The sequence below is a fragment of the Polaribacter sp. Hel1_85 genome, from assembly GCF_000766795.1.
Taxonomy (GTDB): Bacteria; Bacteroidota; Bacteroidia; order Flavobacteriales; family Flavobacteriaceae; genus Polaribacter.
Genome location: NZ_JPDS01000001.1, coordinates 1,158,428 through 1,216,098, shown reverse-complemented (window position 1 = coordinate 1,216,098; position 57,671 = coordinate 1,158,428). Strand labels below are relative to the sequence as shown.

Annotated in this window: 55 protein-coding genes (2 of these 55 running past the window's edge); 33 read left to right on the top strand and 22 right to left on the bottom strand. The window is 28.7% G+C overall.

Annotated elements, in window-relative coordinates:
- From PHEL85_RS05255 to tpx, 5 genes are all read right to left on the bottom strand, one after another.
- Window positions 1-76, bottom strand: the 5' portion of a protein-coding gene (locus tag PHEL85_RS05255) for an LptF/LptG family permease (RefSeq protein WP_036821990.1). The gene continues 1,370 nt to the left of window position 1, outside the view; only the first 76 of its 1,446 coding nucleotides appear in the window; the start codon lies at window positions 74-76; its stop codon lies beyond the left edge, outside the window.
- 62 nt (window positions 77-138) lie between these two features.
- Window positions 139-795, bottom strand: coding sequence for a LolA family protein (locus PHEL85_RS05250; RefSeq protein WP_036821986.1), 657 nt, complete (start codon window positions 793-795; stop codon window positions 139-141).
- A 37-nt stretch (window positions 796-832) separates the two neighbouring features.
- Window positions 833-3,301 carry an FtsK/SpoIIIE family DNA translocase gene (locus PHEL85_RS05245; protein WP_036821984.1) on the bottom strand — a complete coding sequence of 823 codons (2,469 nt, stop codon included), beginning with the start codon at window positions 3,299-3,301 and terminating at the stop codon, window positions 833-835.
- 42 nt (window positions 3,302-3,343) lie between these two features.
- Window positions 3,344-3,724, bottom strand: a complete 381-nt coding sequence (locus tag PHEL85_RS05240) for a diacylglycerol kinase family protein (protein ID WP_036821981.1) — start codon at window positions 3,722-3,724, stop codon at window positions 3,344-3,346.
- A 3-nt stretch (window positions 3,725-3,727) separates the two neighbouring features.
- Window positions 3,728-4,225, bottom strand: a complete 498-nt coding sequence (gene tpx / locus PHEL85_RS05235; protein ID WP_036821978.1) for a thiol peroxidase — start codon at window positions 4,223-4,225, stop codon at window positions 3,728-3,730.
- A 131-nt stretch (window positions 4,226-4,356) separates the two neighbouring features.
- Here tpx and PHEL85_RS05230 point away from each other — a divergent pair, with 131 nt between their 5' ends.
- Window positions 4,357-5,754 (top strand): MATE family efflux transporter, encoded by a 1,398-nt coding sequence (locus PHEL85_RS05230; RefSeq protein ID WP_081965076.1) that lies wholly within the window; start codon window positions 4,357-4,359, stop codon window positions 5,752-5,754.
- Between the two features lie 127 nt (window positions 5,755-5,881).
- Window positions 5,882-6,106: a hypothetical protein gene (locus tag PHEL85_RS05225; protein ID WP_036821973.1), complete on the top strand. Its 225-nt coding sequence runs from the start codon at window positions 5,882-5,884 to the stop codon at window positions 6,104-6,106.
- A gap of 110 nt (window positions 6,107-6,216) precedes the next feature.
- On the opposite strand, the gene PHEL85_RS05220 is transcribed toward PHEL85_RS05225, so the two are convergent.
- Together PHEL85_RS05220 and PHEL85_RS05215 are read right to left on the bottom strand one after the other, a co-directional pair.
- On the bottom strand, window positions 6,217-7,890 hold the full coding sequence (locus tag PHEL85_RS05220) for a glycoside hydrolase family 2 TIM barrel-domain containing protein (protein ID WP_156109105.1): 1,674 nt from the start codon (window positions 7,888-7,890) through the stop codon (window positions 6,217-6,219).
- Between the two features lie 177 nt (window positions 7,891-8,067).
- Entirely contained in the window at window positions 8,068-8,832 is a 765-nt protein-coding gene (locus PHEL85_RS05215) for a hypothetical protein (protein WP_036821969.1), read from the bottom strand.
- 398 nt (window positions 8,833-9,230) lie between these two features.
- Between PHEL85_RS05215 and PHEL85_RS05210 the strand changes: the two genes are divergently transcribed.
- From PHEL85_RS05210 to PHEL85_RS05185, 6 genes are read left to right on the top strand one after another with little or no spacing between them, the layout of a single operon-like run.
- Window positions 9,231-9,470: a PqqD family protein gene (locus PHEL85_RS05210; protein WP_036821966.1), complete on the top strand. Its 240-nt coding sequence runs from the start codon at window positions 9,231-9,233 to the stop codon at window positions 9,468-9,470.
- Window positions 9,471-10,517, top strand: a complete 1,047-nt coding sequence (locus tag PHEL85_RS05205) for an ATP-grasp domain-containing protein (protein ID WP_036821963.1) — start codon at window positions 9,471-9,473, stop codon at window positions 10,515-10,517.
- Window positions 10,518-10,530: 13 nt separating this feature from the next.
- Window positions 10,531-11,874, top strand: coding sequence for a diaminopimelate decarboxylase (locus tag PHEL85_RS05200; RefSeq protein ID WP_036823150.1), 1,344 nt, complete (start codon window positions 10,531-10,533; stop codon window positions 11,872-11,874).
- A 5-nt stretch (window positions 11,875-11,879) separates the two neighbouring features.
- The gene (locus PHEL85_RS05195) at window positions 11,880-14,090 is read left to right on the top strand and encodes an urea transporter (RefSeq protein WP_052108454.1); all 2,211 of its coding nucleotides are present in this window, start codon (window positions 11,880-11,882) and stop codon (window positions 14,088-14,090) included.
- Window positions 14,066-15,352, top strand: coding sequence for a tetratricopeptide repeat protein (locus PHEL85_RS05190; RefSeq protein WP_036821960.1), 1,287 nt, complete (start codon window positions 14,066-14,068; stop codon window positions 15,350-15,352). The genes PHEL85_RS05195 and PHEL85_RS05190 overlap by 25 nt, the downstream gene beginning before the upstream one ends.
- The gene (locus tag PHEL85_RS05185; RefSeq protein WP_036821958.1) at window positions 15,340-15,966 is read left to right on the top strand and encodes a tetratricopeptide repeat protein; all 627 of its coding nucleotides are present in this window, start codon (window positions 15,340-15,342) and stop codon (window positions 15,964-15,966) included. Before PHEL85_RS05190 ends, PHEL85_RS05185 begins: the two co-directional genes overlap by 13 nt.
- Before the next feature lie 64 nt (window positions 15,967-16,030).
- Here PHEL85_RS05185 and PHEL85_RS05180 read toward each other — a convergent pair whose 3' ends face one another.
- Genes PHEL85_RS05180 through PHEL85_RS05165 form a run of 4 tightly spaced genes read right to left on the bottom strand, consistent with a single transcriptional unit; the run spans window position 16,031 to window position 20,921 of the window.
- Window positions 16,031-16,963 (bottom strand): peptidylprolyl isomerase, encoded by a 933-nt coding sequence (locus PHEL85_RS05180; protein ID WP_036821955.1) that lies wholly within the window; start codon window positions 16,961-16,963, stop codon window positions 16,031-16,033.
- A gap of 57 nt (window positions 16,964-17,020) precedes the next feature.
- Window positions 17,021-18,583 carry a hypothetical protein gene (locus tag PHEL85_RS05175; RefSeq protein ID WP_036821953.1) on the bottom strand — a complete coding sequence of 521 codons (1,563 nt, stop codon included), beginning with the start codon at window positions 18,581-18,583 and terminating at the stop codon, window positions 17,021-17,023.
- A 5-nt stretch (window positions 18,584-18,588) separates the two neighbouring features.
- A complete protein-coding gene (locus tag PHEL85_RS05170) occupies window positions 18,589-20,181 on the bottom strand; it encodes a peptide chain release factor 3 (RefSeq protein WP_036821950.1) in 1,593 nt (530 codons plus the stop codon).
- Window positions 20,182-20,225: 44 nt separating this feature from the next.
- Window positions 20,226-20,921, bottom strand: a complete 696-nt coding sequence (locus PHEL85_RS05165; RefSeq protein ID WP_036821946.1) for a peptidylprolyl isomerase — start codon at window positions 20,919-20,921, stop codon at window positions 20,226-20,228.
- Between the two features lie 122 nt (window positions 20,922-21,043).
- Here PHEL85_RS05165 and idi point away from each other — a divergent pair, with 122 nt between their 5' ends.
- From idi to PHEL85_RS05135, 6 genes are all read left to right on the top strand, one after another.
- Window positions 21,044-21,562, top strand: a complete 519-nt coding sequence (idi, locus tag PHEL85_RS05160; RefSeq protein WP_036821943.1) for an isopentenyl-diphosphate Delta-isomerase — start codon at window positions 21,044-21,046, stop codon at window positions 21,560-21,562.
- Complete coding sequence (locus PHEL85_RS05155; RefSeq protein WP_036821941.1) at window positions 21,555-21,968, top strand: 6-pyruvoyl trahydropterin synthase family protein; 414 nt, start codon at window positions 21,555-21,557, stop codon at window positions 21,966-21,968. Before idi ends, PHEL85_RS05155 begins: the two co-directional genes overlap by 8 nt.
- 39 nt (window positions 21,969-22,007) lie before the next feature.
- A complete protein-coding gene (gene kdsB, locus PHEL85_RS05150; protein ID WP_036821939.1) occupies window positions 22,008-22,739 on the top strand; it encodes a 3-deoxy-manno-octulosonate cytidylyltransferase in 732 nt (243 codons plus the stop codon).
- A 2-nt stretch (window positions 22,740-22,741) separates the two neighbouring features.
- Complete coding sequence (locus PHEL85_RS05145) at window positions 22,742-23,443, top strand: HAD family hydrolase (protein ID WP_036821936.1); 702 nt, start codon at window positions 22,742-22,744, stop codon at window positions 23,441-23,443.
- 42 nt (window positions 23,444-23,485) lie between these two features.
- The gene (locus PHEL85_RS05140) at window positions 23,486-23,746 is read left to right on the top strand and encodes a hypothetical protein (RefSeq protein ID WP_036821933.1); all 261 of its coding nucleotides are present in this window, start codon (window positions 23,486-23,488) and stop codon (window positions 23,744-23,746) included.
- A gap of 133 nt (window positions 23,747-23,879) precedes the next feature.
- Window positions 23,880-24,074, top strand: a complete 195-nt coding sequence (locus PHEL85_RS05135) for a hypothetical protein (RefSeq protein WP_036821930.1) — start codon at window positions 23,880-23,882, stop codon at window positions 24,072-24,074.
- 41 nt (window positions 24,075-24,115) lie between these two features.
- Here PHEL85_RS05135 and PHEL85_RS05130 read toward each other — a convergent pair whose 3' ends face one another.
- From PHEL85_RS05130 to PHEL85_RS05115, 4 genes are read right to left on the bottom strand one after another with little or no spacing between them, the layout of a single operon-like run.
- Entirely contained in the window at window positions 24,116-24,574 is a 459-nt protein-coding gene (locus PHEL85_RS05130; RefSeq protein WP_036821926.1) for a hypothetical protein, read from the bottom strand.
- A gap of 11 nt (window positions 24,575-24,585) precedes the next feature.
- Entirely contained in the window at window positions 24,586-25,125 is a 540-nt protein-coding gene (locus PHEL85_RS05125; RefSeq protein ID WP_036821923.1) for a hypothetical protein, read from the bottom strand.
- Window positions 25,126-25,158: 33 nt separating this feature from the next.
- On the bottom strand, window positions 25,159-25,707 hold the full coding sequence (locus PHEL85_RS05120; protein ID WP_036821920.1) for an RNA polymerase sigma factor: 549 nt from the start codon (window positions 25,705-25,707) through the stop codon (window positions 25,159-25,161).
- 50 nt (window positions 25,708-25,757) lie between these two features.
- Window positions 25,758-27,206, bottom strand: coding sequence for a hypothetical protein (locus PHEL85_RS05115; RefSeq protein ID WP_036821917.1), 1,449 nt, complete (start codon window positions 27,204-27,206; stop codon window positions 25,758-25,760).
- Window positions 27,207-27,283: 77 nt separating this feature from the next.
- On the opposite strand from PHEL85_RS05115, the gene PHEL85_RS05110 reads away from it, so the two are divergent.
- From PHEL85_RS05110 to PHEL85_RS05090, 5 genes are all read left to right on the top strand, one after another.
- Window positions 27,284-28,066 carry an MBL fold metallo-hydrolase gene (locus PHEL85_RS05110; RefSeq protein ID WP_036821914.1) on the top strand — a complete coding sequence of 261 codons (783 nt, stop codon included), beginning with the start codon at window positions 27,284-27,286 and terminating at the stop codon, window positions 28,064-28,066.
- Between the two features lie 91 nt (window positions 28,067-28,157).
- Window positions 28,158-28,511: a hypothetical protein gene (locus tag PHEL85_RS05105; RefSeq protein ID WP_036821912.1), complete on the top strand. Its 354-nt coding sequence runs from the start codon at window positions 28,158-28,160 to the stop codon at window positions 28,509-28,511.
- On the top strand, window positions 28,512-29,321 hold the full coding sequence (locus PHEL85_RS05100; protein WP_036821909.1) for a hypothetical protein: 810 nt from the start codon (window positions 28,512-28,514) through the stop codon (window positions 29,319-29,321).
- A gap of 16 nt (window positions 29,322-29,337) precedes the next feature.
- Complete coding sequence (locus tag PHEL85_RS05095; RefSeq protein ID WP_036821906.1) at window positions 29,338-29,823, top strand: Rab family GTPase; 486 nt, start codon at window positions 29,338-29,340, stop codon at window positions 29,821-29,823.
- Between the two features lie 6 nt (window positions 29,824-29,829).
- Entirely contained in the window at window positions 29,830-31,353 is a 1,524-nt protein-coding gene (locus PHEL85_RS05090) for a hybrid sensor histidine kinase/response regulator (protein WP_036821904.1), read from the top strand.
- Between the two features lie 61 nt (window positions 31,354-31,414).
- Here the strand turns inward: PHEL85_RS05090 and PHEL85_RS05085 are convergent, their stop codons facing one another.
- Complete coding sequence (locus PHEL85_RS05085; protein WP_235318233.1) at window positions 31,415-33,271, bottom strand: LTA synthase family protein; 1,857 nt, start codon at window positions 33,269-33,271, stop codon at window positions 31,415-31,417.
- Between the two features lie 5 nt (window positions 33,272-33,276).
- Entirely contained in the window at window positions 33,277-34,302 is a 1,026-nt protein-coding gene (tsaD, locus tag PHEL85_RS05080) for a tRNA (adenosine(37)-N6)-threonylcarbamoyltransferase complex transferase subunit TsaD (protein ID WP_036821901.1), read from the bottom strand.
- A gap of 211 nt (window positions 34,303-34,513) precedes the next feature.
- Here tsaD and PHEL85_RS05075 point away from each other — a divergent pair, with 211 nt between their 5' ends.
- The 3 genes from PHEL85_RS05075 to gap all read left to right on the top strand — a co-directional run bounded on the left by PHEL85_RS05075 (window position 34,514) and on the right by gap (window position 41,160).
- A complete protein-coding gene (locus PHEL85_RS05075) occupies window positions 34,514-38,923 on the top strand; it encodes a translocation/assembly module TamB domain-containing protein (RefSeq protein WP_036821899.1) in 4,410 nt (1,469 codons plus the stop codon).
- Window positions 38,924-39,148: 225 nt separating this feature from the next.
- Window positions 39,149-40,132 (top strand): 6-phosphofructokinase, encoded by a 984-nt coding sequence (gene pfkA, locus PHEL85_RS05070; RefSeq protein ID WP_036821897.1) that lies wholly within the window; start codon window positions 39,149-39,151, stop codon window positions 40,130-40,132.
- Window positions 40,133-40,158: 26 nt separating this feature from the next.
- Window positions 40,159-41,160: a type I glyceraldehyde-3-phosphate dehydrogenase gene (gene gap / locus PHEL85_RS05065; RefSeq protein ID WP_036821894.1), complete on the top strand. Its 1,002-nt coding sequence runs from the start codon at window positions 40,159-40,161 to the stop codon at window positions 41,158-41,160.
- Window positions 41,161-41,238: 78 nt separating this feature from the next.
- On the opposite strand, the gene PHEL85_RS05060 is transcribed toward gap, so the two are convergent.
- Together PHEL85_RS05060 and PHEL85_RS05055 are read right to left on the bottom strand one after the other, a co-directional pair.
- Complete coding sequence (locus tag PHEL85_RS05060) at window positions 41,239-41,619, bottom strand: Rid family detoxifying hydrolase (RefSeq protein ID WP_036821892.1); 381 nt, start codon at window positions 41,617-41,619, stop codon at window positions 41,239-41,241.
- A 65-nt stretch (window positions 41,620-41,684) separates the two neighbouring features.
- Entirely contained in the window at window positions 41,685-44,288 is a 2,604-nt protein-coding gene (locus PHEL85_RS05055) for a putative LPS assembly protein LptD (protein ID WP_235318232.1), read from the bottom strand.
- A 185-nt stretch (window positions 44,289-44,473) separates the two neighbouring features.
- Here PHEL85_RS05055 and PHEL85_RS05050 point away from each other — a divergent pair, with 185 nt between their 5' ends.
- The 10 genes from PHEL85_RS05050 (at window position 44,474) to PHEL85_RS05005 (ending at window position 53,754) form a co-directional block, all read left to right on the top strand.
- The gene (locus PHEL85_RS05050) at window positions 44,474-45,556 is read left to right on the top strand and encodes an N-acetylmuramoyl-L-alanine amidase (protein ID WP_036821889.1); all 1,083 of its coding nucleotides are present in this window, start codon (window positions 44,474-44,476) and stop codon (window positions 45,554-45,556) included.
- Window positions 45,557-45,610: 54 nt separating this feature from the next.
- The gene (locus PHEL85_RS05045) at window positions 45,611-46,582 is read left to right on the top strand and encodes an MlaD family protein (RefSeq protein WP_036821886.1); all 972 of its coding nucleotides are present in this window, start codon (window positions 45,611-45,613) and stop codon (window positions 46,580-46,582) included.
- Between the two features lie 21 nt (window positions 46,583-46,603).
- A complete protein-coding gene (locus PHEL85_RS05040; RefSeq protein ID WP_036821883.1) occupies window positions 46,604-47,920 on the top strand; it encodes a (Fe-S)-binding protein in 1,317 nt (438 codons plus the stop codon).
- A 159-nt stretch (window positions 47,921-48,079) separates the two neighbouring features.
- A complete protein-coding gene (locus PHEL85_RS05035) occupies window positions 48,080-48,859 on the top strand; it encodes a (Fe-S)-binding protein (RefSeq protein WP_036821880.1) in 780 nt (259 codons plus the stop codon).
- A gap of 2 nt (window positions 48,860-48,861) precedes the next feature.
- Complete coding sequence (locus PHEL85_RS17260) at window positions 48,862-49,248, top strand: hypothetical protein (protein ID WP_052108453.1); 387 nt, start codon at window positions 48,862-48,864, stop codon at window positions 49,246-49,248.
- The gene (gene menA / locus PHEL85_RS05025) at window positions 49,248-50,180 is read left to right on the top strand and encodes a 1,4-dihydroxy-2-naphthoate octaprenyltransferase (protein WP_036821878.1); all 933 of its coding nucleotides are present in this window, start codon (window positions 49,248-49,250) and stop codon (window positions 50,178-50,180) included. The genes PHEL85_RS17260 and menA overlap by 1 nt, the downstream gene beginning before the upstream one ends.
- A 9-nt stretch (window positions 50,181-50,189) precedes the next feature.
- Window positions 50,190-50,705 carry an SRPBCC family protein gene (locus PHEL85_RS05020; RefSeq protein WP_036821875.1) on the top strand — a complete coding sequence of 172 codons (516 nt, stop codon included), beginning with the start codon at window positions 50,190-50,192 and terminating at the stop codon, window positions 50,703-50,705.
- Window positions 50,706-50,714: 9 nt separating this feature from the next.
- Complete coding sequence (locus tag PHEL85_RS05015) at window positions 50,715-51,752, top strand: o-succinylbenzoate synthase (RefSeq protein WP_036821872.1); 1,038 nt, start codon at window positions 50,715-50,717, stop codon at window positions 51,750-51,752.
- 2 nt (window positions 51,753-51,754) lie between these two features.
- Window positions 51,755-52,720 (top strand): CPBP family intramembrane glutamic endopeptidase, encoded by a 966-nt coding sequence (locus PHEL85_RS05010; RefSeq protein ID WP_036821869.1) that lies wholly within the window; start codon window positions 51,755-51,757, stop codon window positions 52,718-52,720.
- Window positions 52,717-53,754 carry an AMP-binding protein gene (locus tag PHEL85_RS05005; protein WP_036821866.1) on the top strand — a complete coding sequence of 346 codons (1,038 nt, stop codon included), beginning with the start codon at window positions 52,717-52,719 and terminating at the stop codon, window positions 53,752-53,754. Before PHEL85_RS05010 ends, PHEL85_RS05005 begins: the two co-directional genes overlap by 4 nt.
- Here the strand turns inward: PHEL85_RS05005 and PHEL85_RS05000 are convergent.
- Complete coding sequence (locus PHEL85_RS05000; protein WP_036821863.1) at window positions 53,751-55,016, bottom strand: hypothetical protein; 1,266 nt, start codon at window positions 55,014-55,016, stop codon at window positions 53,751-53,753. The genes PHEL85_RS05005 and PHEL85_RS05000 overlap by 4 nt on opposite strands.
- A gap of 300 nt (window positions 55,017-55,316) precedes the next feature.
- Here PHEL85_RS05000 and PHEL85_RS04995 point away from each other — a divergent pair, with 300 nt between their 5' ends.
- Window positions 55,317-55,790, top strand: coding sequence for a thioredoxin family protein (locus PHEL85_RS04995; protein WP_052108452.1), 474 nt, complete (start codon window positions 55,317-55,319; stop codon window positions 55,788-55,790).
- Window positions 55,791-56,193: 403 nt separating this feature from the next.
- On the opposite strand, the gene PHEL85_RS04990 is transcribed toward PHEL85_RS04995, so the two are convergent.
- Together PHEL85_RS04990 and PHEL85_RS04985 are read right to left on the bottom strand one after the other, a co-directional pair.
- A complete protein-coding gene (locus tag PHEL85_RS04990; protein WP_036821860.1) occupies window positions 56,194-57,294 on the bottom strand; it encodes an OmpA family protein in 1,101 nt (366 codons plus the stop codon).
- Window positions 57,295-57,415: 121 nt separating this feature from the next.
- A protein-coding gene (locus PHEL85_RS04985) for a Ppx/GppA phosphatase family protein (RefSeq protein WP_036821859.1) crosses the window boundary here: on the bottom strand, window positions 57,416-57,671 show its 3' end. Its footprint extends 641 nt past the window's final position; the window shows 256 of its 897 coding nt (coding positions 642-897); its start codon lies off the right edge, out of view; the stop codon is at window positions 57,416-57,418.

The window sequence follows — 57,671 nt, the reverse complement described above, 5'->3', positions numbered from 1 at the left end:
CAAAAAGCACAATTAGAAATGTAGCTACAAAAGGAACTAAAAATGTTTTTAGGATGTATCTATCTAAAATTTTCATCTCGACAAAAGTAGTTTCTTAAGATGAAAGAAGCTACTAATTTTCTGTTAATTGGAAATATATTAGTCTATTGTGAAGTTTAGCTTTTTGTATTTTGCCTCATCAAATGAGAAAAAATTGCTAGACAAAGTTTGATTGCTTTTAAATTCTGTAATTGTAAATGTAGTTTTAGAACCGTTAGAACCTGTTTGAATTAGCTTATAAATATGTTTTGTTTTTGCATCTATTGCTAGTTCTACCATTACAATGTCAGAATTACTATCTATTGGATTTAAAGTTACCAATTGAATTTTTCTACCGTTTAAGTTTTTTAAATTTCCCATTTCAAAATTGTAACCTTCTTTATAAAAAGTTAATAATTTAGAAGGATAAATAAAACCATCATCTCCTCCCATATCACTTTCTGTAACAGTAATTTCTTTTTCATCATTATTAATTACATACAATTTTGCTCCATCGAAGATGAATTTATTTCCCATGTAATTTAAGCTGTATTTTTCTCCTTGTAATGAAATTTGACCTCTAATTGGCGGTTCATCACCTTCTTTGATGCCTGCATCTTCATTACTTAAAGTTTGGCTAAAATTTATAGACATATTTTCATAAGCTCCCATTTTGGTAGAAACTTCGTCTAAAAGCGATTTTGCTTCTTCAGAATTTTGTGAAAAAGTAATGGTTGTTATAAATAAACTTAAAAATAAGATTCCTATTTTTTTCATAATTGTATTTCTTGTCTTCTCAAACGCAGTTGAGAGGCTATTGATTTTTTTCGTTTTCTAATAATTGTTCTAATGCTATAAAATCTGGCACTAAAACTTGTCTTGCTTTACTTCCTTCAAATCCACCTACAATTCCTGCAGCTTCTAATTGATCTATTAATCTTCCAGCTCTATTGTATCCTAATTTTAATTTTCTTTGCAACAAAGAAGCAGATCCTTGTTGTGCAGTAATAATAATTTCTGCAGCTTCTTTAAAGAGTTTGTCTCTGTCTGCTATGTCTATATCAATACTTGTGCCATTTTCATCATCTACATATTCAGGCAACATATGTGCTTCTGCATAGGCTCTTTGAGAACCAATAAAATCAGTAATTTTTTCTACTTCTGGTGTGTCTACAAATGCACATTGTATTCTATTTAGATTATTACCAGCAGTATATAACATATCTCCACGACCAATTAATTGATCTGCTCCTCCAGCGTCTAAAATTGTTCTAGAATCTATTTTTGAAGTAACTCTAAATGCAATTCTTGCAGGGAAATTTGCTTTAATAATACCTGTAATTACGTTTACAGAGGGTCTTTGTGTGGCAACAATTAAATGAATTCCGATAGCTCTAGCCAATTGTGCCAAACGTGCAATTGGTGTTTCTACTTCTTTACCAGCAGTCATAATTAAGTCGGCAAATTCATCAATCACTAAAACAATATATGGTAAGTATTGATGACCATCATTAGGATTTAATTTACGGGCCTTAAACTTGGCATTATATTCTTTGATATTACGAACCATTGCATTTTTGAGCAAATCGTAACGATTGTCCATTTCTATACACAATGAGTTTAAAGTATGAACAACTTTTGTTGTGTCTGTAATAATAGCATCTTCACTATCTGGTAATTTTGCCAAATAATGACGCTCAATTTTATTAAATAAAGTAAGTTCTACTTTCTTTGGATCTACTAAAATAAATTTTACTTCAGCAGGATGTTTTTTATATAAAAGTGATGTTAAAACCGCATTTAAACCAACAGATTTCCCTTGTCCTGTTGCACCAGCCATTAATAAGTGAGGCATTTTAGCCAAATCAACTACAAAAGTTTCATTAGAAATTGTTTTTCCTAAAGCGATTGGAAGCTCCATCTGAGATTCTTGAAATTTCTTTGATGAAATAACAGAATGCATAGAAACAATGGTCGATTTTTTATTAGGTACTTCAATACCAATAGTTCCTTTTCCTGGAATAGGAGCAATAATTCTAATTCCTAATGCTGATAAAGAAAGCGCAATATCATCTTCTAAATTTTTAATTTTAGAAATTCTAATTCCAGCTTCTGGTACAATTTCGTACAATGTAATTGTTGGTCCAACTGTTGCTTTTATTTCTGCAATACCAATTTTGTAGTTTTTAAGTGTATCTACAATTCTATCTTTATTTGCTTCTAATTCTTCTGGATCAATAGAAATAGATTCGTTGTATTGTTTTAAAAGGTTAAAAGTTGGGAATTTAAAATTTCCTAATTCTAACGTAGGATCAAATTCACCAAAGTCTTTTACTAATTGATCGGATAAGTTTTTTGTAGAATGTTCTTCTTCTCTATTAATGGCAACATCGATTTCTACTTCCATTTCTACTTCCTTTTCCTCTTCTTTAGGAATTTCAGTTTTTAAAACAGGACCATCTACTTTTAAAGGAATTTCTTCTTTTTTGGCAGAAACATCAGAATGTTTAGAAATTGTAGGTTGTAAATTTTCTAAAGAAAGTTCAACACCAGATTTTTCTTTTTTATCAGTTTTAAGAGCAATAGTTTCAGAAACTTCTTTTGCTTTTATTTCTGTGTCTTCATTGGTTGAAGTTTCATCTACAAGCTCACTTTCAATTAATGCTTGCGCTCTTCTTTCTTCTCTTTTTCTTTTTAGGTTCTCAATAAATCTATCAAAAGTTACTCTATATCTTAAAACAAGATAAGTAATAAAAAAGAAACTTAAAAGAATGATTAATCCTGTTTTACCAATAAAAGCTTGTAAGAATTCATTGATTTCAAAACCAATAATTCCTGGTAGAAGTGCATATTTATTATTTACAAATCCTAAAGAAACAGCAACCCATAACATTGCGATAAGTCCCCAATTCCAAGAAAGAATTATTACTGAAAGTTTCTTTTTCAAAAGAATATAAAATCCAGTTAAAAAAACTTGAAAAGCGATGATAAATGCACCAATACCAAAACTTTTATAAATAAAAAAGTGACTTAGATTTGCACCAATTTTACCTAGTAAGTTTTTACTTCTAACAGTTTTGTCTGTTAATTCTGTAAGTGTACTTTGGTCTTCTTGCCAATTAAAGAAAAAGGAAATAAAAGCAATACAGAGAAAAGCAGCAAATAAAATTAAGAAGGTTCCTAAAATTGTTTGTGCTTGTCTTGTTTTTAAAAAGGCAAAAATACTCGGTTTATTATCCGAAGAATTAATTGTTGTTTTTGTGCTTGTTTTCCTTTTAGCCATTAATGTTTTTGGTCTGTTTTAGCAGTAAATATACGTATTTACCTAAAATAATAAATTTATTTTAGGAATGTATATAAAACCAGCAATAATTAGTGAGGTAAATGCAGCAAAACTTGGTGCTCCAGCAGCAATATCTTTTATAAAACCTATTTTTTTATGGTAATCTGGATGCACAAAATCAGCTACTTTTTCAATAGCTGTATTTAAAGCTTCGGCAACTAAAACAAGGCCAATTGCTAAAAACTGAAACATCCATTCTACATTAGAAATATCAAAATAAAAGCCTAAAATAGTAGCTATTACAGCCACAAAAAGCTGTGCCTTAATACTATCTTCTGTGGTCATTAAAAGCCACATTCCTCTTAAGGCAAATTTAAAACTACGAAGTCTTCCTCTTAAAAAGCTATCGTTAGGATTTTTCATAAATTATAGTGCGTTTAAAGCTGCTGCATAATTTGGTTCGTCAACAATTTCAGAAACTTGTTCATTATAAACTACGTTTCCATTTTCATCAACAATTACAATGGCTCTAGAGTGTAAATGTGCTAAAGGCCCGTTTGCAATTTCTAATTCGTAAGATTTTCCAAAGTTGCCATCAGCAAAATCAGATAACATTACCACATTTTCTATGCCTTCTGCACCACAAAAACGAGCTTGAGCAAAAGGTAAATCTTTAGAAATACATAAAACTACCGTATTTTCTAAATTGGCTGCTTTTTTGTTGAATTCTCTAACAGACGTTGCACAAGTACCTGTATCGATACTAGGAAAAATATTTAAAATTATTTTTTTACCAGAAAAATCTGATAAACTTTTATGAGATAAATCTACTGCAGTTAATTTAAAATCAGCAGCTTTCGTTCCTGCTTTTGGTAAATTACCGATTGTGTTAATTGCGTTTCCTTTTAAAGTGATATTTGCCATTATAGTGTGTTTTTTAGTTTTTCAAAAGTAACTATTTTTATTGAAAAAACTTTATCAGAAAATGGATTACTTCTATTTAAATCATCTTGCTATAATACTTATCTTCGCAGTCTATAAAACTAAATTTTACATTGAATATTTCTCAATACACATCAGAATTTAAATACAACTGGAAACTTGCAGCACCTGTTATGTTAGGGATGTTAGGACATACATTTGTGAGTTTTATAGATAATATTATGGTTGGGCAATTAGGAACCGCAGAATTAGCTGCCGTTTCTTTAGGAAATAGTTTTATGTTTATTGCCATGTCTATTGGTATTGGTTTTTCTACAGCGATAACGCCTTTAATTGCAGAAGCAGATTCTTCTGATAATTTAAAACAAGCAAGAGCTACTTATAAAAGTGGTTTGTTTTTATGTACAACTTTAGGAATTGTGTTGTTTTTAGGAATCTTTTTTTCGAAGCCTTTAATGTATTTAATGAAACAACCAACAGAAGTGGTAGAGTTGGCAATTCCGTATTTAGATTTGGTGGCATTTTCTTTAATTCCTTTAGTAATTTTTCAAGCAATAAAACAATTTAGTGATGGAATGTCTATGACTAAATACCCAATGTACGCTACATTAATTGCAAATATTGTAAACATTGTTTTAAACTATATTCTAATTTTTGGAAAGTTTGGTTTTCCAGAAATGGGAATAGTTGGAGCTGCTTATGGTACTTTGGTTTCAAGAGTAATCATGGTTATTTATTTATGGTTAATTTTACGTTTTAAAGAACGTTCTGTAAGAATTGTAAAAGATATAAAAATCTTTGTATTCGATTTTTTAATGATAAAAAAGATTATCAATTTAGGTTCTTTAAGTGCCATGCAAATGTTTTTTGAGGTAGCTATTTTTACAGCTGCTATTTGGTTAAGTGGTTTGTTGGGTAAAAATCCTCAAGCAGCAAATCAAATTGCCTTAAATTTAGCATCGATGACATTTATGGTTGCCATGGGATTAAGTGTGGCTTCTATGATTAGAGTTGGTAATCAAAAAGGATTACAAAATTATAAAGAGTTGCGTAGAATCGCATTTTCAATATTTTTATTAGGAACTTTATTTGCATTTTTCTTTGCAATTCTCTTTTTTATATTTCATAAAAGTTTGCCAAATATCTATGTAGATTTAAGTGATGCAGCTAATTATGATGATAATATGGAGGTAATTTCGATTGCTTCTAAATTATTAGTTGCAGCAGCGTTTTTTCAACTTTCAGACAGCATACAAGTTGTTGTTTTAGGAGCTTTACGTGGTTTACAAGATGTTAAAATACCAACAATACTTACTTTTATTTCTTATTGGGTAGTAGGTTTTCCTATTTCTTATTTTTTAGGAACAGAAGAAATGTATGGTAGTTTTGGTATTTGGTTAGGCTTGCTTGCAGGTTTAACAACAGCATCCATCTTATTATTTATTAGATTTAATTTATTAACTTTAAAATTGATAAAAGAAAAAGAAGAATTAATGCTCGAAAAGGTATAAACAAAAGAATAACAATTAAGTTGTCATTTCGAAATGAGTTTGTAAAACGATTGAGAAATCTTAAAAATTCTATTTTTTCGAGAAGAATGACATAATTATAAAAAACAGACAATAAAGAAAATAAAATATGAACTTACCTAAATTTTTATTAGCAGATAACAGTAAATTTCCAGATGATATTTTTGTATTACATACAGAATTCCCTCGTTTTTTAATCAATTTAAAAGATGATGAAATAGAGTGGTTCGAAGATTTAACAGGAGAAAGTGAAGAAGATATTGCAACAGAATTAGCAGATTTAATGGATAAAGCTGGTGCTTTTTATGATGAAGAAATGAAAGACTATGAATAGATAACTATTTCTATAAAATTAATAGCGTGGTTTAGCAAATAGAAAATCTGAGTATATTTTCTTTAATCAGCTAAACCAAGCTATTAATTTATAAATTATTGTTGGTTACTTTATTTTCTACTAATTTCTTTAGCCCAATCACCTCTGTAAATTATTTTTTGGTCATGAATTTTAAAGGTGAATTTTCCGTATCTAACAGAAATTCCTGCTGATGCATTTACAACCCAACTATTATCTGGAATAAAAAAAGTGTTTTCTGAAGTAATTATCTTTTTATCTAATTGATCTTTTACAGGAACAGAAACTTGTTGACCAACATCCCAACCAAGGTGTGTATTATAACTAACTATTAAATTACTAATCAATTTAAAATTGTCATTAGTTACAATTTTGGTTTTAATACTCGCATTTTTGCTTTCATTTAGATCCTTTTCTGGTGTTACTTCTATAGTTAATTTAGGTAATTCAATTTCTGTTTTAGAAGTTAATATAACAATAGATTCATTTTTAATAACTTCATTTTTAGAATTATAAAATTCAAAAGCAAGTTCTAGTGCTTCTATACCTTCTGGATTTATGGTTAATTGATCTGCAAAATAGCCTTCGCTTTCTATATTTTTAGAATAAATAACTTCATCACTTAATTTAACAACCACTTTTTTAACTTCCTTATTATTGTAAAGTTCTATTGGTATGGTTGTATTTGTATGAATAGTTTTATTTTTTGGGCTTAAAATAAGTCCTTTCATATACTCCTTCATCGCAAACCAAACAGGACGAGGAGAACCATATTTGTCATTCACATCTTTGTAACCCCAAAAACCGAACCATTCTTCTGGTTGTTCTTTATTATGAGTGCTTTTTTCTCCACCTTTCCACCATCCATCAGCATAATAAAATGGACACATTCCTAATGCTCCTGCATCAATTAATTCTCGATAATTAGAAACCAGTCCTTCACTTTGTTCTTTTAAAGTTCGAGAGCCAAAACTACCAAAACCCCCTTTTGGTGATACAGAATGTCCAAATTCAGTAATTATAAACGGTTTATCTAATCCATTTAATGTATTTAAACCTTTAATATAATCACTAAATCCTATAGTTGCTGTTTGTCCTTCATTGTAACCATAACAATTGTATGCATAAACATCAAACATAGATTGGTCCATCCAATCACTAATCATAGCATTTGCAGAAAGTGTTACAGGTATACCTGGATGATCTTTATGAATCATATCTACCATCATTTTCATAAGGTCTTTAAATGCTTTTGCAGAAACCTTATGTATGTGATCTGTTTGTGGTTCATTAATAACCAAATAAGATATTATACAATCATATTTTGGTGCATATTCCAAAATTTTTTCAAGCTGTGTTTTACAATGATTTATAAATTTAGGGTCTCTATAATCTTCTTCTGGATTAACATTTAAACCCATAATAAGTTTTAAGCCAGATTCTTGAACTAATTTTAATTGTGCTTCAGAGTATTGACTCCAAGTTCTTATTGTATTATAACCACCTTTTTTAATGTTTTCAAGGTCATACTTCATTAATTCAAGGTGATCTTTCTTTTCATCTTCATAAGGATGCTCTCCTGGACGTGCAGCAATTTCGTAACCAATTGCTTTAATAAAAAACTTTTCTCCATTAAGGTAGTACCAATTGTCTTTAAGTTCAATATTGGTTTTAGTTTCTTTTGCTGTTTTCTTTTCTGGTTGAGAACATCCAGTAATCATCAGAAAAAGGCAGATTATGGATATTAAAGTTAAATTTGATTTCATCTTTTATTTTTTCACGCAACGTTAACTTTTATAACGTCGTTATTAATGACTTAAATCACAATTTAGCTAATTTAGTTTTTTTTAGTTAATAAGTCAACAGATAAATAACTGTTAAACAAAAAAAAACTCGAGATGAACTCGAGTTTTTTTAAATAATATTTTGTAATAAAACCTTATTTATTCTTTTTCTTCAAAACCGGTTTTTTTCTTTATTTTTCGTCTTATAAGAAATATTATTGTAGAAAATATTAGCGCGATTAAAGCTCCCCAAAATAGTATAAATTTATCCCAGACAATATTTTTTAATTCTGTTACTTTATTAGAAAACTCCTTCTCTTTATTAATTTTAACACTAACTGATAACGTTTTTGCTGTTTTTGGAACTGGAGTTCCTTCGCACTTACTATTGTCATATAATTCTATATCGGCACTTACACTATAAGTTCCTTCTGACTTAGGTTTAATAGAAAAACGCACTTCTGAACCACTTGAATGTATTTTATGGCATTTACCAGGAGTATAACCACTAATTTCAAAATCAGGTGCAATAGGTTTTATTTTTGCATATTGTCCTATAGTAGAAGGAATACTAGTTTTATCTTGTACTTGACCCTCAGGAAATTCTATTTTTGCATTTGGAAGCCCAATCCAAGTATGTAACATTCCTGTTTCATTTATATTAATGATACTATCTACAGATAATATAACTATATAATCATTCCTTTTTAAAGGCACTTGTGTAACTATTTGTTCTTCATCAAGAATCTTATCAGTAGTTTCATCAGTAGTCTCGCCTGTGACTTCTTCAGTAATTTCTGGTATTGGAGGAGGAGATTGTTCTGATTTTTCAGTATTAGAACCACATGATATGAAACAAATGATCATAATGAAAGTTAGTAATTTTCGAATGATAGTAATATTTTCATTGGTAAATGTTTTCATAATTATCGTTTAAGGTGTTTAAATCATAAAATCTTCATTCGTGTTGTTGGGTTATAGAAGTCTGCAAAAACATAACATGTTTAAGCTTAGTTAAATATAACAAATTATTGCCAATATTTTTTAATTATTATTTGTTTTTTTATTCAATAATTCCATTTCTTACATGGTTTTTATTGAGAAAAACTTCTTATTAAAAATGAAATTTATTAAACAGAAATTGAATAGGAATTTTGTCAACATTATTTTCAATAGACAGCACTTTTTAAAGCTATTTAGAAAGGTTCTTTTTAACTAGTTGTGTAACATTTGTTGCAAAAGATTTGGGTGCTAATTGTTAAATTTAAAGAACTATTTAAAGTGTTGTTAAGTAGTTGTTTATAACCAAACAAGATAATAAAATGAGTAAATTAAATTCACTTGCTATCAGCGAAAACGGCTTTATTTTTAAACCTTCAACAGGTGAGTCTTTTACCACAAACGAAATAGGTTTATTAATTATAAGTTTCTTAAAACAAGGAAAAACTGCCGATGAAATTATCAATGAAATCACAAAAGAATTTGATGTAGATGCAATTTCTGCAGGTCGTGATTTGTATGAGTATTTAGATTTTTTGAAACGTGAAAAAATGCTAGACTAAATGAGCAATCAAAAAACAATAACTGTAGCAGTTACTGGGCTTAATAATATTGATAGTCCTGGTCCTGGAGTTTCTGTTATTCGTGGTATAAAAGATTCTGGATTAAATGCACGAATTATAGGTTTGGCGTATGAGAATTTAGAACCTGGTATTTATATGCCTGGGTTAGTAGACAAAACCTATTTAATACCATTTCCTTCTACAGGAAGTGAGGCTTTTATAGATCGTTTGGCGTATATCAATGAAAAAGAAGGCTTAGATATTATCATTCCTAATTTCGATTCAGAATTGTATTTATTTATTAAATACAGCGATCAATTATTAAATATGGGAATTCATACTTTTTTACCAACTCTAAAGCAGTTTGAAGAACGTCATAAAGATAATTTACCAGAATATGGTGAAAAGTATGGTATTAAAATGCCAGTAAGTAAAGCTATTCAAAACAGTAAAGAGCTTTCTAATTTACCCAAACCTTTATCATATCCTTATTATATAAAAGGGAAGTTTTATGAAGCTTTTAAAGTGAATAATAACAATCAAGCAGTTTCTTATTTTAACAGACTTTCTGCAAAATGGGGACTTCCTGTGGTTGTACAACAAGCAATTAATGGTACAGAAGTAAATGTAATTGTTTTGGGTGATGGAGAAGGTAACACCGTTTCTGCAGTGGCAATGCGTAAACAATATATTACAGATAAAGGAAAAGCTTGGGGAGGAATTACGATAAACGATGAACGCTTACTAGAAATTACACACGATATTATTAAAAAAACCAAATGGCGTGGTGCTATGGAGTTAGAAATGATAAAAACTGATGAAGGTGAATATTATTTAATTGAAATTAATCCACGGATTCCTGCTTGGGTTTATTTAGCAGTAGGAGCAGGACAAAACATTCCAGAAATGGTTTGTCGTTTAGCAATGGGAGAAAAAGTAATACCTGTAACAGAATACGAATATGGAAAAATGTTTATTCGCTATTCTTGGGATTTAATTGGTGATATCTCTGATTTTGAGAAAATAATAATTTTTGGAGAACTTTAAAAAACGAAAAGAAATGAGTAAAAGAATATATGAACATCCGGTTTTACGAAAAGTGGTTGAAGGAATTCCAAATAAATTTGGAAGTTTAAAAAGGTTGCAACCAATTGCTACAATTGATACTGTTGAAATCGATAGTATTATTTCTAAATATGGTTCTCCGGTATTTATACTTTCAGAAAAAACGATACGTCAAACCTATAGAACTGCATATCGTGCTTTTTCTACACGCTATCCAAAAGTGCAATTTGCTTGGTCTTATAAAACCAATTATTTAGATGCTGTTTGTAGAGTTTATCATCAAGAAGGAGCTTGGGCAGAAGTAGTTTCTGGTTTTGAGTACGAAAAAGCAATAGACAATGGAACTCCAGGAACACATATTATTTTTAATGGTCCAGATAAAAGTGATGAAGATTTAATAAGAGCAATCAATAATAAATCATTAATTCATATTGATCATTTTGATGAGTTATACAGTATTTTAGGTTTAACCGATAAATTAAAAGAACGTCCGCAAGTTGCAATTCGTGTAAACATGGATACTGGTATTATTCCTCAATGGGATCGTTTTGGATTTAATTATGAAAATGGAGAAGCTTGGAACGCCATTAATCGTATACTTTCTAGTGGCACGATAGATTTAATTGGTTTACACATTCATATTGGTACTTATATTACGGTGTCTAAAGCTTATGCAACTGCAGTTGAAAAGTTGGCTGCATTAGCAAATAAAACATTTGATCGTTTTAATGTTAGTATTGGTTATATAGATATTGGAGGAGGTTTTGCTTCTCAAAATACATTACATGGAGCTTATATGCCTGCAACAGATACATCGCCAAGTTTTGATGATTATGCGCATGCTATTACTACAGCTATGATTGCTGCAGATTTTCCTAATAATGAAACACCAATGTTAATTTTAGAAACTGGTAGAGCGTTAATTGACGATGCAGGTTGGTTGGCAGGAACCGTTTTAGCAAATAAACGTTTAGCAGATGGAAAAAGATCTATGGTAATTGATGCTGGTGTAAATTTAATGTTTACAGCTTTTTGGTACAATCATGAAATTTATCCGGTGCACGAATCTAGTTTTCAATCTGAACCCACCACAATTTATGGGCCTTTATGTATGAATATTGATGTTATTAGAAAAAATATTGATTTTCCGATGATGAATAAAGGTGATCATTTTGTGATAAAAAGAGTAGGAGCTTACACAATGACACAGTGGATGCAATTTATTACCTACAGACCAAATATTGTGATGATTGATGAAAAAAACAATGTGCATTTGGTTAGAAAAGCAGAAGACAAAGAAGTATTTAGAAGGCAAGAATTAGTGCCAGAACACCTTTAATAAAAATGAAAAATGACCTGCTAAAAAAAAGCGCATTTATTTTTGAAGCTACTTTAACTAGCTATTCTCAAATTTTTTTCACAGAAAATAAAATTTTAGCTTCTATTTTAGTGGTGGTTAGTTTTATGGATTGGTGGACAGGTTTAAGTGGTTTAATTGCTGTTTTAACTGCCATTGGATTTTCTCAGCTTTTTGGTTATTCAGAAGTTTTAATAAAAAAAGGATCTTATAGTTTCAATGCCTTATTAGTTGGTTTAGGTATTGGAACTTATTTTTTACCTGGTTTCGAAATTTTATTATTAATTGTTGCAGGAGCAGCAATTGCTTTTTTTAGCACCGTATTTCTTATGGGCTCTTTTACCAAATATGGTTTGCCTTTTTTAAGTGTTCCTTTTTTAATAGGTATGTGGGTTTTATTGTTAGCATTTCCTTCGTTTTCTAATATCTCATTAAATATGGAAACGTTATATCCTTCTAATATGTATTTTAAGTTAGGAGGCAGTGTACTTGTTAGTGTTGTAGATGGGTTAAATTCTCTTTTTGTTGATACAGGTTTTGATACATATTTTTTGTCTTTGGGAGCTATTTTTTTTCAATTCAATTTATTGGCTGGAGTCTTAATTTCAATTGGTTTATTAGTCCATTCTAGAGTGAATTTTCTATTATCATTGGTTGGTTTTTTTATAGCGTATTGGATGTATTCTATTTTAGGAATGTATTCTGGATCTTTAAATTATACTTATTATGGATTTAATTTTATTCTTTCAGCAATTGCAATTGGTGGTTATTTCTTAATTCCATCTAGAGCATCTTTTTTTTGGAGTTTAGTATTAATTCCGGTTTTGGTGGTGGCTACAATTGGTTCGGATAGACTTTTTTCTTTTTTTGAATTATCTGCTTTTTCATTGCCATTTAATGTAATTATGTTAGGGATGTTGTATGCATTAAAAATTAGATTCGATCAAACAAAACAGCCAATTTTAACATTGGTTCATCAGAAAAACCCAGAAACAGATGCGTACTTGTATGATAGCCAACCAGCTAAAAAATATGCAGCCTTTATAGCTCCAATTCGATTGCCTTTTATGGGAAAATGGACTGTAAATCAAGGGCATGAAGGTGTTTATACACATAAAGGTTTTTTTCAATTTGCATGGGATTTTATTATAAAAGATTCAATAACAAATAAAGAGTTTTCAAATAATGGGTATTTAGTAACCGATTATTTTTGTTTTGATAAACCTGTAATTGCACCAGCTTTTGGAACTGTAGTTGCCGTTGTAAATACGGTTGAAGATAATGTAATTGGCGCCACAAATACACTTCAAAACTGGGGAAATACGGTTGTTATAAAACACGAAGACTACTTGTTTTCAAAAATGAGTCATTTAAAAAAAGGGTCTATTAAAGTAAATATTGGAGATGTTGTTGTTGAGGGGCAAACTATTGGTAAATGTGGTAATTCTGGTCGTTCTCCATATCCGCATTTGCATTTTCAATTGCAAAGTACTGCAGTAATAGGAGCATCTACTATTTTTTGGCCTATATCTGAGTATTTAAAAGGGAATGATTTGAAGTTAAATTTTGTTGAAAAAGGGATTCCAAAAAATCAAGAGACTTTATCAAACATTTCAACTTCACCTATTTTACAAGCTGCTTTTAAATGGAGTCCAGGAGATGAGTTTACATTAAAAATGACCGATGAAAATGATAAGGAAACAGTATTTGTGATAAGAAATGAAATAGATATTTATAATCAATCCTACCTTGTTTGTTTAGAAACAAAGGCAAAACTATATTATGAAAATAATGGGAAAACATTTTCATCAGAAAACTATATAGGTTCTAAAAAAACGGCACTTTTTTATTTTTACCGAAGTTTTTACAAAGTTGTTTTAAGTGAAAATATTGATGTTTCTGTAAAAACGAGATTTCCTATTCATCATTTATATCACTTTCCTGTTTTAACAATTCAAGATTTTTTAGTGCCTTTTGGAATATTTTTAAAAGGAAACTATAATCTTTTATATAAAGAGCCAGAGCAAACGTTTAATTCACAAAAAGTAGAATTACAATCAAAAATAGTAGGAAGAAATAGTCAACATCTTTTTTCAGCTGATATCGTAATTCATAAGAATAAAGAAATGAGTATTCAATGTAATACTTCAGATAAATTAAAAATGATATTAAAATGGGAAAACAAATTCTATGCATAGTATTGTTATGGTTTGTATCAACTACAAATGCACAAAAGACTTCATTAGAGATTAAGGAAATTGATAGTATAACGTATGCCTTATTTTTAAAAGAAGATTGGAAACCAATCCTAAAAATAGGAAAACAAGCCAATGCTGAGGGTATTGATTTTTATTACTTAAAAGTGAGAATGGGAATTGCTTATTTTAAAGAAAATAAAATGTTTAGCGCAATTCAATTTTTAGAAGAAGCATACAATTTAGATACGAGTAATGTTGTTGTGCAAGATTATTTGTACTGGGCGTATCGTTACAGCGGTTTAATTATGGAAAGTCGTTTGTTTTATAGAAAAATGGCGACTTCATTACAAGAAATAACAAGGTTGAAAGAACCATTAATTAGTAGTATCAATTTTAATGTATTGGCAACAAATAATTTAGATTATGATGATATGTTAGTTTCAGATGCAGATTCTGAAACTATTGATGTTCGTTTTATTCGTAAAAGTCAGCAAATGTTCTCTATAGGAATGAGCCATTCTTTATTCAAAAGAATAAATTTCTATCATCAGTTTACTTTTATACCTACTAATTCAGTTCAACAAGTAAATGTGTCTGGTGTTTTAGAGAATGAAACGTATAAAGGAACAGAATCTCGCTATTATGCAGATGTAACAATAGCACTTGGTAATAAATGGTATTTTGATGCTTATGCAAATGTGATTTCAGGGAAATATGATAATTTAAATCCAATAGATGAAACATCAGCTTCTGAAATAAAATACAACAATTTGGTTTTTGGTGGATCAATTACAAAAGCATCTTATTTTATGAGAAATAGTATCAATGTATCTGTTTCAGACTTAAATGGTTTAGATCAATTTCAGGTTGGATATTCAATGTCTTTATATCCATTAGGAAGTACAATGCTTGTTCCTTTTGGATCGATACAATATAAAAGTCAAGATGACGATTCTAATATGATTTATACAGCTGGTGTAGCTGTAACAATAGATAAACTTTTACTCACAGGATTTGGATCAGTGGGTAATATGAATAATTATACAGCAAATAATGGTTTAATAATTTATAATCAACCAGCAACAGGATTAAATGAATTTGGAGGCACTATTAAATATTTTAGTAAAAACTCAATATTAAAAGTAGGGTATTCATTTATGAATATGGAAGATAATTATTATGATGAATACTTAGAAGTAACATCAAAAAAGTTTGAATTTAATCAACAAAATATAATAGCAGGAATCACATGGATATTTTAAGAAAAACAATTGTAATAGCAATAGTTGCCTTTTTAGGAAGTACAACTATATATGCACAAAATGATTTTACAAATTTACAAGAAGCATTTAGTAAAAGCTATAAGTTAGAAGCTCAAGGTGATTTTAAATTAGCTGCCGATGAAATTAAAATGTTTTATAAAGAAGAATCATATGAGATGAATTTACGATTGGGTTGGCTCAATTATATGGCAGGAAATTTTAATGAATCTATAGCATTTTATAAAAAATCGATGGAATTAATGCCTTATGCAGATGAACCTAGGTTTGGATATATTTTTCCATTATCAGCATTAGGACGTTGGGATGAAGTAATTGAAATGTATAATGTAATTTTAGAAAACTCACCACATAATACAAAAGCAATGTATTATTTAGGAACCATTTATTATAACCGATCAGAATTTGATAAAGCTTTAACTAATTTTAAGCAAATTGTAGATTTATATCCTTTTGATTATGATGGTTTGTTAATGTATGCATGGACAAATTTGAAGCTTGGAAATAAAAAAGAAGCTAAAGATTTGTTTCAAAAAGTATTATTGAACAAACCAAATGATGCTTCTGCTTTGGAAGGATTAACGTTTTTAAAGTAATAAAAAAGCTCTCTGTAAACCAGAGAGCTTTTTTTAAAATTAGATTCCTAAATACAAGGAATTATTATTTTACATCCATTAATTCAACATCAAAAATAAGTGTTGCATCTGGTGGAATTACTCCTCCAGCACCAGCAGAACCATATGCTAAATTAGATGGTATTACAAATCGTGCTTTATCACCAACTTGTAATAACTGAATTCCTTCATCCCAACCAGAAATCACTTGACCAACACCAACATTAAAATCGATTGGTTGTTTTCTTTTGTAAGAAGAATCAAAAACAGTTCCGTCTAGTAATTGACCTTTATAGTGTACAGAAACTCCAGCACCTTTTGTTGCTTTTTTTCCTGACCCTTTTTGTAAAATTTGGTAACGTAAACCACTTGCAGTTTCATCATAACCAGCTGCAACTTTGTCTAACATTTCTTTTTGAGCTGCTTTAGCTTCAGCTTCACGTTTTTCTCTAGAACCTTCAAAAGTTCTAAAAGCTTCAACAGCATTAAAAGCTTCTGCTTCAGTACCAACTCTAATAATTTCTATAGATGTTAATTCGTCACCTTGTGCAACAGCATCAACAATGTCTTGTCCTTCTACAACAGCACCAAAAACTGTGTGCTTGTTGTCTAACCAAGGAGTAGGAACGTGCGTTATGTAAAATTGACTTCCGTTTGTTGCTGGCCCAGAGTTTGCCATTGCCAAAACACCAGGTCTGTTATGTTTTAAATCAGGATGAAATTCATCATCAAATTTATAACCAGGATTTCCAGTTCCAGTTCCTTGTGGACAACCACCTTGTATCATAAAATCTGGAATTACTCTATGAAATTTTAACCCATCATAATAAGGAGTTCCTTGATCTTTTACTGAGTTTTCTAAATTTCCTTCAGCTAAAGCAACAAAGTTACCAACTGTTCCTGGAGTTTTTTCAAATTCTAAGTTTACTAAAATATCACCTTTTGATGTAGTGAATTTTGCATAGATTCCGTTATTCATTGTATTCTTATTTAATAGTTGTTATATTTATGTTTACTGAAACGAGTTCAGTGAAAATTATTTTCTTACATTTAAAATTGAAAAAGCATAAGACAAACCTATGTTTACATTTGATGAATTTACATTTCCAAAAGGAGACCACATTTGTCCTCCGGCAATATTAAATGAGAAATCGTTATTTACATGATAATTAATTCCTACAGTTGGTCTTACTAAAATACCTTCTCCAGAATCTACTCTTCCACCACCAGCAACACCAGCAGCAGCTTCTGCAAATAAAGAGATTCTGTCGTTAGCAAATTTATTAGATTTAATACCAAAACCAAAAATTCCATGTGCATAACCACCAGATTTTCCTTCGTAAGCAAAAGAAGCTTCACCAGCAAAGTAAAAACGGTGATTTAAATCATAATTTACTTTTAAAGCAATTAACTGTAAATCACTAGCTGGAATTCCAAATTTTGCAACATCAAAATATGTCTGATTTTGTGCACTTAATTGTATTCCTTGTGTTTTTATTTCTTTTTGCTTTTCTCCAGTAAAAGGATGTGTAGTTCCTCCACTTAAACCATAATATTTTATACTAAAACCTGCAGTATAAGCTTCAAACGTTGCTCCAATAGCTCTATGATAACCTCCATGAGCACTTAGACCAATTTTTTCAGTTATTTTTAAATCTGCACCAACACTCGGATACATTGTTAAACCATTTTCAGGGTAAATTCTACCTCCAGCAGCACCAATTCCGAATTTTCCGAAAAAGTTTACATATTTCGTTTCTATAAAGTTTTTTCCCATTCCAAAAAATAGATCCATAAAACCAGCGGTTAAACCTCCATACATAGCATCAACGTGTGCATAAATAAAAGTATTGTCAGTTAAATAACGTTGATATTCAAAACCTAAAATAGATAAAGTATGATTAATAGGTTTGTATTTAGGAGTTGTACTTGCATCGGTTCTAGAGTCTCCAAATGGAAAAAAGTAGTCAAAAGTTATCTGTTGTACACTTTTTACAGCTGGTCTTGTCCAGAATTCATCTTTTGATTTGTTATTAATAGCAAACCTTTTTTGGGCTTCAGCATACGAAGTTGTTCTTAATAAACTTGGTATTTCAACAAAAAAGGAGACGTTATCATTTTTCTGAATTCCCGTAAAAAAATCCATATAACCATATTGCACTCCAAATGAATAACCTTTGTCTTTATATTGTAAACCAATATTAGGATAAAAAATTCCACCTCCATTTACTAAAGATCTATAACCACCACCACCACCAAAGTGAACGTTAGCATCAAAATATAGATTTTTATAGATTGGTAAGTTAACTCCTAAATTAATCCCTAATGTAAATAAACCTCCTTGATCACCTGTAATTGCGGTGTGAAATCCTGCACCAGTATACAACCAATCATTTATGGGAATATTATAATTTAAACCAATAAACCCCATAGTTGGATTTAAATCATAAGCTACTTGACTCACTGGTTGATGAATTAAAATATAATTTAAACGAATGCTATTTTGTATTTTTTTTGGTTCAAAATCTGATAGATTATAAGTTTGAGTATAACTCTGTAAACTTAAAAGGGTAAAAAATAGTAAAAGTAATTTTTTCATAATGACTAGTTTTTAAACTCACTTGTAAAATGCAATTTCACAGTAGGATATTTACTTTGAGTCATTTGTATTGTAAACTCAGAATCTGCTAAAAACACTAATTGACCTTGTTTGTCTTTCGCTAAATAACGTTGTTTTACTCTTTTAAATTCTTTAAACTCATCATTTTTGATATCCTCAGGTTCTACCCAACAAGCTTTATGTACTTGTAAGTTTTCATAGGTACATTTTGCACCATATTCATGTTCTAATCGATATTGAATAACTTCATATTGTAAAGCACCAACAGTACCAATTACTCTACGTCCATTCATATCTAAAGTAAATAATTGAGCAACACCTTCATCCATAAGTTGGTCTAACCCTTTATACAATTGTTTAGATTTCATTGGGTCTGCATTATTCACATATCTAAAATGTTCTGGAGAAAAACTTGGAATTCCTTTAAAGTTTAACTGTTCTCCTTCTGTTAAAGTATCTCCAATTTTAAAGTTACCAGTATCATGAATACCAACAATATCTCCAGGAAAAGACTCATCTACTATTTCTTTCTTTTCAGCAAAAAATGCATTCGGACTAGAAAATTTTACTTTTTTACCATTTCTAACATGTAAATAAGGAGCATTTCTTTTAAAAGTACCAGATACAATTTTAATAAAAGCTAATCTATCTCTGTGTTTAGGGTCCATGTTTGCATGAATTTTAAACACAAAACCAGTTAATTTTGTTTCTTTAGAATCAACTAAACGTTCTTCTGCTTTTTTAGGTTGTGGAGAAGGAGCAATCTCAATAAAAGCATCTAATAATTCTTTTACTCCAAAATTATTTAAAGCAGAACCAAAAAATACAGGTTGTAATTTTCCTTCTAAATATTCTTGTTGATTAAAATCTGGATAAACTTCACTAATCAATTCTATTTCTTCACGTAAAGTTTCTGCTGCCGTTTCTCCAACAATAGTATCTAATTCTGGGTTTGATAAGTCATCAAATTGAACACCATCAGAAATTTTAGTTTTATTATCACCAGAAAAAAGATTTAATTTCTTTTCCCAAATATTATAAATCCCTTTAAAGTCATATCCCATTCCAATAGGAAAACTCATTGGAGTTACTGTTAAGCCTAGTTTTTGTTCTACTTCATCTAATAAATCAAAAGCATCTTTTCCTTCTCTATCCAACTTGTTGATAAAAACCAACATTGGTATACTTCTCATTCTACAAACTTCAACTAGTTTTTCGGTCTGAGGTTCTACACCTTTTGCAACATCAATTACAACAATAACACTATCTACAGCAGTTAAAGTTCTAAAAGTATCTTCAGCAAAATCTTTGTGACCAGGTGTGTCTAGAATGTTTATTTTTTTGTCTTTATAAATGAAAGCTAAAACAGAAGTAGCTACAGAAATTCCACGCTGACGTTCAATCTCCATAAAATCGGAAGTTGCTCCTTTTTTTATCTTATTATTTTTAACAGCACCTGCTTCTTGAATTGCACCTCCAAAAAGTAACAATTTTTCAGTTAAAGTGGTTTTACCAGCATCTGGATGCGATATAATACCAAAGGTTCTTCTACGTGCTATTTCTTCTAAAAAACTCATCTACAAAATTTGAGGTGCAAAGATAGGTTTTACTTAGAGAAATATCAATCTAAAATTTCTATCGTCATTTTTACATCATCAACAGGCCATTCATCAACACCAACCCTAACTTTAGAGATTTTTTCTAGGGTCCTAAAACCAGAAATTACTTCACCAAAAACAGTGTGTTCATTGTCTAAATGATAAGCGCCACTTTTTTTCTGAACCATATAAAACTCAAAAGGACTAGATAATTTATTTGGATTTCGTTTCCATTCTCTAGCAGCAGCTAAAGCACCATATTTATGTCTTCTGTTTTTTCTGAATTCAGGTTTTAGAAGATAGTTTCCATATTTATTTCGTTCTTTTTGAGTGTACATTTCATCAGAATTACCCCCTTGAATTACAAAGTTTTTAGCAACTCTGTAAAAAACGGTTGTATTAAAATATTTAATTTTGGTTAAGAATATAAAATTTGCTCTGTGAATAGGAGTGTCTTTATACAAACGAAGTTTTATATTTCCAAAATCGGTTTTAATCAACACTTTTGTTTCTGGATTTTGTTTTCCAAATTCAGTTAAAAAAGCCTCAGTATTATGTCTGTTTAAACTATCCCATGCTTTTACGATTTTCTTTTCTGGTACTGAACTTGTTTCAGTATCTAACTTTTTCTTTTTAATAATAGTAGTTTTTTTCTCTTCTTTACATTGATAAAGAGTTATTAAAGTGATAAAAAGCAAGAATTTGCAAAAGGTTTTCATGAATGAAATTCAGTTTTAAGAAGCACAAATATAAACCATCAAAATATAAGAATAGAAAACTCTTATTGGTTTTGTAATTATTTTATGATTTATTACTCAATGAATTCCTTATTTTTGTAAGTATGGAAGAACAAGTTGTTTTAGTTGATGAAAAAGATAATCCAATAGGATTAATGCCAAAAATGGAAGCGCATGAAAAAGCAGTTTTACATAGAGCTTTTTCTGTTTTTATTTTTAATAAAAAAGGAGAATTAATGCTACAGCAAAGAGCTGCAAGTAAATATCATTCACCATTATTATGGACAAATACTTGTTGTTCTCATCAAAGAGATGGAGAAACAAACTTAGAAGCAGGTAAAAGACGTTTGCAAGAAGAAATGGGGTTTGTTACTGAAATAAAAGAAGTTTTTTCGTTTATTTACAAAGCTCCTTTTGATAATGGGTTGACTGAGCATGAGCTAGACCATGTAATGGTTGGTTATTATGAAGATACACCTGTTGTAAACAAAGAAGAAGTAGAAGCATATAAGTGGATGACTTTAATTGATGTAAAGAATGACATTGAAAAGAATCCGCAAGAATATACAGAGTGGTTTAAAATTATATTTGATAAATCTTTTGAAAAATTAACAAATGCCTAAAGTAAAAGTTTATAGAAGAGCACATTTTAATGCAGCACACAGATTGTTTAATGCTGAGTGGTCTGATGAGAAAAATTTAGAAGTTTTTGGTAAATGTAGCAACCCTAATTATCATGGCCATAATTATGAAATGATAGTTGCTTTGTTTGGTGAAGTTGATCCTCTAACTGGTTTTGTATACGATTTAGGTTTGTTAAGAGAATTGATAAAAGACGAAATAGAAGAGCCTTTAGATCATAAAAATTTAAATATTGAAGTTGCAGAATTTAAAAATTTAAATCCAACAGCAGAAAATATTTCAATAGTTATCTATAATAAATTAAGACCACATATTCCTGCTCATTTAGAGATAGAAGTTACTTTGTATGAAACTCGTAGAAACTTTGTTCGTTATTCTGGAGAGTAATTTTTAAAATTAATCAGTATAAGTTTATAAATAAGTTTTATGAAAATAATTGCCATGATTCCTGCACGTTATAGTGCATCTCGTTTTCCAGGAAAACTAATGAAAGATTTAGGAGGAAAACCTGTTATACTTAGAACTTATGAAGCAGCATTACATACTAAATTATTTGATGATGTTTATATTGTAACAGATTCTGATATTATTTTTAAAACAATAAAAAAAGCAGGAGGAAAAGCAATTATGAGCAAAAAAGAACACGAATGTGGTTCTGATAGAATTGCTGAAGCTGTAGAAGATATTGAAGCAGATATTGTAATAAATGTACAAGGAGATGAACCTTTTATAGATGCAATTTCACTTTCTAAATTAATTGATGTTTTTAAAAAAGACACTAAAAAAGAAATTGATTTAGCCTCTTTAAAAGTACTAATTACTAATAAAGAGGATATAGAAAATCCTAATAACGTAAAAGTGATTACAGATGTAGATAATTTGGCAATCTATTTTTCTAGAAGTGTAATTCCATATCACAGAGATAAAGATATTAATGTAAAGTATTACAAACATAAAGGAGTTTATGCATTTAGAAAACAAGCATTAATTGATTTTTACAACACACCAATGACACCTTTAGAAGCTGCAGAAAAAATTGAAGCCATTAGATATCAAGAAATTGGTAAAAAAATTAAAATGGTAGAAACAGAAGTAGAAGCTGTAGGAATTGATACACCAGAAGATTTAGAAAAAGCAATTCAGTTTTTAAAACAATAAAAATGAATAAAATAAGTAAAAAAATAAAGGTAATTGCATTTGATGCTGATGATACTTTGTGGGTTAATGAAACTTATTTTAGAGATGCAGAACATCAATTTGCAAAATTATTATCAAAGTACGAAACCGAAAATAAAATAGATCAAGAGCTTTTTAAGGCCGAGATTAAGAATTTAGAACATTATGGTTATGGTGTAAAAGGTTTTATTTTGTCTATGGTAGAATGTGCATTAGAAATTTCTAATTATCAAGTAAAGCAAAAAACAATTGAAGCCATTTTAAATATAGGTAAAGAAATGTTAGATAAGCCTATAGATTTGTTAGATGGAGTAGAAGAAGTATTAAAAGTTCTTCAAGGAAAATATAAATTAATTGTTGCCACAAAAGGCGATTTATTAGATCAAGAAAGAAAGTTAGAAAAATCTAATTTGCTGAAATATTTTCATCATATAGAGGTAATGAGTGATAAAAAAGAGAAAGATTACCAAAAGTTAATTAATCACTTAGACATTCATCCATCAGAACTACTAATGATTGGCAACTCTTTAAAATCAGATGTTTTGCCATTAATTGAAATAGGAGCATCTGCAATTCATGTACCTTTTCATACAACTTGGGTTCATGAAGAAGTATCACAAGAAGTAGCTTCTAAATCAGATTATTATACAGTTTTAAATATAAAAGAAGTTTTAACGCTGTTTTAAATAAATAAACTAAATTTGCAGCATTAAAAATTATAATAAGTTATGGCAAGTATAAAAAACTTAAAAAAAGATATTAATTACGTTTTAGGTGATGTTATTGAATATGCATTAGACGTTTCAATCTTAAAAAATGCACCAGAAAAAGGTGATGCAATTATTGATGAGGCTATCGAAACTTTTGATAATTTAGTTTCTAAAATCAACAATAATAAGGTTGAAAACAAAAAAGCACACTTTAAAGCTATTAATTTAGAATTAGAAGAAAAAGCTAAAGGTTTGGTTGAAAAGATTAACAGTTTATAATCTTAACAAATTTTTAAACAAAATTTAAGACCATCATTTTTTAAATGATGGTTTTTTTTTATTAAATTTGAAAAGACATACTAAAAATGATTTGGTATACGTTCTTTAAGTATAATTTAATTTATTTATAAAAATGGCGAGAGCAATGTTTGAGTACACTAAAACCGTACTTAAAAAAGTAAGTTTTAATTCAGATTTATTTTATAAAGAAGTTGAAAAAGCGTTAAATAGATTGTTACCTTACGAAATAGATGAGCTAACAATTTGGTTAAAACAGTTTACAGCAAATAAACCAGAATTATATTCTTGTATGGTTTTAATTAACTAATAATAAAAAAAGGAAGCTAAATGCTTCCTTTTTTTATTGTTTTAGTTTTTAGAATTTACTTTTTTATGTCGGTATTTACTCATTAACTTTCTGCCAAAACTCATTTCTGCTATTTGCAGTTGCAATATTTTTTTATGAGAAATTATCTTTTTTATACTAGAGATAAATTTTTGCTGAGATTCATAAATTTGTTTATCATTAGATAACTTTAAGCTAATTAATCTTTCTGCTTCTTTTTCTGAAATAGAATTTATATCTTCTTTTTCTTTAATAGAGTTTTTAATTTCTGTTCTAATAGAATTTCTTAAAGCATGTTGCTTTTTATCATAAGCATTATAAATTGGCCAAAATTTTTCTGCTTCTGTAGAAGTTAAATTTAATTGCTCTGTTAAATAAGCAATTTTTAATGCTTTAATTTTTTCTTTACCTTTTCTACCTTGGGCAGAAATTGAGACTACACAGAATAGTGTAATGGTTAAAAAAGTGATTAGTTTTTTCATAATCTTAAGTTTTAATCTAATTCGTTTAAAATTGAAGTATTATCAATCGAGTTGATGTAATCTTCAATGTTTTCATCTTCTAATGTTGCAAAGTAAAAATCATTTTCATCAAAAATATCTTCATTTAATATCAAAGCGATATCATTTGTATTTAAAATATTTGTATCAAGCCAATTTTCAATTTCATTATCAGAAAGTGAGTCTAATGTAAGCTCTTCTGTTTTGTTAAAAATAAAAGAATTTAAACCAATAAATAATATAACAGAAGCTGCAGCAGCAATTGGTATAGCTTTTAGTATTCTTTCTTTTAAAGAAATAACTTTTGTTTCTTTTTTAGTAGTTGTAACCTTTGCTAAAATATCATTCTCTAATTCTTTAAAATAAGAATCAGGAACCTTAAAACCTTTGTTTTTAGTAAAGTTTTCTTCAGCTATTTTTGCTTCAATAGCATCTTCAGTTGTATTAAAATAGTTTTTAGGAATAGAAAAACCACTTTCTTTTCCCAAAACTGAGTTTAAATATGCTTCGCTATTTTTTATATTATTTTCCATTATACTATTTAGACCTTTTATTTATAGAAAGGTTTAATTTGTTTTCTTTTTTATATAGCTTTCAATTTTCTTAACTGCATGAAAATAAGAAGCTTTCAAAGCTCCAACAGACGTTTCTAAGATTTCTGAGATTTCATTATATTTTAGTTCTTCAAAATACTTCATGTTAAAAACCAATTGTTGTTTTTGAGGTAAAGTAGCAATTGCTTCTTGTAAAATAAGTTGAATTTCATCACCATTAAAAAAATCATCACTTTTTAAAGTAGATGCTAGTTCTTGCTGATAATCTGTAATGTCTATGGTTCGTTGTTTTGCTCTTTTATTGATAAAGGTGATAGATTCGTTGGTTGCAATTCTATATATCCAAGAAAATAATTTGCTTTCTTGATTAAATTTATCAATATTTTTAAAAACCTTAATAAAAGTATTCTGTAAAACATCATCTGCATCATCATGAGATATCACAATTTTACGAACATGCCAATACAGGCGTTCTTTATAGAGTGAAATTAACTCTCTAAACGCTTTTTCTTTTGTTTTAATATTTTTTAACTGTTCTACTAAAAGAGTTTCGTCTGTCAACTATATAGTTTGTAAATTTTAGACATAAAAAAAACAAAAAGGTTTAAAATTTATTTTTTTGCTCTAGATCTAGAGTACCCAAAAAGTCTTTTTTGTTTGATTGTTTCTGCAATTCCTTCTGGTAACATTTTTTCCCAACCTTCTTCATTTTTAGTAATCATTCTTAAAACAGTTCTAGAAAAAATATCTAAAATCTCTTTATTAGTTACCTCCATATCTACAAGTTTACCATTGTGTTTAAAGAATTTATATAATTCTTTCATTCTTGGATGAACTTCAAGGTTATTTGTTGTGATGTATTCTCCAGATTGAATATCGTGAGAAGGATAAATGTATATTTTTAAATCTCTGTTAAATAATTTTCCAAAAGCTTCTAAAATTCCTCCACTTAAATTACGATAATATTTTTCATCAAAAATTTGTACAAGATTTTGAGCTCCCATAGCTAATGCCATTCTTTCTTTTGTAAACTCACTAAAATATTCAACCAATTTAAAATATTGTTGAAAGTTAGTAATCATTACATTTTGGCCAAGAGAACAAAGTAATTCTGCTCTATCTAGAAAATCTCGTTCATTAATTTTTCCTTCGGAAGTAAGGTTACTTAGAGTAATTTCAAAGATGATTTGTGTTTTTCTTTCATCAACTTTCTTTTCTGATAAAAAGAGTTGTTTAGATTTTTCAAACATGTCCATATTTACCATGGTAACAGGTCTAAAGCTTCCACGAAGCGTAAGAATATTTTTCTTATATAAAACTTGTGCTGGTAAAAGGTTGTTTCCATCAGGCCCAAACATTACTGCGTTGGTCATTCCATTTTTAAGCAATTGCAAACTCATTAAGCGATTGTCTACATACATAAAACGTGGTCCTGAGAAATTAATCATATCAATTTCTAGTTGATCACTACCTAAATTATGGTAAAAAGATTTGACTAAATCTTTAGGATTATCATTCAGGTAAAAAGCACCATAAATTAAGTTAACACCCAAAACTCCTAAAGTTTCTTGTTGTAAACGAGCATCTGTTTCTTTAAAACGTAAGTGCAAAACAATTTCGTTATAATCTTCTAAAGGATCTAATTGAAAGCGAATTCCAACCCAACCATGTCCTTTAAATTTTTTAGCAAAATCGATTGTTGTTACAGTATTGGCGTAACTAAAAAATAATTTATCAGGATGTTTTTGTCTGCTTAAACGGTCTTCCATTAAGTCAATTTCATGACCTAACATTTTTTTTAAACGTGGTTGTGTTACATAGCGATTATCATCTTCTGTACCATAAATTGCATCAGAAAAATCCTTATCATAAGCACTCATTGCTTTTGCAATTGTACCAGAAGCTGCACCAGATCTAAAAAAGTTACGAGCAGTTTCTTGTCCTGCTCCAATTTCGGCAAAAGTTCCGTAAATATCTCTGTTTAAATTAATTCTTAGTGCTTTACTTTTTGTGGAAGGGACACTACTAATTATTTGATCTCCTTTTAAAGAAATTGCCATATAATACTATTTTAATGTTGAAACAAATGTACTAAAATAGACTGCTATCAGTCAATTTTTATGCTATTTTTGTTCTAATGAACTTTACCAAGAAACAGCTTACGATTACCTTTTTAGGAACAGGTACTTCACAGGGTATACCAATGATAGCAAATAATGATCCAGTTTGTTTGTCTAAAAACCTAAAAGATAAACGTTTAAGGTCTTCTGTTTTGATTTCTTGGGATGATGTTTCTTATACAGTAGATTGTGGTTTAGATTTTAGACAGCAAATATTAAGAGAGAATGTACAGTCTTTAAATGGCGTTTTTTTTACACATGAACATGCAGATCATATTGGAGGTATAGATGATTTAAGAGCTTTTTGTTATATAATAGGAGAAATGCCAATTTATTTAAATGAGCGTACTTTAAAAAGTTTAGAAAAAAGATTTGAATATATTTTTAGTATAGAAAACAGATATCCAGGAGCACCAAGTGTTTTGCCAAAAATTGTAAATAAAACAAGTTTTATTGTTGATGATTTAGAGGTAACACCAATTGAAGTAATGCATGGAAATTTACCTATTACAGCTTATCGGTTTGAAGATTTTGCATATTTAACAGATGTAAAATCGATTTCTGATAAAGAAAAATTAAAATTACAAAACTTAGATGTTTTAGTGGTAAATGCATTACGAATAGCTGAACATCCTACACATTTAAATTTACAAGAAGCGTTAGATTTTGTTGCAGAAATTAAACCAAAGAAAGCATATTTTACCCATATTAGCCATAAGTTAGGGTTTCATGAAGAAGTTTCTAAAACACTGCCAAATAACGTTTTTTTAGCTTATGACGGTTTAAAAATTATAGTTTAGATTTTTATAAACTATATTTTATAGTATATTTGTTAGAAGTGCTTATTAATAATACATTAAAAGAACAAACAATAACCAACTATTAGCATAAATGGAAAAAAATTCAGAAAAAAAACAACCTGCAGTTGAAAACCAAAAAGAGGTAGATAGAATTGCGGCCGTAAGAGAATTAATCTTTGGTGAAAATATGGTGCAATATAGCACTGAATTTGCTGATGTTTATGACAAAATTAAATCTCTTAAAGATCAAACTAACAAAAACTTATCTGAGTCTGTTACAAATCTTGAGAATAAATTAGCTGATTTAGAAAGCTTAATGGATCATAAATTTCAAGATTTAAATGATGATTTAGATAAAAGACTTGCTGACTTAGATGACGAAAAAGCAGATAGAAGAAAACTTGGAAAAGCTTTAGAGAAAATTGCATTGATGTTGCAAGAATAGATGAAAAAAACACCTGCAGATAACAATAAAGACAATCGTTTTGAGTTGCTCAGAGAACTTTTATTAGCTGAAGATAGAGAAAAGTTTGATTCACTTAGTCAAGAAATTATTCTAAGAGAAAAATTATCTAATAGAGTTTCACCTCTTATAGATGAGAAAATTTTAGATCTGCGTGAAAATTTTCCAGAGTATTTTGGAGATACAATTACAGAAACTATAAAAGTTCAAATTAGAGACTCTCAAGATGAAGTTGTAGAAGCCTTATACCCAATTATGGGTAAAATGGTTAAGAAATTTATTGTTGCAGAAATTACTAAATTATCTGATAGTATTAATAAAACTATAAAAGAAAAGTTCTCTATTCAAGAAATTCTTAAAAGAATTTTAAAAGGAAAAAGAAACGATGCAGGTATTGTTTTAGAAGAAGTTTTTGAGTTTGTAATAGAAGAAGTTTTTATTATAGAAAAAGAATCTGGTTTACTTTCTGGAAGCTATTCTAGAGGTAGTATTGCAGATAAAGATATGATTTCTGGGATGTTAACTGCCATTAAATCTTTTGCAGAAGATGCTTTTTCTAAAGAAGGTCAAGATTTAGAGAATATAAAATTCGAAACTTTTCAGTTGTCAATTAGAAACTTTAAAACTATTTATATTGCTATTGCAACTTCTGGAGTTTTAACATCAGAAGTTTTAGAAGAATTATCTGACAATATCAGTAATTTAGCAGAAATTATTTTAAGAGATCGTTCGTATTTAGCTGATGAAGAACGTTTAAATAAATTAATTTTAAAGGAGTTAATTGAAGAGTAAAAATCAACCATAATTTATGATTGCAAAAAAAGTACTACTTGTTGGTAACTTTGGTGTTGGTAAAACCTCATTAATAAGAAGATTTGTTTTAAATGAATTTTCTGAAGATTATATTAGTACTATTGGTGTTCGAGTTAGTAAAAAGGTAGTTGAATATGAAAATGAAACTATTAAATTAATGATTTGGGATGTTGCAGGTACAAATGGTAATGAGAAAATACCCAAAGCTTATTTTTTAGGTTCTAGTGCAGCAATGTTTGTATTTGATGTAAGTAGGGAAGAAACGTATTTAACTATTGATGAAAATTTGAAAATGGTTAAAGAACTTTCAGGCTTAAAAAATATTACAGTTGTTGGTAATAAAAAGGATTTACTTTCTGAAGAGGAATTAGAAAATGTACTTCAAAAAATAACTGTAGATATTGATTTAATTACTAGTGCAAAAGAAGATGATAACGTTGCAGATGCTTTTATGCAATTAACAGCACAAACTTTAAAATAATAGTATTTGATACCTGCAAAAATAGAAGATGTTTTTATACAATTAACTACTGATTATTCAGGAGTTATTATAAACATCGTTGCAGGAAAATTTGCCAAAAAAATATTCACTATTCATGAATCTATCTATGATTCTTGTCCATTTTTAGAAGGAACTTTAGAAGCTTTAATTATAGGAGAATCCTATCTTTTAGAAGGCATGGTAATTGAATCAGAATCAAAAGAATACAATATAGATTTAGAGCTTTTTAAATGTGAGAATTCGATAGATGTTTTAATTCATAATAGAACAAATGTCTATAAATATGTAGATCAACTTAATCAAAATAGGAATGATATTTTTTTTATAAAAAGAGAAATTGCAGAAAAAAATATTGAGTTAGATGAATTGCGAAAAATTGCAGACAAAGCAAATCAAGAAAAATCACGATTTTTAGCAATGATGAGTCATGAAATTAGAAATCCTCTGAATTCAATTCTTGGATATGCAGAAATGATTTCATCAGAAAAACTAAATAAAAAAGTAGCAAAATATATAAAAAACTTATCATCTGCAGGGAGAAATTTAAAGGTTATTGTTGATGATATTTTAGATTTATCTAGAATTGAAGCTGGTAAATTAGTGTTGATTTCAGAGAAAGTGTCTATCAAAGAAATTATAGATAATTGCCAAAATGATTTTCAACATTTAAAAACAAATGAAGAGGTAAACCTTGTGTTTTTAACTTCAGAAAAAATACCAGAATTTGTTTTTGGAGATTCTGTAAGAATACAACAAATCTTAGCAAACTTAATTAGTAACGGAATTAAGTTTACGAATAAAGGAAGTGTTAAAACAAGTGCAAAAGTAACTTCTGAAACAGAAAATGAAATAACAATTATTTTTGAAGTTGCAGATACTGGTAGAGGGATGTCTAAAGAGCAAAGTTTAAAAATATTTGAAGAATACCAGCAAAATGAATTGAATGATAACAGAATTCATGGAGGAGCAGGTTTAGGTTTGGCAATTGTAAATCGTTTGGTAAAAGAGATGAATGGAAAAGTTTTTGTTAAAAGTGAATTGAATATTGGAACTTCTTTTTTTGTTGAAATTCCTTTTTCTAAAATCTCAAAACTAAACAGGTCTGTAAAAGAAGAAATTCTTCAAGAAAAAAATATCAATTTAAAAGGAAAAAAGATTTTAGTTGCTGATGATGACTTAATGAATCAGACAATAGTTTCTCATATTTTAAAAAAGGAAAAAGCGAAAATTACTATTGTAAACGATGGTTTAGAAGCGCTTTCTAAAATTGAAAAAGAAACTTTTGATGTTGTTTTGTTAGATATTAACATGCCAAATATGACAGGTGAAGAGCTAATGAAAAAGAAAGAATCTTTCGTAAAATATAATGTTAACACACCTTTTTTAGCATTAACAGCAAATACTGCTACAGAAGATATTGAAAGATATTTAGAATTAGGCTTTTCTAGTGTAATTTCTAAACCTTATAAAATTGCTAATTTTGTAGATAAAATTAAGAGAGTTTTATAAAATACGAATGCCGAAATTCCGTAAGAATTTCTAAAGTGAGATATAGTTAGCTAAATAACACCTATTTTCTATCCATAAAATCTTGAAAAGCATTTTGAGAAATTGCTTTTCCTAAAGAATCTAATTTTACTGCTTCTAGACCTTCTTTTATAATTGGTTTTTTACTAATATAATCATAAACAAAAAGTCCGTTTTTAGTAAGAGTGCCAAAACCTTTGTTAAAGATGTAATGTGCGTATTGTTCTTTATAATTATTGAAAATGTTTTTACTGAAAGTAAAACCAGAATTATCTCCTTTCACCAAATCTAACAGTGTGTAAGGTAAATCTATTTGGCTTGAAATATTGTCAATTTTAATACCAGTTTTATGCAATGCGCCACCTAACCATAACATGGGTATTCTAAATTTTTTTGGCGAGTTAAAAGCACCTTCATGTTTTGGAGAACGATGTCCATGATCAGACAAAATAATAATTAGCGTATTGTTATACCAAGTTTGTTTTTTTGCAAAGTCTATAAAATTGCCAATTACTTTATCTGTATATGCATGTGCGCTTCTAAACTTATTTACTTCAGTCTTTTTACCAAACTTATATTCATCCGGAAATTCATAAGGTTCATGACTTGTAAGTGTTAAAGCAATTTTAAAAAATGGTTCATTTTGTTTTTCTGACAAACCATCAGCAAAACGTTTCATAAAAACATGGTCGTGAACTCCCCATTTAGAATTCCAATCTTTTTCATCAAAATCATTTCCATCTACAAAATTGGTTATTCCTGCATTTCGCAAATAGGTATTCATATTTCCAAAATTTAAATCTCCACCATGATAAAAAGAAGTCTGGTAACCTAAATCAATCATTTTTTGAGGCAACATTGGCAAGCTTCTTGTTTTGTTTGGCATTTTCATGATACTTGTAGAAGGTTGAGGTAAATAACCACTCAAAATAGCAGGAATTCCTTTATCTGTTCTGTCCCCGTTTGAGTAGAAGTTAGTAAATAAAACTCCTTCATTAGAAAGCTTGTTTAGGTTTACTGTTACGTTAGGTTCACCTCCCAAAGAACCTACAACTTTTGCTGTTAAGCTTTCCCAGATAATTAAAATAACATTTGGTTTTGAAGTATTTAAAATGCTATCTGTGTTTGAAATTAAAAGATTATCTTTTGTTTTATTGATAATGTTTTCAGCTGCTTTATCATCAAAATATTTATATGGATTTTTATCATTAGATTTATGAGTAAGCGCATTAAAAAAGTTCCAAACATAATTAATGGAAGCATGATTTGCATACATGCTGCTCGAAAAATAGACATTACTTTGATTAACAGGTATGGTTTGTAAACCACCTCTTATTGGAATAATCAATGCAGCAGTTATAAATAAAAAGACAATAGATTGTAACCAAAAACCTTGTTGAACTTCATTTATTTTTTTTGTAATTACTTTGTTAAACCATTTAATGAAAAAGAAAGAAGTTATCACCCAAAAAATAGTTCCAGAAACCATTTGAAAAGTAGAAGCAGAAGCAATCATGACTTCAGGAGTGTTTAAATATGTAAGTAAAGCTGTGTCTAAACGAGTTCCCCAAGATTGATACAAACTTGCATCAATTATCAATAAAAGACTTAAAAAAATAATTAAAATTGCTGAATACCATTTTAGGATAGTTCCAATTTTTTTTGATTTTACAAAAACAGATAAAATTATCAGTAAAAAAGGAATAAAACATAAGTATGCTGCAAAAGAGCTGTCTAATCTCAATCCATAAACAAATGTTTTAATTGTTGTTAAAAAATCTAGTTCTTTGGTTTTATCAAAATAAAAAACTAGAAAAAAGAAACGTGCAAAAACAAAATAACCAATCCATAAGAGGAAATAGTAAACATTAAAAAGTAAACGATTTTTAAAATTTTTCATAGAACTTATTCTGTAACTTTTAAACGAGCTTTTGCAGTAACAGAAACATCAGAATAATCGTTGTTTAAAAATTTTAAATATCCAGTAATGGCAATCATTGCAGCATTATCTGTAGTATATTCAAATTTAGGGATATATGTTGTCCAACCAAAATGTTTTTCTGCTAGTTGTAATCGGTTTCTAATTTCTGAGTTTGCAGAAACACCACCTGCAATTGCTATATGTTTAATGCCAGTTTGTTTAACAGCATTTTTTAATTTGTCCATTAAAATTTCTACAATAGTATATTGGATTGATGCACAAATGTCGTTTAAGTTTTCTTCAATAAAATTTGAATTTATTTTTACTTGTTTTTGAATGAAATATAAGATTCCTGTTTTTAATCCGCTAAAGCTAAAATCTAAATCGCCAACTTTTGGTTTTGTAAACTGAAATGCTTTTGCATTTCCTAATTTGGCATGTTTGTCAATTAATGGTCCTCCAGGGTAAGGTAATCCTAAAATTTTTGCAGATTTATCAAAAGCTTCACCAACTGCATCATCAATTGTTTCTCCTAAAATTTCCATTTCAAAATGATTGGTAACTTTTACAATTTGTGTGTGTCCTCCACTTATGGTTAAGCAAATAAAAGGAAATGGAGGTATTTTGTTGTTGTCTTCTTCAATAAAATGCGATAAAATATGAGCTTGCATATGGTTTACATCAATTAAAGGAACTTGTAAACCTAAAGCTAAAGATTTTGCAAAAGAAGTACCTACTAATAAAGAACCCATTAATCCTGGGCCACGTGTAAATGCAATTGCAGACAACTCTTCTTTGGTAATGTTTGCTTGTTTTATTGCTTGTTGCACAACAGGCACAATGTTTTGTTGATGTGCTCTAGATGCTAATTCTGGAACAACACCACCATATTTTGAATGTATTTCTTGGTTTGCAACAACATTACTTAGCACTTTTGCGTTGCAAATTACAGATGCACTAGTGTCATCACAAGAAGATTCAATTCCTAAAATATAAACTGGTTTTTCCATTAAAATTGATAATTTAAGGCAAAATTAAGGATAATTTTATGTTGTCATCCTTTTTTAAGAATAGAAATTTAATTCTTTGTTAAATTTGAACGTTCTTTGTAGTAATTGGCAATGTTTTTGATTAGTAAATATCATATTGTTACATTTATTTTAAATAGAAAAAGTTATCAAAAAAGCTGGAAAAAAAATACTGAAATGGTTAGGGTACTTTGTGCTCTTTTTGCTGTTAGTTAGTATTTTACTTTCTGTTCCAGGAATTCAAACAAAATTAGGGAATTACGCTACTAAAAAACTTAATGAAGATTTTAATACTAATATTTCTATTGAAAAAATAGACTTATCTTTTTTAGGAAATGTACAGTTAAAAGGAGTAGAAATTAGAGATCATCATCAAGATACTTTAATTTTTGTAAAGAAGTTAAGTACCTCTATTCTAAGTGCAAAAAAAGTTTTAGATAGTGAAGTTAATTTAGGAAGTATTTCTTTGGATGGAGCTTATGTTTACATGAAAACTTATAAAGGCGAAACGGATGATAATATGGCTATTTTTATAGACAGTTTTGGAGAAAGTTCTAAAGATTCTTTGTCAACGCCATTTATATTAAGATCGTCTAACGTTTATGCAAATGATTTAAATTATAGATTGTCCAATGAAAATAATAAAAGTCCAATTTCTTTTTCGGCAAAAAATACAGGAGGAAGTTTACAAGATATGTTAGTTTATGGATCTGATTTTTCATCTAAAATTAGAGGTTTATATTTTGTAGATAATAAAGGTTTAGAAGTTACTAGTTTAACCACCGATTTTTCGTATTCTAAAACTGCAATGCATTTTAAAAATACAACATTGCAAACAAGAAAATCGAATATTAAAGCAGATATTGATTTTACTTATAACAGAGCTGAGTTAGCTGATTTTAATAATAAAGTACATATCAATGCAGCTTTTGATAAGAGTAAAATTGCAGTACCAGATTTAAAGAAATATTACAATGAATTAAATGGTAATGATGTAATTGACCTTTCTGGAATTGTAAAAGGAAAACTAAATGATTTTACTTTAAATAAACTGAACTTAACATCAAAAAATGGTATTAAAGTAGTTGGAGATTTAAGTTTTGTAAATGCTGTTAATTTTGAAAGAGGATTTGTTTTTAAAGGAAAATTAGATAATTTAACTGCTACTTATTATGAGTTAAAAAAAATATTACCAAATGTTTTAGGAAAGACATTGCCAACTGAATTTAGAAAATTCGGAAAGTTTACTGTAAAAGGAAAAGTAAATGTTACTCCTAAAGAAATTGATGCTATTTTAAATTTAAAATCACAAATAGGAGGTGTTATTTCAGATTTGCAAATCTCTAATATAGATGATATTGATTACGCAACTTATAGTGGAGAAGTGGCTTTAAAGAAGTTTAATATTGGTGTATTATTTAACAATCCGTTATTTGGTAATGTATCATTAAAAGGTGATGTAAATGGTAGTGGTTTTAAACTAGAAAATATTAATACATCGTTTATTGGAAAGGTTTCTGAATTCAATTTTAATAATTACGATTATAAAAATATTGATGCTAATGGTCAATATCAAAATAATAAGTTTGATGGTGATTTAAAAATTGATGATGAAAACTTTAAGATGAAATTTAATGGTTTAGCAGATTTGTCATCAGCAATAAATAAATTCGATTTTAAAACTGATATTGAGTATTTAAACCTAAAAGAAACTAAACTGTTTACAAGAGATAGTATTTCTGTTTTAAAAGGTAATATTGATTTAGATGTAGAAGGAAACACGCTTGATGATATTACAGGTAAAGCAACTTTTAAAAATATTTTATATACAAATCAATCAAAAGAGTTCAACTTTAAAGAGTTTAACGTATCCTCTTCTTTAAAAGATAGCATTAAAACGATAGAAGTTGCATCTGAAGATATAGCTGAAGGTTATCTTTCTGGTAAGTTTTCGTTTGCAGAATTGCTGCCAGTTGCACAAAATGCTTTAGGTAGTATTTATACAAATTATACGCCTTATTCTGTAGCGCCAAATCAGTTTTTAGATTTTAATTTTACAATTTATAATCAAATAGTTACCGTATTTTTTCCTGAAATTTCTATTGATAATAAAACAAAAATTAAAGGAAAAATTAAAGCAGATAAAAATCAATTAAGATTAACATTTTCATCTCCTAAAATAGATGCTTATGGTAATGAAATAAAAGATGTTTTGTTAAGAACAGATAATCAGAATCCACTATATAACTCGCATTTAACAGCATCTGAAGTCAATACAAAATATTATAAAGTTTCTAAATTAAATCTGTTAAGTTTAAATCAAAAAGACACTTTATACTTTAAATCTGTTTTTACAGGAGGTAAGAAAAAAAATGAAGATTTTAATCTTGATTTCTTCTACACGTTTAATCCAGAAGGAAAGTCTGTTGTTGGTTTTCAAAAGTCATCATTTAAATTTAAAGAGAATGTCTGGGGTATAGATCCTGATAAATTAAATTCAAATAAAGTAACCTTCGATTTAAAAGAAAACGAATTCAATTTCAGTCAATTTAAGTTAGTATCAGGAGAACAAAAAGTAGAATTTACTGGTAGCTTAAAAGGAGATACAGAAAAAGTACTTTTAGCAGATTTTACAAAAGTTAAATTGCAAAGTTTTTTACCAATAATAGATAGTTTGGCTTTAAAAGGTACACTATCTGGTAATTTAGATTTTGTTCAGAGAGAGGGGGTTTATAGCCCAGAAGCTTTATTATCTATTAAAGATTTTCAAGTAAATAATTTTAAACAAGGAGATTTAGCTTTAAATGTAAAAGGAGATAATTCTTACGAAAAGTATAAAGTAGATTTATCTATAAATAATGAAAAAGTAAAAAGTATTGCAGCTACTGGTTCTTTAGATTTTTCAGAAAAAAGACCTTTAATAGATTTAGATGTTTATTTAGAAGAGTTTGGTTTAAGTGCTTTTAGCCCTCTTGGACAAGACGTTTTATCCTCTATTAGAGGAACAGCAAGTGGAGATTTTTCTTTAAGAGGATTTTTAGGAAATCCAGAAATGGAAGGAACATTAAGGCTTAAAAATGCAGGTTTAAAATTTCCTTACCTAAATGTAGATTACGATTTTGAAGGAGAATCAATAATTACACTACAAGAACAATCATTTATTTTTGAAGAAGTTGCTTTAGTTGATACCAAACATAAAACAAGAGGAAAATTAATTGGAGATATCACACATTTAAATTTTGAAAAATGGTTTTTAAATATTGAACTTGATGGTGATAATGTTTTAGTTTTAGATACAGAAGATACTGAAGAGGCATTGTATTATGGTGCTGCTTTTATAGATGGTACTGCAAGTATAACTGGTTTAACAGATCAGTTAACAATAGATATTAATGCAAAAACAATGCCTGGAACAACCTTTGTAGTGCCTCTTAAAGATATAGAAACAGTAGATAGTTATAGCTTAATTCATTTTAAATCTAAAGAAACTAAGGTAAAAGAAAGACAAAAAGAAGTTGCTTTAGAAGCCGTTAAGGGATTATCTTTAAATATAGATTTAGAAGTAACCAAAGACGCAACTGCTCAGGTAGTAATTGATGAAGTATATGGAAGTCAATTAACAGGAAATGGTAAAGGAAATCTTAGAATAGAGATTAATACTCGAGGTAAATTTAACATGTTTGGAGATTATATGATAGATAATGGAGTCTATGATTTTAAATATGGAGGTATTGTAAACAAACCTTTTTTAATACAAAAAGGAGGTACCGTTTCTTGGAACGGTAATCCATTTGAAGCTAATTTAGATGTAACTGCAATCTATAAAGCGAAAGCAAACCCTGGAGTATTATTACAGAACTTTAATTCTAATAGAAAAATTGAAGTAGATTTAGTGACTAGAATTACTGGTGGTTTATTTAGTTCCAAACAAGATTTAGATATCCAATTAACAAATGTAGATCCAACAATTGCAAGTGAATTAGAGTTTATTTTAAATGATAATAATGTAAATGAAAAAACCACACAATTTATTTCATTACTTGCTTTTGGTAATTTTGCAAATCCGGATAAAGTAGATTTTAATGCAGGTGAAACAATTTCAAATACAGCTTCAAGTGCTGTTGCTGCAGCTTTTTCTAGCCTATTAAATAATCCTGAGGGTAAATTTCAACTAGGAGTAGATTATCAACAAGGAAATACTGGTAATGATATAGAAAGTTTAAATATTGATAATCAGGTTGATGTTTCTGTAAGTACACAAGTGAGTGATAGGGTTATAATTAACGGAAAAGTAGGTGTTCCTGTTGGTGCTCAAACGCAATCTAGTGTTGTTGGTGAAGTAAAAGTTGAAGTGCTTTTAAATAAAGAAGGTAGCTTTAGAGGCATCATTTTTAATAGACAAAACGAAATACAATATTCTACAGAAGAAGAAGGATATACTCAAGGAGTTGGACTTTCTTATCAAGTAAACTTTAACTCACTTTCTGGTTTGTTGAAGAAAATTCGTAGTAAAAAAAGTAGACAAAAAAAGTCTAAACCAATTGTTAAAAATGATAGCATAAAAAAAACAAATAATGGCTTAATTAATTTTGAAGGGAATTAGTAAGGTCTATTATTATTCTTAAAAGTGATTTATATCATTTATTAGCTTTATGATCATTGTTAATTTCGCACTTCAAAAATTAATATAAATCAAGAATAAAAACCGATAATTTTATTAATGAAATAAAGCAATTTTTCAACTTATAATTACAAAAATTAGCCTAAAACGATTTCGTAGTTTTATTATTTTAAATGGTTATAAAGCACTAATTTTACATCAGAATATATGAAGAAAATTAAAAAAATAGCAGTTATGACTTCTGGTGGCGATGCCCCTGGAATGAATGCCGCAATTAGAGCAGTAGTTAGAGCTTGTGCTTACTATAGCTTAGGTTGTGTAGGGATATATAGAGGTTACGAAGGTTTAATTGAAGACGATCTTATAGATTTAACAGCAAGAAGTGTTCACAATATTGTAAACAAAGGAGGCACAGTTTTAAAGTCTGCAAGATCAAAAGAGTTCCGAACTAAAGAAGGAAGACAAAAAGCATTTGAAAACTTACAAGAACGTGAGATAGATGCAATGGTTGTAATTGGAGGTGATGGATCTTTTACAGGAGCAGTAATTTTTAATGAAGAATTTAACTTTCCAGTAATTGGAATTCCTGGTACTATTGATAATGATATTTTTGGTACTTCACATACTTTAGGATATGATACAGCCTTAAATACAGCTGTTGAAGCTATTGATAAGATTAGAGATACCGCATCTTCGCATAATAGATTATTTTTTGTTGAAGTTATGGGGCGCGATGCAGGTTTTATAGCTTTAAATGCAGGGGTAGGAGCAGGAGCTGAAGAAATTTTAATTCCTGAAGAAGATCTAGGGTTAGATAGAATGTTAGAATCTTTAGAAAGAAGTAGAAGAGCTGGTAAATCATCTAGTATTGTAGTTGTAGCTGAAGGTGATAAATCTGGTAAAAATGTATATGAGTTAGCTAAGTATGTAGAAGAAAACTTGCCAGAATACGATGTAAGAGTTAGTATTTTAGGTCATATGCAAAGAGGAGGTTCTCCTTCTTGTTTCGATAGAGTTTTAGCAAGTAGGCTAGGTGTTAAAGCTGTAGAATTATTGTTAGACGGTCATACAAACTTAATGGTAGGATTAAAAGATAACGAAGTAATTAGTACTGATATTAAAGAAGCAATTTCAGGAGGTCATTCAATAAATCATGAACTTCTTAGAATTTCTGATATCATAACAACATAATAAATAAACAATTAAAGATTAGTAAAATGATTAAAGTAGGAATTAACGGATTTGGAAGAATTGGAAGATTAGCATTCAGATCTACAGTAAATAGAAAAGACGTACAAGTAGTAGCAATTAATGATTTATTAGATGTAGATTATTTAGCTTACATGTTAAAATATGATTCAGTTCACGGAGCATTTGATGGAACTGTTGATGTAAAAGATGGTAAATTAGTTGTAAACGGAAACGAAATTAGAATTACAGCAGAAAGAAACCCAGCAGATTTAAAATGGGATGAAGTTGGTGCTGAATATGTAATTGAGTCTACAGGATTTTTCTTAACAGAAGAAACTGCTGGAAAACACTTAGAAGCTGGTGCTAAAAAAGTAGTTTTATCTGCTCCATCTAAAGATCATACTCCAATGTTTGTAATGGGTGTAAATAATACAGAATTAAAAGCAGATCAAAAGATTTTTTCTAATGCATCTTGTACTACAAACTGTTTGTCTCCTATTGCAAAAGTATTAAATGACAACTGGGGAATCTCAGAAGGTTTAATGACAACTGTACATGCTGCAACTGCAACTCAAAAAACTGTTGATGGTCCTTCTATGAAAGACTGGAGAGGTGGACGTTCTGCAATTGGAAACGTAATTCCTTCTTCTACAGGAGCTGCAAAAGCTGTTGGAAAAGTAATTCCAGCTTTAAATGGAAAATTAACTGGTATGGCATTTAGAATTCCTACTATGGATGTTTCTGTTGTAGATTTAACTGTTAAGTTAGAAAAACCAGCTACTTATGCAGAAATTTGTGCTGCAATGAAAGCTGCTTCAGAAAGTGGAGCTATGGCAGGTGTTTTAGGATATACTGAAGATTTAGTAGTTTCTCAAGATTTTGTTGGAGATACTCGTACTTCTATCTTTGATGCTGGTGCAGGAATCGCTTTAAATGATAACTTCGTAAAAGTTGTTTCTTGGTATGATAACGAAATGGGTTATTCAACTAAGATTGTAGACTTAATCGAGTATTCTGCTTCTTTATAATATAAAGTAGTTTATACATAAAAATAAAACCTGATAGTTTAACTATCAGGTTTTTTTATGCTTAAAGAAGTAAGAAAATTATTTTACAGCAATTGCACTAATTTCTACATTAACAAACTTAGGTAAATTAACTACTTCTACAGTTTCTCTTGCAGGAGCAGTTTCTTCATTAAAATATTCTCCATAAACAGCATTTATTTCAGCAAAGTTATTCATGTCAGAAATAAAAATAGATGTTTTTATTACGTTTTCAAAAGTCATTTCTGCCGCAGCTAAAACTTCTTTTAAATTGTTCATCACTTGTTTAGTTTCTATTTTTATAGAATCTAAAACAAGTTCTCCATTCTCAGGATTAATAGCAATTTGACCTGATGTATATAAAGTATTACCACTTAATACAGCTTGATTATATGGGCCAATTGGAGCAGGTGCTTTACTTGTTGTTATTATTTTTTTCATTAGATTATTAAGTTTCAAATTTCTACCAGAATATATTTTAAGTCATTTTAATTTCACTTTTCAATTTAAAATAACCTTCTATCTGGTGGCTTATTTTTATCCCATTTTAAATCTGATAAAGTAGAAGATTTTACACCAATAAAAAATGTATAAGAAGAGTTTGTACCAAAAGGAACCCAGTTAAAATTGAATTGCCAACTATCTAAATCTCTAGTAAAATTAAATCTAGAAAAAGTGAAAGCACCTCCTTTAACATCATAACCAGAAGAATAGCCCATTTTCCATTTAGGTGATAATTCTACATTACCACTAAACATAATACTATGTATACCAATACTTCCAGGCTCTAAGCCATTATTACTATAGCTTGTAGAATAAGCTAAATTTACAGACCAAGGTATTTCAGCATTATATAATTTTGCCTCTTTATTTTTATCTTCCTCTTTTGTATTAATGCCGTTTCTTTCACCAAATCTATCTGTCGGATTTATGTCAGCACCAATAACATCAACTCCATTTTGTGCACCATTACCATTGTTTTTAGATTTTCCTTTTTTATCCTTATCAAAATCTTCACTAGAGATAGAATAATTTGCTGTTAAGCTTGCGTTTGTTAGTCTAAAAATATTTGGATTAAATTCGTTAATTCTTATGGCAGAACCACTTGAAGATGCTACAACTTTGTATGGGTCCATAGAACCACTAAGGTTTACTGCTAACTTATCTTTAAATAACCTTGTTCCTGCAGAAAAACTAACAGGAGACCAGCGCAAACTATCAGCAGCTATATTGTAGGAACTACTAAAATTCAAGTTGTTTAAAAGTGTTATTTTTTCATCTTCTTCATCACTTTCTGGATCTTTGGATGCAACTTTAGCTTCCAATACGTTGTTTAAAGAAATTCCGATAGAATTACTTAATCCAGAAGACGGAGAACCATAGATACCTTGATCAAAAAGAGTATAATCTAATAAGTCTGTTGCATCTGCACTTTGTTGAACTTGCTGAATGTATTTATCTTTAAAATCTGGTCTATATGAGTAAGATACAGAGGGTCTAAAAGTGTGTCTTATTGTTTTTAGCCTTCCTTTTTTAAAATTAAAAGTACCATAAATATTAGTTGATAAACTTATACCTGCATTATATTCTCTATAACTTTTAAAGCCTCTTAATGTGTCTGTTACAACTACATTTTCTGTAACATCATATTCCTTTTGAATATAGTCAAATTGCCAAGTTTCTTCATAACTAACACTTGGTGATAAGGTAAAATATTTAAATGCTTTTATATTTGTATTCGTTCCTGTTTTATGCTGCATACCAGATCTTGCAGTTTCAAACATTTTACTAGTAAAAAACTCATCATCTGTAGTGTTAATTAAATATTGACCTTGCATGGTGTAATTAAACCCCATTTTTTGAATAGGTGTTTTTTGAACCCCACCTTTTCCTGCAAATGGATATACTCTATTCATATTTACAGTTAACGATGGTAATGTCATCGTAATTTTTTCTGTATTTGTGTTTTGTTGATGAGATGCCGTTAAATTCATATTAAACGGAGTGCCAATAAAAGTTTTACTATAATTTATAGAAGAATTAAATGTGTTTGTTTGCGTTTGAGAAACATTAAATTGATTTTGAGACTCTCTAAAAAATTTACTACTACCTAAGTTAACAGATGCAGAGAATCTTGAGTTAGGACTCGCTTTAGAGTCTGGACTATGAGACCATCTAATATTAAATCTGTTCGATTTAGTATAATCATCAAAACCTCTGATGCCACTAATATTGTTTTCAAAATTAAAATTAAAAGAGCCACTATACTTATATCTTTTTCTATAGTTTGATGATATTCTTGTACCCCAACTTCCGTTAGAATAAGCATCACCTAAAACAGTTAAATCTATATAATCATTAATGGCAAAATAATAACCACCATTTTGAAAACCAATTCCTCTATCACTACTTCCAGTATCAAAAGCTGGTATTAAAAAACCTGAAGTACTTGTTTCAGTTATAGGAAAATAAGCAAAAGGAAGAAAAATAGGAGTCGGTATATCTGCAATAACTAAATTACTAGCACCTACAATTATCTTTTTACCAGGTACTAATTTAGCTTTATCAGTTGCAATATAATAATCAGGAATTTTCTTTTCTGAAGTAGTAAATTTAATTTTTCTAACATAAACTGTAGAGTCATTTACACGTTTGGTTTTTTCACCATAAGTAAACATTTCTCCTTGTTTTGTTTTTAAACCATAAATTATAGCGCGTTTACTTTTAAAGTTATAAATTATTGAGTCTTGCTCAGATTCTTGACCACCTTGTTTAAATATTGGACGTTGTATATAACCAGTACTGTCTATAATCCCTTTTGCAAAAAGAGTACTTTTCTTGTAATCAACAATAATTATTCCTGCTTTTAAATCTATATCAGTATAGGTAATGTTTGCTTCATTATATAAGGTAACAGTTTGTTTTTTTGCATTCTGTATTGTATAATCTTTAGCAACATGTACAATAATGTCTTCTATGGTTTCTTTAGGTTTTATAGTGTCTAAAGGGATTGTGTCTGTTTTTTTTAAAGCCAAAGAATCTATCTTGTTTTTTAGAAGAGTATCTTTAACCTTTATTAAAGTAGTGTCTTCTTTAACTGTAGTAATCACTGTTTCCTTTTTAGATTTAAGGTCTTGTGAGAAGCCTATTTCTATAAAAAATATACAGCAAAATAAAAGAATGTATGATAGGTTTGTTTGCAATGCTATAAATGCTATTTTTGTATAAAGGTAAAAGTATGGCTCAATATTTGAAGCACCAAATTTACGATGCCAAAATTAGTTAAATTTTATTGATGCAATTTAAAGAAAACCACAAAATTAATACCAAAGCAAGAATTATTTTTATTTTTTTCTTTGCTTTCTGTTTTTTGATGAACTCATCATCAATATTTGCTCAAAAAGAATATGTAATTGTTCTTGATGCTGGCCATGGAGGAAAAGACCCTGGAAACCTTGGAAATGGATATAGAGAAAAAAATATTGCATTAAAAGTAGCTTTAGAAGTTGGTAAAAAGCTTTCTAAAAAGAAAGATATTAAGGTTGTTTATACAAGAAAAACTGATGTTTTTCCACCTTTATGGAAAAGAGGAGATATTGCAAATAGAGCAAATGCAGATTTATTTATATCTATACATTGTGATTCTCATACATCAAATGCATATGGAGCTGGAACTTTTGTATTAGGTTTACGTGGAAATAAAAAAAACTTAGAAATTGCAAAAAGAGAAAATGCTGCAATTCTTTTAGAAGACAATTATGAAGAAAGGTATAAAGGTTTTGATCCTAATTCTGCAGAGTCAGTTATAGGATTATCGCTTCTGCAAGAAGAAAATTTAGATAAAAGTTTAGCAATAGCAAGTTTAATTCAAAATAATTTTGCTTTCAAATTAAAAAGAAACGATAGAAAAGTTAAACAAGATAACTTTCAGGTTTTAAGAGAAACTATTATGCCAAGTGTTTTGGTTGAACTTGGTTTTTTAACTAATAAAAAAGAAGGAAGATATCTTAATTCTAAAAAAGGCCAAGAGCAAATGGGTAATGCTATTACAGATGCTGTTTTAAATTATATTAGTAATTTAAAATTGAACACTGTAATCAATTCTGTTGTAGAAAATAATGCTGTAGAATTTAAAATTCAAATTGCTTCTGGAAAAAATAAAATTGCAACTAAATCTTATAATTTTAAAGGACTAAAAGAAGTTCAGAGAATTCCTGTTGGCAAGTTTTATAAATATTATTATGGCAATACTTCAGATTATAACAATGCAAAAAAATCTTTGAAAACTGCAAAATCTAAAGGGTATAATTCAGCATTTATAGTGGCTTTTAAGAATGGTGAAAAAATATCTGTTCAAAAAGCGATTAAAATGCAGTAGTTTTGGTGGTCTCAACCAAAAATTATTAGTAATATTGTTATTAAATTTTTATTCATGTCTAAAGAGTTAAAAACAGGAATTGTTGCTATTATTGTAATCGTCATATTTATATGGGGTTATAACTTTTTAAAAGGGCAAAATCTGTTTGATACAGATACACGTTATTTTAATGTAGAGTACGCTAATATTGCAGGACTTACAAAATCTAGTTTTGTTACCATTAATGGTTTAAAAGTAGGTAAGATTGATAAAATAGAATTCAATCAAAATGATGGGAAAAGAGGTCATTTAGTAGTACGATTTTCTGTTGAAAAAGATTTTGTGTTTTCTAAAAAAAGTGTTGTAAAAATTTATTCTCCAAGCCCTTTAAGTGCTTCAAATTTAGCGATTATACCAGATTATGAAGCTGACGATGCTATGACTGGTGATTACCTTAGGGGAGAAATTGAGTCTAGTTTATTTACATCAATTGGTGAGCGATTAGATCCTCTTCAAACAAAATTAGAACATGTAATTGTTAGTGCAGATTCTTTATTTAGAAATGTAAATAATGTTTTAGATTTAAAAACACAAAATAGTTTAAAAAGATCTGTTAAAAATCTTGAATATACTTTGCAAGATGTTAAGAAAATGATGGTATCTATTAACAGTGTTATAGATTCTACTTCTTTAGATTTAAAAGAAAGTGTGAAAAATACAAGGTTAATTACAGAGAATTTTTCTAAAGTTTCCGATACTTTGGCAAGTGCAGATATTGGTGGAATTATGAGAAAAGCTGAGGTTACTCTTAATTCGGCAAATTTAATGCTAGCTGGCATAAATAACGGAGAAGGAACAATAGGTAAATTAATTACAGATGATGTGTTGTATAATAATATTGCAGCAATGTCTAAAGAATTAGAAAACCTACTAAGAGAAATGAAGTTACACCCTAAAAGATTTGTACATTTCTCATTGTTTGGTAAAAGAGCAAAGCCTTATGTACCAAGTAAAGACACAGAGTTAGAAAAGGAAGCTAATAAATAATTTTTTTAAATTTCAACTAATATGCAATACTTACCAAACATATTTTTTGCACTAGCTTTAGCATTAGGCTTAGGTTTTTTTGCGATGAATATTCGCAAGTTATCTAGAAACATAAAGCTAGGTAAAGATGTTAATAGAAAAGATAGGAAATCTGAACGTTTAAAAAATATGATGATGATTGCTCTTGGGCAATCTAAAATGGTAAAAAGACCCTTTTCAGGGTTTTTACATATTATTGTTTATGTTGGTTTTATCATTATAAACATAGAAGTTTTAGAAATTATTATTGATGGTTTATTTGGAACTCATAGAGTTTTTCAAGGACTTTTAGGTGATGGTTTTTATGGATTTTTAATAGGAACTTTTGAAGTTTTAGCAGCGTTAGTTTTTGTAGCAGTTGTTATTTTTTGGTTGCGTAGAAATGTGTCAAACATCAAACGTTTTTTAAGTAAAGAGATGAAAGGTTGGCCTAAAAATGATGGAAATAATATCCTTTATTTTGAAATGGTTTTGATGACTTTATTTTTGGTGATGAATGCAGCAGATCCAATTTTTCAACAAGCAGGAATAGGAAATCCAATAAGTCAGTTTATTGTGCCACTTTTTGATGGTTTTTCGCCAGAAGCAATTCATATGATTGAAAGAAGTGCTTGGTGGGTTCATATTTTAGGGATTTTAGTTTTCTTAAACTATTTATATTACTCTAAGCATTTGCATATTTTATTAGCGTTTCCAAATACATATTTTGCAAACCTTAATCCAAAAGGACAATTCAATAATTTAGAATCTGTTACTAATGAGGTTAAATTAATGATGGATCCAGATGCAGATCCTTATGCGATGCCTGCAGAAGGAGCAGAAGAAACTGTACCAGAAAAATTTGGAGCTTCAGATGTTACTGATTTAAATTGGGTACAATTATTAAATGCATACACATGTACAGAATGTGGTAGATGTACATCATCTTGCCCTGCAAACTTAACAGGGAAAGAATTATCACCAAGAAAAATCATGATGGATACTCGTGATCGTATAGAAGAAGTTGGTAGAAATATCGATGCTAATAAAGGTACTTTTGTTGATGATGGTAAGCAGTTATTAAATGATTACATTTCACCAGAAGAATTGTGGGCTTGTACAAGTTGTAATGCTTGTGTAGAAGAATGTCCTGTAAATATAGATCCATTATCTATTATTCTAGATATGAGAAGGTATTTAGTAATGGAAGAAAGTGCTGCACCACAAGAATTAAATATGATGATGACCAACATCGAAAATAATGGTGCTCCTTGGCAATACAATCAACAAGACAGATTAAACTGGGTTAACGAAGAGTAAAATTAGTTAACAGTTTTTAGTAGCAGTTGGCAGTCATGTTTTAGAAAAAGTAGCTAACATATTGTCACTTCGAGTGAATTTATGAGAAACGAATAAATTTGTATCGAGAAGTTTTTAACAATTAAACGTTTCAACGAATAAACAATTAAACATTTTATTATGAACGTACCAACAATGGCAGATATGATGGCTCAAGGAAAACAACCAGAAGTGTTATTTTGGGTTGGTGCTGCAGGAAGTTATGATGATAGAGCGAAAAAAATATCAAGAGCATTTGTAAAAATATTACATCAAGCAAATGTCGATTTTGCAGTTTTAGGAACTGAAGAATCATCTACAGGAGATGCAGCAAAAAGAGCAGGAAATGAGTTTCTGTTTCAAATGCAAGCAATGATGAATATTGAAGTGTTAAATGGTTATGAAATAAAAAAGATTGTTACTTGTGATCCTCATTCTTTTAATACTTTAAAAAATGAATACCCAGGTTTAGGAGGTAAATATGAAGTTTTTCATCACACACAATTTATACAAAATTTAATTTCTGAAGGTCGTTTAAAAATTGATGACACTACTTTAAAAGGAAAAAGAGTTACTTTTCATGACCCTTGTTATTTAGGGAGAGCTAACGATGTGTATGAATCTCCTCGTAATTTAATTAAAAGATTAGGTGTTAATTTAACAGAAATGAAACGTCATAAATCTACAGCATTATGTTGTGGAGCAGGAGGTGCACAAATGTTTAAAGATGCAGAAAAAGGTGATAAAGAAATTAATGTTTTAAGAACAGAAGATGCTTTAGAAACCAAACCAAATATTATAGCAACAGGTTGTCCTTACTGTAATACAATGATGACAGATGGAATAAAATTCAAAGAAAAAGAATCTGAAGTACTTGTAAAAGATATTGCAGAGTTAATAGCAGAAGCTAATAATTTATAAGAATGAAGAATTTTTTATTTCTAATTTTTACGATAAATTTTTTTATAAATACTAATAGTTTATCAGCTCAAGAAAATGAAAATTATTTAGAGGTTATAGCTAATAGCTTACCAGAACAATATATTAAATCTAATGCTAATTTGTTTTTTACAATACAGATAGGAGCTTTTAGAAATAAAAATACAAGCTTAGAAAATTTAAACAATATTATTTTAGCAAATGAAAATAATATTACTAAATATAGATTAGGAGAATTTTTATCTTACAAAGAAGCTGTAGATTATAAAAAAATGGTTTTAAGTGTTTGTAAAGATGCTTTTATTGTTTCTATTAAAAACGGAAAACGTGTTCATATTAGAGAAGCGTTAAAAGATAGACCTATTCTTTAATGATTAAAAACTACATAAAAGCAGCACGTTTAAGAACGTTACCTTTATCGGTTTCTGGAATTATCGTAGGTAGCTTTTTAGCAGATTTTTCTATATTTAAGTCTGATAATGGAGTTTTTAGTAATATGTTTTCCGAAAAAAATTATTGGATATTTACTTTAGCAATTCTTACCACAATAGGTTTTCAAGTGTTATCAAACTTTGCCAATGATTATGGTGATGGTGTAAAAGGTTCAGATAATAATAGAAAAGGAGAGGCAAGAATGGTTTCTTCAGGTGCAATTACTCCTAAGCAAATGAAATTTGCAATGATAATTACTACAATTATCACTTTAATTATAGCTTTACTACTGATTTATGTGTCTTTTGGTAAAGAGAATTTTGGATATTCAATTTTATTTTTCTTTTTAGGAATTGCCTCAATAGCAGCAGCTATAAAATATACAGTTGGTAATTCTGCTTATGGTTATAGCGGTTTTGGTGATGTTTTTGTATTTCTGTTTTTTGGGTTATTAAGTGTTGTAGGAAGTTATTTTTTGTATATAAAAAAAATAAATGTAGAAATATTTTTACCAGCAATTTCAATTGGTTTATTAAGTGTTGCCGTTTTGAATTTGAATAATATGAGAGATCAAATTGAAGATAAAAAAAACAATAAGAATACTTTAGTTGTTAAATTAGGAAGTCAAAAATCAAAAATTTATCACTATTTATTAATATTAGGAGCATTAATTTCTGCGATAGTATATGTTCAATTAAATTATCATTCTGCAATACAATATTTATTTTTGGTTGCTTTTATTCCTTTAATTATGAATCTAGTTGTGGTAGCAAAGAATATTATTTTTTCAGAATTAGATAGTGAACTAAAAAAAGTAGCATTAAGTACATTTTTATTTTCCATTCTTTTTGGAATCGGGCAAATCATTTAAATATCATTTATGAAAACAATAAAAATAATTTTAGGAATTATTACCGCTTTCGTATTAGCCTTTCTTTTAACTGGTTTAATTGTTAAGCAAACAAACTATTCTGCTAAAGTTTCAGTAAATAAGTCTATTGAAGATGTTTTTAAAACATTTAATAATTCAGAAAATATAAAAAATTGGATTCCAGAAGTGAAATCTTTTGAAGTTGTAAATAACAATCCTGGAAAAACAGGAAGTGTATATAAAATTGTTGTTGATAATCAAGGACAAGAAATTACAATGACAGAAAAAGTTATGGCATATGTGCCAAATGAAAAAGTAACCTTATTTTTTGATGCAGAAGGTATGCTAAAGAAAGATGATTATCTTTTTACTGAAAAAGATGGAGTTACTACTATTACTTTAAATGCTAGCTGTCAAAGTGAATCGTATATAATGGCATGTGTATTCCCTTATTTTAAAGGAACTTTTAGAGATCAAGATCAATCTTATTTAGATAATTTTAAAGCCTTTGCAGAAAAACAATAATTCTATCTTTTGATAAAAGCCAAATACAAAAAATACATTCTCAATTTTAAAAACCCAAGTGGAACTTCACGTGGAGTTTTAAGAACCAAAGAAACTTGGTTTATTATTTTAGAAAAAAATGGTAAAACAGGAATTGGAGAAACAGGTTTGTTTAGAGGGCTAAGTATAGATGATATACCTAATTATGAAGAAAAACTAATTTGGGCATGTAATAATATCAATTTAGGTTTAGTAAAATTATTACTAGAACTTAATGAGTTTCCATCAATTCAGTTTGGATTAGAACAGGCTTTTTTATCGTTAAAAAGTGAAAATAAATTCAATCTTTTTCCATCAGAATTTACCAAAGGAAATAGAGCTATTGCTATAAATGGTTTAATTTGGATGGGAGAGAAGGAGTTTATGAAAAATCAAATTAAGGAAAAGCTTAAAACCGGTTTTTCTTGCATCAAAATGAAAATTGGCGCTATTGATTTTGATGCTGAAATTGAGTTGTTAAAATTGATTAGAAAAGAATTTTCTGCTAAAGAAATAGAATTACGTGTTGATGCAAATGGAGCATTTAATCCTAAGAATGCTTTAGATAAATTAAAAAAATTATCAGAATTAGATATTCATTCTATAGAACAGCCTATCAGACAAGGTCAAATTCAAGAAATGACAACTTTATGTGCTAAAACTCCATTACCAATTGCGTTGGATGAAGAATTGATTGGTGTTTTTTCATCCGAAGAAAAAAGAAAATTATTAGAAACTATTCAACCCCAATTTATTATTTTAAAACCAAGTTTAATTGGTGGTTTTGCTGGTAGTACAGAATGGATTAAGTTTGCAGAAGAAATGAATGCTGATTGGTGGATAACATCTGCATTAGAAAGTAATATTGGGTTGAATGCAATTGCTCAATTTACGTATTCATTACAAAGTAAGTTACCTCAAGGTTTAGGAACTGGAGGTTTATTTACTAATAATTTTGAAAGTCCTTTAGAAGTGAAAAATGGAACTTTACATTACAATCCAGAAAAAATCTGGAATTTTAATTTATAAATATGAATTACATACAACAAGCATTTAAGGGAAACAATGAATGGTATCATTGGGTATTAACTATTTTGTTGGTTTTTGTTGGTTGGCAATTTTTAGGAGCTTTACCTTTAATGGCTTTGGCTGTGATGCATTCTGCAAATATGACAGAATTTACAAAAGCCGCTCAAGATAATTTTATGACTTTAGGAATAGATAATAATCTTTTTCTTTTTTTTATGATTTTGATGTTTATCTTTGGGTTGATTAGCCTTATAATTGGTGTAAAATACATTCATAAAAGAACTGTTAGATCTTTAGTTACTAGCAGAGAATCAGTAGATTGGAAGCGTTTTTGGTTTGGATTTATTACATGGGGATTTGTAGCTTCTGTTATAATTGTTATAGGAATTTTCTTGGCACCAGAAAACTATGTATGGAATTTTAAAGCCAAACCTTTTTTTACTTTACTAGCCATTTCTTTTTTGTTTTTACCTTTTCAAACCTCGTTTGAAGAATTGCTTTTTAGAGGATATTTTATGCAAGGTTTAGGTGTTTTGGCAAAAAATAGATGGTTACCATTAATTTTGACTTCAGTTTGTTTTGGTTTATTACATGGTGCAAATCCTGAAGTTGAAAAATTAGGATATATTTCTATGGTATTTTATATAGGTACAGGTTTGTTTTATGGAATAACAACTCTAATGGATGAAGGTACTGAGTTAGCTCTTGGTTTACATGCTATTAACAATATTGTTGCGGCTTTTTTTGTAACAACAAATTGGACAGTTTTTCAAACCGATGCTTTGTATGTTGATACTTCTGAACCTTCTGTTAGTTGGGAAATGTTTTTTCCTGTTTTAGTTTTGTACCCATTAATATTATTTGTTTTTTCTAAAAAATATGGATGGAAAAATTGGATGGAGAAATTAACAGGAAAAATTGAAGAACCTGTTAACTTAAAAGAAAACTATAGAGTTTTAGAAGATTGAAAATAGAAAGGTTCCATAAAGACTTTAAATTAAATAAAGTTTCATTTTCTTCTGTGGATGAAATACTGAATTATACTCGTGATTTTTCTGATGAAATTTATCAATTTTTAGAAATTTGGTTTTCTAAAGATGATTTTATTTTAGTCAAAACTTCGGGTTCTACAGGAGTTCCAAAAGAAATAAAATTACTTAAAGTTCAGATGGTTAATTCTGCTTTAGCAACCGGAAAATACTTTGATTTAAAAGAAAATACTTCTGTATTATTGTGTTTGCCAATAGAATATATTGCTGGTAAAATGATGTTGATTAGAGCATTGACCTTAGGTTGGTGTCTGGATGTTGTTGAAGTCAATTCAAATCCTTTAAATGGTATTCAGAAAAAATATGATTTTTCTGCAATGGTGCCTTTACAATTAGAAAACTCCATAAATGATCTTTATAAGATAAAGAAACTAATTGTTGGTGGAGGTGTAGTTTCAAAGCAATTACAACAGAAAATTAAAAAATCTACTTGTAATATTTTTGCAACTTATGGTATGACAGAAACCATTACTCATATTGCTGTTAAAAAGTTGAATAACTTAATTGTTTCTCCTAATTTTTATCAAGTTTTACCAAATGTAAAAATTTATAAAGATGCTAGAAGTTGTTTAGTTATTAATGCCTCAGAAGTTTCTAGTGAAATTGTTTTTACAAATGATATTGTAGATTTAATCTCTGATAATCAATTTGATTGGTTAGGTCGTTTTGATAATGTAATTAATTCTGGAGGAGTAAAGTTGCATCCAGAAAGAATAGAAGAAAAACTATCAAAAATAATTACTGCTCGTTTTTTTGTTGCTGGAGTTTCTGATGAAAAACTAGGGGAGAAGCTAGTTTTAGTTGTTGAAGGTAAATTGGAAGCAATAGAATTGAAGAACGTAAATCTATCAAAATTCGAAATTCCAAAAGAAATTTACTTTGTTGATGCGTTTATAGAGACTAAAACAAAAAAAATTCAACGTATAAAAACATTGGATTTAATTACATTTTAAACTAAATTTAGAAGATAATCCCTTAAGTCTTTGTCTTCGCTTAAATTCATTTTCTTTTTAATTCTATACCTTGCTGTTTGCACAGATCTTGGATCTATTAATAATATACGTGCAATTTCTTTTGTTTGAAGATGTAGTTTAATAAACATACAATGCCTTAGTTCTGTTTCTGTTATTGTTGGATGTTTATCTAATAGTTTATCATAAAAATTATCATGAACAGCGTTAAAATGTTTTTTTAGGATGTCCCAATCTTCATGTCTATCTAATACATGATCTATTTGAGAAATAATATTATTAATAATAGATTTATCGTTAGTTTTTATCCCTTTTAAATCTGCTTTTATTTCCTTAAAATATTGTTTATTGTGTAAAAGGTTTGTTGTAAGTGTTATTGCTTCTTTGTCTTTTTTTAAGTTTTCAGAATTAAGTATAGCTAGTTGTTCATAGTTTTTAGCATCTTTTTTTCTTGTATTATCAATAACAAAATAATATCCAAATAAAGAAAGAATAAATATGATGCTAATTAAAGTAACTAGAATTTTTAAATTATAATTTGTATCCTCTAACCTTTCTTTTTGAAGTGAAATTTTTTCATACTCAAATTTTGTATTTAAATCTTTTATTTTGCTTTCTAATTCTTCGTTTGTTTTATTCTTTTTATCTAATACCAAAGATAAAACCTCAGGATTGTTATGACCTATTAGTTCTAGAGTAAAAATACAATCACTTGAGTCTTCATATGCTTGATGAATAGAAACACTTATGATGTTTTCTCCTATATATAAAATTGTATTATCAAAGAAGTGTTGGTTAAATTTATCTTCACCATCACCTTTAATAGTGCTTTTTGAAAAAGTAGTACTATTAATTATAGAGTTAGGCATATTATCTTTTAAGAGCTCTTTTCCATTTATATAAACAACGGCTCCATCATCTCTTTGAATTTTAAATTCGTAAGCAATATGTTTTTTAGCAATAAATATTTTCTTCTTAAAATACTTTGTAATGTGTTTACTATCTTTATTATCTCCAAAACTTATTTCTGTAATAATTTTATCATCTCCATAACCTAATGGTGATTTACCGCTCTTCCAATTAGAAAAATCTTTTAGATTTATCCAGTCATCTTCTAAGTAACCATTATCATAATAATGCCAAGTTTCTTTGTTTTTAATTATCATATCTTGAGAATAAATAACAGTTGCTTGAAGTAATAATGTTAGAGAAATAATTTTTTTTAAAAAGTAAAGCCTTTTCATTTTATAAATAAAATATTTTATCTGTTGTGTAAATATAGTAGATTTATATATGATTTTAGTAGTTTGTAGTAGTTTAGTTTCTTAAAGTGTAGTTAAGTTGTGTGAAACAATAGTATCTTTGAACAAGTTTTGAAAGGACTATGTAATAATAAAATTGGGGGATTAAACTTATTACATAAAAATTCAAATAAAGTCGTAATTTAATTATTACGGCTTTTTGTTTTTTATAAAATTATTAGAATTTCTTGTTGAATTTTTTATTTGGTATTATTTTTGATATTTTTGAAGAAATTAATACTTATGAAAAAAATTTTATTAGGTTTTACAATTTGTTTTTTTTCAATTGCTAATAGCTTAGCACAAGAGCATATAGCAGAGGCTTCTGAAATGGTTAATTTGAATTGGGAGTCTTCTTTTAAAAGAGCTTTAAAGAAATCAAAAAAAGAAAAGAAACCAATACTTATTTATTTTACGGGTTCAGATTGGTGTGGGCCTTGTAAAGTTTTAGATAAAAAGTTATTTCATACTGAGAAATTTAAAAAATTAGCTGAAAAAGATTTAATACTTTATGAAGCTGATGATCCTAGAAATAAAGATCTGGTTTCATCTGAAAAATTAGAAGTTACTTATGATTTAAAAAGGAAATATAAAATTAGATCATTCCCAACATTGGTTTTTGTAGATCATAAAGGTAAAATGATTGGGTATAAAAAAGGACTTATTTTAACAGAGTACTATTATCCTTTTTTTCAATCAGTAATTGAAAATTATTAATTTTTAAATATCCTATATAAATTCTAAAAGAACTAAATTAAAAAAAAAACTGAATAATCATAACTATATGATTATTCAGTTTTTTTTTTAATTTCATTTCACCTATTACCTTAAAGTTAATATACTTTTTTGAATATTATTCTTTAATACTGTGAAGTTTTCTTTAATGCTATTTTTACGAATTTTCTATAAGTTATTAATGATATTTCTAAAACTTTTTTAAGTGTTCTTTTATAATGTGTTTTGTGCTTAAATAAGCTCGTTTTGATGATTTTAAATCCATTACCTATTGAGCTCTAAACTTTATTAGGTTGTTCTTTTTGTGTGATTAAATTTATGGCATAAAAAAACCGAAGCATAAGCTTCGGTTCTCTTTTTTGATTATTCTTTGTTAGACGAATAATTATTTTTGATCTATAACTCTAAAAGTAGTTCTTCTGTTTGCTCTATGTTGAGCTTCTGTACAAGAAACACCATCAGCACATCTATTAGTTAATTTTCTTTCTCCAAAACCGTTTCCAGTTAATTGACTTGGGTTTACACCTTTAGAAATTAAATAACTTGTTACAGCTTGAGCTCTTCTTTCAGATAAATCTTGATTAGATTCTTTTGTACCTCTTGAATCTGTATGAGACTCAATTGCAGCAGCAACACCACCTTTTAATACAGGTAATAATCTAGTATCTATAATTCTTTTAGCTGCAGGAGTTAAAGTAGCACTTCCTAAATTCCAGTTAATTGGTAATGGAGTATTGTTTACTAACTCACATTCAACTTCTTTCCAAGTAGTTAAACCACCTTTGTTAACTAAGATTTCTTTAGTTACAGTTTTGTATTTAGCAGCAACAGTAATTTCTTCTTGCCAAGCATCTTTAGTTAAAACTGTTTTTGTAATGTTTCCATAAACTGCAGGAATTTCAACAGATTTAGTAGTTGGAGGTGTAACCATTACATTTTGAGTATATGTTTTTTCATATCCAGGAACTGGATTAGAAGCTGTTTTAGCATCTGTATCTAATTTTGTTAATGGAATAGTAACAAATTTAGCTGGTACAGGCTTGTAACACCAGTATCTACAATCGTTAGGATCACTAGATTCACAATCAGGAGCTTTTTCACTCATTTCCCAATTTGCAGAAGCTGCTTTGGTTTCTATAGTTTGAGAATCAGAGCTAAAAGTAGCACCAATAACTCTTAATTTGTTAGCATCCTCTTTTGCTGTATAAGTAATAGTTTTAGTTTCCCAAACTGCAGGAACAATTACTAAACGTTGTCCAGCTTCTTTTACTAAAACTCTTTCTGTAACTGTATTGTATTCTGCTGGATGTGTAACAATTCTTTTGTAAGCCGGAGCTACTTCAATAGTTACATCTTCGTTTTTCCAAACTTCAGGAGTTTTACAACGTACGTAACATTTTCCTGGTTCTGGGTTTTCTGGTAAATCTTGGGCAAATGCTGTTGCTCCAAACATTAAAAGCAATCCGCTAAATAAAATTTTTTTCATAATTAATCTGTTTTTGATTTTTTAGTTCGTTGTTATGACACACTATTTTTTCGTAAGTCACATGTAATTTACAAAAAAAATCAAAAATGTTAAAATTATGTTAAGAGGAATGTAGGGTAAATTACAACTTGTTGTAAAACAAGCTTTTAATTATACCGTCTGAAAGGCCAATTTTTGGTACAAATATTTTTCTAGCACCACTCCACTTCATAGCAGATAAATAAATTTTTGTTGCAGGTATTATAACATCTGCTCTATCTGGATTTAAACTTAGTTCAGAAATTCTTTCATCAAAAGACATCTGTTTTAAAAATTGATATTGTGCATTTAAGTATATATAAGAAATAGGTTTACCTTCTGTTCTGCCAGACATTTTA

Coding starts and splice junctions, on each gene's coding strand:
- PHEL85_RS05250 (WP_036821986.1), bottom strand. CDS start 795: ATGAAAAAAATAGGAATCTTATTTTTAAGTTTATTTATAACAACCATT.
- PHEL85_RS05245 (WP_036821984.1), bottom strand. CDS start 3,301: ATGGCTAAAAGGAAAACAAGCACAAAAACAACAATTAATTCTTCGGAT.
- PHEL85_RS05240 (WP_036821981.1), bottom strand. CDS start 3,724: ATGAAAAATCCTAACGATAGCTTTTTAAGAGGAAGACTTCGTAGTTTT.
- tpx (WP_036821978.1), bottom strand. CDS start 4,225: ATGGCAAATATCACTTTAAAAGGAAACGCAATTAACACAATCGGTAAT.
- PHEL85_RS05225 (WP_036821973.1), top strand. CDS start 5,882: ATGAACTTACCTAAATTTTTATTAGCAGATAACAGTAAATTTCCAGAT.
- PHEL85_RS05220 (WP_156109105.1), bottom strand. CDS start 7,890: ATGAAATCAAATTTAACTTTAATATCCATAATCTGCCTTTTTCTGATG.
- PHEL85_RS05215 (WP_036821969.1), bottom strand. CDS start 8,832: ATGAAAACATTTACCAATGAAAATATTACTATCATTCGAAAATTACTA.
- PHEL85_RS05210 (WP_036821966.1), top strand. CDS start 9,231: ATGAGTAAATTAAATTCACTTGCTATCAGCGAAAACGGCTTTATTTTT.
- PHEL85_RS05205 (WP_036821963.1), top strand. CDS start 9,471: ATGAGCAATCAAAAAACAATAACTGTAGCAGTTACTGGGCTTAATAAT.
- PHEL85_RS05200 (WP_036823150.1), top strand. CDS start 10,531: ATGAGTAAAAGAATATATGAACATCCGGTTTTACGAAAAGTGGTTGAA.
- PHEL85_RS05195 (WP_052108454.1), top strand. CDS start 11,880: ATGAAAAATGACCTGCTAAAAAAAAGCGCATTTATTTTTGAAGCTACT.
- PHEL85_RS05190 (WP_036821960.1), top strand. CDS start 14,066: ATGGGAAAACAAATTCTATGCATAGTATTGTTATGGTTTGTATCAACT.
- PHEL85_RS05185 (WP_036821958.1), top strand. CDS start 15,340: ATGGATATTTTAAGAAAAACAATTGTAATAGCAATAGTTGCCTTTTTA.
- PHEL85_RS05180 (WP_036821955.1), bottom strand. CDS start 16,963: ATGAATAACGGAATCTATGCAAAATTCACTACATCAAAAGGTGATATT.
- PHEL85_RS05175 (WP_036821953.1), bottom strand. CDS start 18,583: ATGAAAAAATTACTTTTACTATTTTTTACCCTTTTAAGTTTACAGAGT.
- PHEL85_RS05170 (WP_036821950.1), bottom strand. CDS start 20,181: ATGAGTTTTTTAGAAGAAATAGCACGTAGAAGAACCTTTGGTATTATA.
- PHEL85_RS05165 (WP_036821946.1), bottom strand. CDS start 20,921: ATGAAAACCTTTTGCAAATTCTTGCTTTTTATCACTTTAATAACTCTT.
- idi (WP_036821943.1), top strand. CDS start 21,044: ATGGAAGAACAAGTTGTTTTAGTTGATGAAAAAGATAATCCAATAGGA.
- PHEL85_RS05155 (WP_036821941.1), top strand. CDS start 21,555: ATGCCTAAAGTAAAAGTTTATAGAAGAGCACATTTTAATGCAGCACAC.
- kdsB (WP_036821939.1), top strand. CDS start 22,008: ATGAAAATAATTGCCATGATTCCTGCACGTTATAGTGCATCTCGTTTT.
- PHEL85_RS05145 (WP_036821936.1), top strand. CDS start 22,742: ATGAATAAAATAAGTAAAAAAATAAAGGTAATTGCATTTGATGCTGAT.
- PHEL85_RS05140 (WP_036821933.1), top strand. CDS start 23,486: ATGGCAAGTATAAAAAACTTAAAAAAAGATATTAATTACGTTTTAGGT.
- PHEL85_RS05135 (WP_036821930.1), top strand. CDS start 23,880: ATGGCGAGAGCAATGTTTGAGTACACTAAAACCGTACTTAAAAAAGTA.
- PHEL85_RS05130 (WP_036821926.1), bottom strand. CDS start 24,574: ATGAAAAAACTAATCACTTTTTTAACCATTACACTATTCTGTGTAGTC.
- PHEL85_RS05125 (WP_036821923.1), bottom strand. CDS start 25,125: ATGGAAAATAATATAAAAAATAGCGAAGCATATTTAAACTCAGTTTTG.
- PHEL85_RS05115 (WP_036821917.1), bottom strand. CDS start 27,206: ATGGCAATTTCTTTAAAAGGAGATCAAATAATTAGTAGTGTCCCTTCC.
- PHEL85_RS05110 (WP_036821914.1), top strand. CDS start 27,284: ATGAACTTTACCAAGAAACAGCTTACGATTACCTTTTTAGGAACAGGT.
- PHEL85_RS05105 (WP_036821912.1), top strand. CDS start 28,158: ATGGAAAAAAATTCAGAAAAAAAACAACCTGCAGTTGAAAACCAAAAA.
- PHEL85_RS05100 (WP_036821909.1), top strand. CDS start 28,512: ATGAAAAAAACACCTGCAGATAACAATAAAGACAATCGTTTTGAGTTG.
- PHEL85_RS05095 (WP_036821906.1), top strand. CDS start 29,338: ATGATTGCAAAAAAAGTACTACTTGTTGGTAACTTTGGTGTTGGTAAA.
- PHEL85_RS05085 (WP_235318233.1), bottom strand. CDS start 33,271: ATGAAAAATTTTAAAAATCGTTTACTTTTTAATGTTTACTATTTCCTC.
- tsaD (WP_036821901.1), bottom strand. CDS start 34,302: ATGGAAAAACCAGTTTATATTTTAGGAATTGAATCTTCTTGTGATGAC.
- pfkA (WP_036821897.1), top strand. CDS start 39,149: ATGAAGAAAATTAAAAAAATAGCAGTTATGACTTCTGGTGGCGATGCC.
- gap (WP_036821894.1), top strand. CDS start 40,159: ATGATTAAAGTAGGAATTAACGGATTTGGAAGAATTGGAAGATTAGCA.
- PHEL85_RS05060 (WP_036821892.1), bottom strand. CDS start 41,619: ATGAAAAAAATAATAACAACAAGTAAAGCACCTGCTCCAATTGGCCCA.
- PHEL85_RS05050 (WP_036821889.1), top strand. CDS start 44,474: ATGCAATTTAAAGAAAACCACAAAATTAATACCAAAGCAAGAATTATT.
- PHEL85_RS05045 (WP_036821886.1), top strand. CDS start 45,611: ATGTCTAAAGAGTTAAAAACAGGAATTGTTGCTATTATTGTAATCGTC.
- PHEL85_RS05040 (WP_036821883.1), top strand. CDS start 46,604: ATGCAATACTTACCAAACATATTTTTTGCACTAGCTTTAGCATTAGGC.
- PHEL85_RS05035 (WP_036821880.1), top strand. CDS start 48,080: ATGAACGTACCAACAATGGCAGATATGATGGCTCAAGGAAAACAACCA.
- PHEL85_RS17260 (WP_052108453.1), top strand. CDS start 48,862: ATGAAGAATTTTTTATTTCTAATTTTTACGATAAATTTTTTTATAAAT.
- menA (WP_036821878.1), top strand. CDS start 49,248: ATGATTAAAAACTACATAAAAGCAGCACGTTTAAGAACGTTACCTTTA.
- PHEL85_RS05020 (WP_036821875.1), top strand. CDS start 50,190: ATGAAAACAATAAAAATAATTTTAGGAATTATTACCGCTTTCGTATTA.
- PHEL85_RS05010 (WP_036821869.1), top strand. CDS start 51,755: ATGAATTACATACAACAAGCATTTAAGGGAAACAATGAATGGTATCAT.
- PHEL85_RS05000 (WP_036821863.1), bottom strand. CDS start 55,016: ATGAAAAGGCTTTACTTTTTAAAAAAAATTATTTCTCTAACATTATTA.
- PHEL85_RS04995 (WP_052108452.1), top strand. CDS start 55,317: ATGAAAAAAATTTTATTAGGTTTTACAATTTGTTTTTTTTCAATTGCT.
- PHEL85_RS04990 (WP_036821860.1), bottom strand. CDS start 57,294: ATGAAAAAAATTTTATTTAGCGGATTGCTTTTAATGTTTGGAGCAACA.